This window comes from Myxococcus vastator (genome assembly GCF_010894475.1).
In the GTDB taxonomy this organism is placed as follows: Bacteria; Myxococcota; Myxococcia; order Myxococcales; family Myxococcaceae; genus Myxococcus; species Myxococcus vastator.
In genome coordinates this window covers 1-41,977 of sequence record NZ_JAAIYB010000012.1, presented here as the reverse complement: position 1 = coordinate 41,977, position 41,977 = coordinate 1, and the positions used below count along the sequence as shown (strand labels likewise).

At 70.1% G+C, this 41,977-nt stretch carries 32 protein-coding genes and 1 pseudogene; 18 read left to right on the top strand and 15 right to left on the bottom strand.

The window, feature by feature from the left end:
- Together G4D87_RS02380 and G4D87_RS02375 are read right to left on the bottom strand one after the other, a co-directional pair.
- The coding region (locus tag G4D87_RS02380; RefSeq protein WP_240357956.1) for a C45 family autoproteolytic acyltransferase/hydrolase at window positions 1-1,513 on the bottom strand (1,513 nt) is incomplete at its 3' end.
- Window positions 1,514-1,660: 147 nt separating this feature from the next.
- Window positions 1,661-2,596 (bottom strand): hypothetical protein, encoded by a 936-nt coding sequence (locus G4D87_RS02375; protein ID WP_240357955.1) that lies wholly within the window; start codon window positions 2,594-2,596, stop codon window positions 1,661-1,663.
- A gap of 254 nt (window positions 2,597-2,850) precedes the next feature.
- Here G4D87_RS02375 and trhA point away from each other — a divergent pair, with 254 nt between their 5' ends.
- Complete coding sequence (gene trhA, locus G4D87_RS02370; RefSeq protein ID WP_240357954.1) at window positions 2,851-3,525, top strand: PAQR family membrane homeostasis protein TrhA; 675 nt, start codon at window positions 2,851-2,853, stop codon at window positions 3,523-3,525.
- 8 nt (window positions 3,526-3,533) lie between these two features.
- Here the strand turns inward: trhA and G4D87_RS02365 are convergent, their stop codons facing one another.
- Both G4D87_RS02365 and G4D87_RS02360 read right to left on the bottom strand, forming a co-directional pair.
- Window positions 3,534-3,950: a hypothetical protein gene (locus tag G4D87_RS02365; RefSeq protein WP_163778084.1), complete on the bottom strand. Its 417-nt coding sequence runs from the start codon at window positions 3,948-3,950 to the stop codon at window positions 3,534-3,536.
- 91 nt (window positions 3,951-4,041) lie between these two features.
- On the bottom strand, window positions 4,042-4,935 hold the full coding sequence (locus G4D87_RS02360) for a 1,4-dihydroxy-2-naphthoyl-CoA synthase (RefSeq protein WP_163778081.1): 894 nt from the start codon (window positions 4,933-4,935) through the stop codon (window positions 4,042-4,044).
- Between the two features lie 250 nt (window positions 4,936-5,185).
- Here G4D87_RS02360 and eutB point away from each other — a divergent pair, with 250 nt between their 5' ends.
- On the top strand, window positions 5,186-7,510 hold the full coding sequence (gene eutB / locus G4D87_RS02355; RefSeq protein ID WP_163778078.1) for an ethanolamine ammonia-lyase subunit EutB: 2,325 nt from the start codon (window positions 5,186-5,188) through the stop codon (window positions 7,508-7,510).
- Window positions 7,511-7,529: 19 nt separating this feature from the next.
- Here the strand turns inward: eutB and G4D87_RS39190 are convergent.
- Window positions 7,530-7,657 (bottom strand): annotated as a pseudogene (locus G4D87_RS39190) (DUF6444 domain-containing protein); the annotation flags it as partial.
- A 138-nt stretch (window positions 7,658-7,795) separates the two neighbouring features.
- Window positions 7,796-9,232, bottom strand: coding sequence for a hypothetical protein (locus G4D87_RS02350; protein ID WP_163778075.1), 1,437 nt, complete (start codon window positions 9,230-9,232; stop codon window positions 7,796-7,798).
- Window positions 9,233-9,470: 238 nt separating this feature from the next.
- Here G4D87_RS02350 and nth point away from each other — a divergent pair, with 238 nt between their 5' ends.
- From nth to xdhB, 5 genes are all read left to right on the top strand, one after another.
- Window positions 9,471-10,103: an endonuclease III gene (nth, locus tag G4D87_RS02345; RefSeq protein ID WP_163778072.1), complete on the top strand. Its 633-nt coding sequence runs from the start codon at window positions 9,471-9,473 to the stop codon at window positions 10,101-10,103.
- A gap of 62 nt (window positions 10,104-10,165) precedes the next feature.
- Entirely contained in the window at window positions 10,166-11,494 is a 1,329-nt protein-coding gene (locus G4D87_RS02340; RefSeq protein WP_163778069.1) for a DUF418 domain-containing protein, read from the top strand.
- Between the two features lie 80 nt (window positions 11,495-11,574).
- Window positions 11,575-12,687 (top strand): spore photoproduct lyase family protein, encoded by a 1,113-nt coding sequence (locus G4D87_RS02335; RefSeq protein WP_163778067.1) that lies wholly within the window; start codon window positions 11,575-11,577, stop codon window positions 12,685-12,687.
- A gap of 62 nt (window positions 12,688-12,749) precedes the next feature.
- Window positions 12,750-13,595: a xanthine dehydrogenase accessory protein XdhC gene (gene xdhC / locus G4D87_RS02330; protein ID WP_163778065.1), complete on the top strand. Its 846-nt coding sequence runs from the start codon at window positions 12,750-12,752 to the stop codon at window positions 13,593-13,595.
- The gene (xdhB, locus tag G4D87_RS02325; RefSeq protein ID WP_163778063.1) at window positions 13,592-17,413 is read left to right on the top strand and encodes a xanthine dehydrogenase molybdopterin binding subunit; all 3,822 of its coding nucleotides are present in this window, start codon (window positions 13,592-13,594) and stop codon (window positions 17,411-17,413) included. Before xdhC ends, xdhB begins: the two co-directional genes overlap by 4 nt.
- Window positions 17,414-17,443: 30 nt before the next feature.
- On the opposite strand, the gene G4D87_RS02320 is transcribed toward xdhB, so the two are convergent.
- The gene (locus tag G4D87_RS02320) at window positions 17,444-18,484 is read right to left on the bottom strand and encodes an AraC family transcriptional regulator (protein ID WP_240357953.1); all 1,041 of its coding nucleotides are present in this window, start codon (window positions 18,482-18,484) and stop codon (window positions 17,444-17,446) included.
- Window positions 18,485-18,581: 97 nt separating this feature from the next.
- Here G4D87_RS02320 and G4D87_RS02315 point away from each other — a divergent pair, with 97 nt between their 5' ends.
- Entirely contained in the window at window positions 18,582-19,373 is a 792-nt protein-coding gene (locus tag G4D87_RS02315; RefSeq protein ID WP_163778059.1) for a class I SAM-dependent methyltransferase, read from the top strand.
- A gap of 4 nt (window positions 19,374-19,377) precedes the next feature.
- Here G4D87_RS02315 and G4D87_RS02310 read toward each other — a convergent pair whose 3' ends face one another.
- Entirely contained in the window at window positions 19,378-20,181 is an 804-nt protein-coding gene (locus tag G4D87_RS02310) for a hypothetical protein (protein WP_163778057.1), read from the bottom strand.
- A 253-nt stretch (window positions 20,182-20,434) separates the two neighbouring features.
- Between G4D87_RS02310 and G4D87_RS02305 the strand changes: the two genes are divergently transcribed.
- Window positions 20,435-21,718, top strand: a complete 1,284-nt coding sequence (locus tag G4D87_RS02305; protein WP_163778055.1) for an endonuclease/exonuclease/phosphatase family protein — start codon at window positions 20,435-20,437, stop codon at window positions 21,716-21,718.
- Window positions 21,719-21,761: 43 nt separating this feature from the next.
- Here G4D87_RS02305 and G4D87_RS02300 read toward each other — a convergent pair whose 3' ends face one another.
- Window positions 21,762-24,065, bottom strand: coding sequence for an SO2930 family diheme c-type cytochrome (locus G4D87_RS02300; protein ID WP_176410641.1), 2,304 nt, complete (start codon window positions 24,063-24,065; stop codon window positions 21,762-21,764).
- Between the two features lie 290 nt (window positions 24,066-24,355).
- Here G4D87_RS02300 and G4D87_RS02295 point away from each other — a divergent pair, with 290 nt between their 5' ends.
- Entirely contained in the window at window positions 24,356-24,760 is a 405-nt protein-coding gene (locus tag G4D87_RS02295; RefSeq protein ID WP_163778053.1) for a hypothetical protein, read from the top strand.
- On the opposite strand, the gene G4D87_RS02290 is transcribed toward G4D87_RS02295, so the two are convergent.
- A complete protein-coding gene (locus tag G4D87_RS02290) occupies window positions 24,748-26,949 on the bottom strand; it encodes a hybrid sensor histidine kinase/response regulator (protein WP_163778050.1) in 2,202 nt (733 codons plus the stop codon). The two genes, G4D87_RS02295 and G4D87_RS02290, sit on opposite strands and share 13 nt — an antisense overlap.
- A 214-nt stretch (window positions 26,950-27,163) precedes the next feature.
- Between G4D87_RS02290 and G4D87_RS02285 the strand changes: the two genes are divergently transcribed.
- Together G4D87_RS02285 and G4D87_RS02280 are read left to right on the top strand one after the other, a co-directional pair.
- A complete protein-coding gene (locus G4D87_RS02285; RefSeq protein ID WP_163778047.1) occupies window positions 27,164-27,589 on the top strand; it encodes a GAF domain-containing protein in 426 nt (141 codons plus the stop codon).
- Entirely contained in the window at window positions 27,582-28,286 is a 705-nt protein-coding gene (locus G4D87_RS02280) for a TVP38/TMEM64 family protein (protein WP_163778044.1), read from the top strand. Before G4D87_RS02285 ends, G4D87_RS02280 begins: the two co-directional genes overlap by 8 nt.
- Window positions 28,287-28,296: 10 nt before the next feature.
- Here G4D87_RS02280 and G4D87_RS02275 read toward each other — a convergent pair whose 3' ends face one another.
- Together G4D87_RS02275 and rdgC are read right to left on the bottom strand one after the other, a co-directional pair.
- Window positions 28,297-28,986, bottom strand: a complete 690-nt coding sequence (locus G4D87_RS02275; RefSeq protein ID WP_163778041.1) for a hypothetical protein — start codon at window positions 28,984-28,986, stop codon at window positions 28,297-28,299.
- Complete coding sequence (gene rdgC / locus G4D87_RS02270) at window positions 28,973-29,617, bottom strand: recombination-associated protein RdgC (RefSeq protein ID WP_163778037.1); 645 nt, start codon at window positions 29,615-29,617, stop codon at window positions 28,973-28,975. The genes G4D87_RS02275 and rdgC overlap by 14 nt, the downstream gene beginning before the upstream one ends.
- Window positions 29,618-29,692: 75 nt before the next feature.
- Between rdgC and dacB the strand changes: the two genes are divergently transcribed.
- Window positions 29,693-31,216: a D-alanyl-D-alanine carboxypeptidase/D-alanyl-D-alanine endopeptidase gene (gene dacB / locus G4D87_RS02265; protein ID WP_504112446.1), complete on the top strand. Its 1,524-nt coding sequence runs from the start codon at window positions 29,693-29,695 to the stop codon at window positions 31,214-31,216.
- A 152-nt stretch (window positions 31,217-31,368) separates the two neighbouring features.
- Window positions 31,369-33,570, top strand: a complete 2,202-nt coding sequence (locus tag G4D87_RS02260) for a prolyl oligopeptidase family serine peptidase (RefSeq protein ID WP_163778034.1) — start codon at window positions 31,369-31,371, stop codon at window positions 33,568-33,570.
- A 69-nt stretch (window positions 33,571-33,639) separates the two neighbouring features.
- Here G4D87_RS02260 and G4D87_RS02255 read toward each other — a convergent pair whose 3' ends face one another.
- The gene (locus G4D87_RS02255; RefSeq protein ID WP_240357952.1) at window positions 33,640-34,002 is read right to left on the bottom strand and encodes a hypothetical protein; all 363 of its coding nucleotides are present in this window, start codon (window positions 34,000-34,002) and stop codon (window positions 33,640-33,642) included.
- A 289-nt stretch (window positions 34,003-34,291) separates the two neighbouring features.
- Between G4D87_RS02255 and G4D87_RS02250 the strand changes: the two genes are divergently transcribed.
- A complete protein-coding gene (locus G4D87_RS02250) occupies window positions 34,292-35,890 on the top strand; it encodes a DUF262 domain-containing protein (RefSeq protein WP_163778028.1) in 1,599 nt (532 codons plus the stop codon).
- Complete coding sequence (locus tag G4D87_RS02245; RefSeq protein WP_163778025.1) at window positions 35,890-37,116, top strand: type II toxin-antitoxin system HipA family toxin; 1,227 nt, start codon at window positions 35,890-35,892, stop codon at window positions 37,114-37,116. The genes G4D87_RS02250 and G4D87_RS02245 overlap by 1 nt, the downstream gene beginning before the upstream one ends.
- 72 nt (window positions 37,117-37,188) lie before the next feature.
- On the opposite strand, the gene G4D87_RS02240 is transcribed toward G4D87_RS02245, so the two are convergent.
- Window positions 37,189-38,289 carry a winged helix DNA-binding domain-containing protein gene (locus G4D87_RS02240; protein WP_163778022.1) on the bottom strand — a complete coding sequence of 367 codons (1,101 nt, stop codon included), beginning with the start codon at window positions 38,287-38,289 and terminating at the stop codon, window positions 37,189-37,191.
- A gap of 138 nt (window positions 38,290-38,427) precedes the next feature.
- Here G4D87_RS02240 and G4D87_RS02235 point away from each other — a divergent pair, with 138 nt between their 5' ends.
- On the top strand, window positions 38,428-39,519 hold the full coding sequence (locus G4D87_RS02235) for a D-TA family PLP-dependent enzyme (protein WP_163778019.1): 1,092 nt from the start codon (window positions 38,428-38,430) through the stop codon (window positions 39,517-39,519).
- Window positions 39,520-39,529: 10 nt separating this feature from the next.
- On the opposite strand, the gene G4D87_RS02230 is transcribed toward G4D87_RS02235, so the two are convergent.
- Window positions 39,530-40,522, bottom strand: a complete 993-nt coding sequence (locus G4D87_RS02230; RefSeq protein WP_240357951.1) for a hypothetical protein — start codon at window positions 40,520-40,522, stop codon at window positions 39,530-39,532.
- 212 nt (window positions 40,523-40,734) lie between these two features.
- On the opposite strand from G4D87_RS02230, the gene G4D87_RS02225 reads away from it, so the two are divergent.
- On the top strand, window positions 40,735-41,977 hold a 1,243-nt coding region (locus G4D87_RS02225), incomplete at its 3' end, for a styrene monooxygenase/indole monooxygenase family protein (protein ID WP_163778015.1).

The window sequence follows — 41,977 nt, the reverse complement described above, 5'->3', positions numbered from 1 at the left end:
GTGTGTCCCCGGCCCGCCCCTTGCCGCCGGTGCGCCACAGGCGCGTCTTCTTCGTGCCCAGCAACAGACACGCGCCCTCGTCCGTCTTCGTGTCCGCCAGCGTCCAGTCGTTGGTGTAGAGGCCGTTGTTGCCGTCCTTCATGATGCGGGCGACGTCGTCGATGGACGACGCGTACTGCGCGGCCTTGCGGATGCGGTTGCTCTGGGGCGTGCCGTTCATGTCGAACGGCGACTGGCCCACCGTCGTCTCGCCAATGACGATGCCGGCGGCGTTGACGTACCAGTCCGCGCCGCTGTGGATGCCCCCGGGGAAGGTCTGCATCACGAAGCGGTGGCCCCTGGTGGGCTTCACGTCCAGCACCACGTCCCAGTGGACGCCCGTGTAGCCGCCCCACATGAAGATCTGCCCCATGATGGCGCGGCCATCCGGGGTGGCGGATTGGGTGGCCACGAAGGAGGAGCAGTGGTCCCCCTTCCCCGCCCGCGCCGCGTCCTCCTCCGCCTTGAGGAAGGTGCGGCCGGTGAGCGGCGTGCCCGTGGCCCGGTTCGCCTCGGCGAGCTGCCCCGCGTCCACGGCGGAGTTGAGCGTGACGATGTCCAGCAGGTCCAGCTCGCGGTCCTTGAACTTCGCGCCCGCCTGGTTGGCGCCGTCCGCGATGCCCTTCATCTCCTCCAGGAACTCCGTGTCGTACTTGCGCAGGAAGAGCGCGTCCGCGAGCAGCCGCCGGTGGTTCCACCCCTTGGAGGCGTCCGTCTTGTCCTTCTCGATGCCGAGCTTCTCCATGTAGCGGACGATTTCCCCTGGCACCAGCCGGCCGAACTGGTGGCCCCGCTCGTAGGGCTCGCCCTCGATGTGGACGTAGATCCACCCGCCCTCGTCATAGCGGAAGCCCTTGCCGGCCCAGCGCACCGACTCCAGCGGGATGTAGGCGGTGATGTCGTCCACCTTCTCCATGCGGACGTCGTCGAACCAGGCGGTGCCCGTGGCCTTGCCGTTGCGGCCCAGGTGGAGCTGCACCCGGTCCGAAGCCTGGGTGGCGAAGAAGAGCACCGACGCGCGGCCTCCCGCCTCCGTCGCGGGCGCGGGCGAGCAGTTGGTGAAGGGGAAGCTCTTCATCGACAGGCAGGCGCCGTGCGCCGTGGGGTAGCGCGCCTGCGGGTCCGCCTGGACGCCTCGAGTGCGGACCCAGGCGCTGAGCCGGTAGAGCTGGCCCACCTGGAGCTTCATCGCCTCGGACTCCACCGTCGTCTCGGCGCCGCCCACCGGATTTTCGATGGCCAGCCCGCGAGCGCCCTCCACCTTCGCCGCGGCGCTTCCGGACGCCTTCCCCCGGCCTCGAGCCTTCCAGAACGCGGGGAGCGCGCCGGCGCCTCCCGCAATCTCGAAGTTCCCGTTGGGCACGGCGACGGGCGTGGAGGCGGGCGCGGCGGCCCATGAGGGTGCCGCGTGGAGCGTGCTCGCGGACAGCAGCAGCGCGCCGAGCAGCTTGGACGTCATGCGAAGAGCGGACATGAGGCTCCCAGCCCGGAAGGGACGCCGGGCATCGGGTGGAGGTGGCCGGGGCGCATGACACCCCCGCCCTCCCCGAGCGTCAATCGCGATGCGCCACGCCACGGCGATGACGCACGGCGGCTACCGGGCTGTCCGCCCGTCCGTCCTTCAACGAAGGACCCAGGCGCTCGTGCGGAGGAGCAGCCTGGCCGCGCGCCTCACGGCATCCACGCGGCGCGCCGCCGTCGCTGGCGGGGTGACGGGCGCATCCCAGTCGAAGGCGCGGAGCCGGTTCAGGAAGCCCTGCTGGACGCAGCCCTCCAGGCTGAAGACGTGGAGGTCATGCGTCCAGCGCACAGCCAGACGCAGGTCGCGCGAGAACTCCGTCCAATCCAGGGGCTTCGCGGCGAAGGCGCCGGGCAGCTCCACCCCGCCGCCCGTGACGCCCACCGCCAGGGACTGACTTCCGGGCCCGTAGCTCCAGAGCACGGAGGGGCCGTAGGGCCGCAGGAAGCTGGTGTAGAGCATGAGGACCTCGCGGTCCGCCGGCAGGTCGAGCACCCCCACCAGCCGCTGCACCAGCGTGGAGCGGGACTCCCGCTCGTCCACGATGATGGGGAACTGGTAGGCATCCACCCGGTGGCCGTCCGCGCGGATGCGCTCCATCAGCCGCGCGTACCCTGCCCGCGCATCCCGGACGCGGCGCCCCTGCACGAGCCTGGGCAGGATTTCGCCCAACTGCCGCCACCCGCCCTCCATCCACCGCCGCAGCTCGCGGATGTCCGGCTCGATGTCCAGCCCCACGCCCTCCCACGTCAAGCCGTGCTCGGCTGTCCAGGCCTGGAAGGCCTCGTAGCGCGCCGTGGCCTGCGCCACGTTGCCTGCATGGAACCAGTAGCCCTCGTCGGTGGGCAGCAGCAGCCACGCCGTGACGGGAATGCCCACCCGGTTCAGCCGCTGGACCACCTGGGCCCGCTCCGGCCCCAGGTCGAGCAAGCCCAGGCTCACCCCGGCCTCCAGCGCCGCCAGGTCCTCCACGACGCCAGGCGTGGCGAACAGCTCGCGCAGCGGCGCCGCCTCCAACTCGCAAAAGAAGGTCAGCATGTGAGGTTTCATGTCGGCCTCGCGCCTCCCTAAGCACCGCTGGGGGACAGTGCGCCATACCACCCTGGAGGCGCCGCGGGGCGCTCCACGAGGGCCGGCTGTTCGATCACGTCCATCCGCGCGTCCCGGACCTCGATACCCGCAAGCGATTCCATCGCGCGGTGCTGGACGCTCGGGCGCTCCGGGCGTCAGAAGGTGGACGGGATGTCCCGCGCGCTGACGCGGTGATGACCTGCGATGATTACGAGCAGCTCATGGCGTCCCGAGATGGCACCGATACCCTGCTCCTCATCGAGAGCGTCAAGCCCCGGCTGCGAGGCGTCTCCCACGCCGCGGCCTTCGTGGCGGCGCTGTGCGGGTGCATCCAGCTGGCGCTGCTGCCGGCGCGAGGCCCCCAGTATGTGGCCGACCTCGTGTTCGGCGGCAGCCTGGTGCTGATGTTCGGCGTGAGCGCTACCTACCACCGCTTCACCTGGGGCATGGACGCGTACCGGCGCATCCAGCGCTTCGACCACGCGGCCATCTACATCCTCATCGCGGGCTCATTCACCCCCATGGCCACGCTGGACACCACGGGTGACACCAGCCGGTATCTGCTCTGGTTGATGTGGATCGCCGCGCTGACGGGCGCGGGCCTCACGCTCCTGGGGGTGCACACCTCGCGGGGGATGCGCTCCGCGCTCTACGTCGCGCTGGGTGCCGTGGCCGCGCCGGTGATGCTGCGACTCCCGGAGGTGATTGGCTCCGGGCGCGTCGCGTGGCTCGTGCTGGGCGGCGTGCTCTACGCCGTGGGCGCGGTCATCTACGCGCGCCGCTGGCCCGACCCGCTTCCCACTGTCTTCGGCTACCACGAAATCTTCCACCTGCTCGTCGTGGCCGCGGCGGGCGTGCACTACGCCGTCATCGTGGACATCGTGGGCGGCGCCTGACGCCAGCGCTATCGCCGATGACACCTGTCGGAGGGCCATTCCCGCTCGCGCTCGCAGCGGACGAAACAGGCGTAGCAGTCTCCCGCCCAACGTCTCCTCCCTGCCTCCTTGCACCGGGCATGGGTGTCCACGCAGCGCCGCTTCCATCCAGCATTCGCGCCGTCGTCCCGGCTCGCCTCGCGCTCCTTCGTCACGGCCCGGATTTCCGACAGGTAGACGACGGCTTCCGAGGCGGAGAGGCCGCACAGCTCGGGTTGCGTTGGATGACGCTGGAGGCAACATGAGATGGTGTCGAGACACGCCGTGGCGGGGGCTGGCGCGGGCGTGGAGGTTGCGCGACGGCGGACAGTGCTCGTGGCGCCGCTGGAGCAGCCCAGCGCCAGGCTCGCGAGCGCGATGAGGAGGGACGCGGAGAGGTTCGGCATGGAAGAGGCCTAGAACACGAGACCCCTTCCACCGGCCATCACCCTGGATGGGTATTCCCAGGGCGTCCGCGCCGCTTCAGCGTCCGCCGTTTCAGTACGACCAGGGGAAGCGCTTGAAGTCGCGCTTGCGCTTCTGGACGAAGGCGTCGCGGCCTTCCTGCGCCTCGTCGGTGCCGTAGGCCAGGCGCGTGGCCTCGCCCGCGAAGAGCTGCTGGCCCACCAGTCCGTCGTCGGGAAGGTTGAACGCGTACTTCAGCATCTTGATGGCCGTGGGGCTCTTCGTGTTGATCTCCGCGGCCCAGTCCAACGCGAACTCTTCCAGCTGCGCGTGAGGCACCACGGCGTTGACCATGCCCATCTGGAAGGCCTCCTCCGCCGAGTAGTCGGCCCCCACGAAGAAGATCTCCCGCGCCCGCTTCTGGCCAATCTGCCGCGCCAGCAGCGCCGAACCGTAGCCCCCGTCGAAGGACGCCACGTCCGCGTCCGTCTGCTTGAACACCGCGTGCTCCTTGCTGGCGATGGTCATGTCACAGACGACGTGGAGGCTGTGCCCACCGCCCACGGCCCAGCCCGGCACCACGGCGATGACGGCCTTGGGCAGGAAACGAATCTGCCGCTGGACCTCCAGGATGTGGAGTCGACCCAGGCGCGCGGGGTCGGACTCGCCCTCCTCGCCTTCATACTTGTAGCCGTCCTTGCCGCGGATGCGCTGGTCACCCCCGGAGCAGAAGGCCCAGCCGCCATCCTTGGGCGACGGCCCGTTGCCGGTAATCAGCACGCACCCCACGTCCGTCATGAAGCGCGTGGCCTCCAGCGCCCGGGACAGCTCGTCCACGGTGCGAGGCCGGAAAGCGTTGCGGACCTCCGGGCGGTTGAACGCGATGCGGACCGTGCCCTGGTCCACCGCGCGGTGGAAGGTGATGTCCTTGAACTTGAAGCCCTCGACGGCCTTCCAGCGCGCCGGATTGAAGATGTCCGAGACCATGGTGTTCTCACTCGGGGGGAGAGAAGTGGATGCGCGCGGACCCTAGGCGCAGCGGCAGCGCCCGTCCAGGGATGCGCGCGCAGCCCGCACGGGGGCCAATTGTCCAAACCTCGCGGGAGCGCTCAGACCCCAGCCGGAGCGCTCCGTTGGGCGCCCTACAGCGACACGCGGCGGCGCCAGCGCCCTGCTTGTGCGCGGCGGGATGACGGGTGTTCCCTGCCGCCAGGCGAGTCCTGAGCGAGGGAGAACCATGCACCTGGACCCGAGGTTCCTGCTGCACCGGCGCGCCGTGCTGACCGCGATGGTCGGAGGCGCGGCCGTCTCCGTCCTGGGCTGCCGGAGAAATCCGTCACCCACGCCCCCGCCGGAGGGCGTCTACATCCCCGACGTGAAGCCGGGTGAGGACGTCTTCGGCTACGTCCAGCGGCTCCGGGGCGGCTTCGACGAAACGCTCTACAAGCAAGTGCTCGGCGCGGCCAACACCTTCAAGGAGGGCGACGCGCTGGTGGGCGTCGCCGCCGCGGATGAGCACTCGCGTTCGAATGCGCGCAGGCTCCTGGGGCACACGCGGCTGGCCGACGTGCGGCGACACCCGCTGCACCAGGACGCGTTGCACGCGCTGAGCCTGGAGGCCGAGGATCCGCTGGCGACAGCGCAGACGGCGGACTGGACGCTGGGACGGCTGCGGCGCTTCCTGCTGGAGTCCGAGGAGGCCGCCATCCAGGCCATCAGCCCCGGCCTGGGCAGCGACGCCATTGGCTGCGTCGTCAAGTTGATGAGCGACGCGGAGCTCATCGCGCTGGGAAGAAAGGTGTTCAACCCGCTGCCGGGCAGCCAGGTGGGCGCGCGCGGCTACATGGGAGCACGCATCCAGCCCAACTCGCCCACCGACAACGTGGACGACATCCGCTGGCAGGTGTTCGACGGCTTCTCGTACGCGGTGGGTGACGTGGTGCTCGGGTGCAACCCGGTGTCCTCCTCGCCGGAGTCCGTGGCCGCCATCGAATCCGCGCTGCTCGAGGTGCTGGTGACCTTCGGGCTGACGGACGTGCTGCCCCACTGCGTGCTGTCCCATGTCGACGTGCAGGCGGAGGTGGAGCGGCGGCAGCCCGGCACCACGGGCGTCTGGTTCCAGAGCATCGCTGGCAGCGACAGCGCCAACGCGACCTTCGACATCTCCGTGGAGAAGATGCTCGCCTATGCGGACGAGCGCACCGGCCCCTACGGGCTCTACTTCGAGACGGGCCAGGGCGCGGACTTCACCAACGGCCACGGCCATGGTTACGACATGGTCCTCCACGAGTCGCGCAAGTACGGCTTCGCGAGGGCCCTGTCCCAACGGGTGTCCCAAGCGAGACAAGGCGCTGCGCCGTGGGTGCACCTCAACGACGTGGCGGGCTTCATCGGGCCGGAGGTGTTCCGCACCCGCGAGCAGCTGGTGCGCTGCTGCCTGGAAGACATCGCCATGGGGAAGCTGCACGGGCTCACCATTGGCCTGGACATCTGCTCCACGCTGCACATGGACGTGTCACTGGACGACCTGGACTGGTGCATCGAGCGCATCATGCCGGCGAACCCGGCGTACCTCATGGCGCTGCCCACGAAGAACGACCCGATGCTGGGCTACCTCACCACCGGGTTCCAGGACCACGTCCGCATCCGCGAGCAGTTCGGCTACAAGGTGGATGACCGGATGTGGGCCTTCTTCCAACGCCTGGGCGTCATCGACGCGCAGGGGAAGCCCACCTCGCACTTCGGAGATCCGATCTGGGTCTACCTCCAGTACCTGCGCGCGAAGGGTGACACCCGGCCGGAGGCGGAGATCCGGGCGGACGCGGAGCAGCAGCTGTCCGCGATTCGCGCGCGCGGCGTGCCCTTGGCGCGTGGATACGGTGAGCATCCGTGGGACCTGGAACCCACGCTGGACGCGGAGCTGCGCCGTGTCTACGCGGACTCGAAGAAGAGCCTGTGGACGGAGCTGACACCCACGTTCATCACCACCGTTCCGGAGGGCGTGCGGCTGGTGTCGAAGTCGCAGGACCGGACGGAGTACATCCTTCATCCGGAGACAGGCGAGCAGCTCGACGCCGCGTCCCTGGAGACCGTGCGCGCGCTGAGGACACGGCACGCGGGACGGTATGACGTGCAGTTGATGGTGTCCGACGGACTCAACGCGCTGGCCATCATGGACGAGGGCCAGCTCGCGCCCTATCTGGAGGCGCTGCGCGCGGCGCTGATTGCCGCGGGGTACCAGCCCGCGCCGGAGCACCTGGTGCTCACGTCCGGGCGTGTGCGCGCGGGGTACCGCGTGGGCGAGGCGCTGTACGCGGGCCTGGAGGACACGGCCCGGAACCGGGCCCTCATCCACGTCATTGGCGAGCGGCCCGGTACCGGCCACCACACCTTCTCCGCGTACATCACCGCGCCTCCCGGGGCCGTCTGGTCCCAGGCTGGCAAGGTGGACCACAACATTACCCGCGTGGTGTCCGGGGTCGCGCTCACGGCGTATGCGCCCGCGCTGGCCGCGCCGGAGACAGTGCGGCTGCTCCAACAACTGGCGCCCCGGGGCGGGTGACGTCCAGGGGCGCAACGACGTGGCAACGAGCGCGCGTGTCAGGCCTTTGTGTCCCGGCCTATCACCGCGCTTCTTCCCACTCCCGCTCTGCCCGCGCCGCTCGGCCTTCTGTCCCGGCGTGTCGCTCAACGGTGGCCGGTTCGAGTTCGAGCACCGGCATGAAGGCGCTCAACATCACGCCCGCCGATTTTCATGGTGCGTGGAACGACGTCGTCAGGCCGCAACCCATCACGTAATTGAACCTCGAGCCCCTACAACCAGTGGACGATGATTGACCATGCGGTCTCATGGAGCGCGGGGGGCGAGCTCGAACAAAAAGAGGTCGAAGCGGGAGGAAGTGCCCGCGTCCGAGGTAGGCGCTCCTCCCTTCTGCCTGGCCGGGCATGCCGCCCAGCGCCCATTGGGCGACACCCGCGGGTGTGCCGCGCAGTGCACCTCGCCGTGGGGACCTGGAACGACGAACCTCCAGGCCTGCCCTTCGACCTTCAGGGACCTGAGTTCATCGGGTTTCGAGAAGTAGTACCGGTTTCTTCCCGCGAGGAGGGAGCCCGGTCCGGAGGAGAGGTCGAGGCCCTGCAGCTCGCTGTGCTGGCGCGGGTCCTGGGCGGACACCACCACCAACTGGTCGCCTTTGCCTCGCGCCACCACGACCGGCTCGTACCAGTTTCCATGGTCGGTCTCCGACCTTTGGGTCACGACCTTGGTCTTGTAGTACCCAATCGCCCCCTGGTACTCGAACCTGACACCCGAGCCCTCGCCATAGGGGGACTGGTAGGGCTCCTCTTTCTCCCAGCGTCCGGTTCGCGCATCAATGCAGCGCATGCGCGGCGGCGCTGACGCCTCCTGCCGCACGCAGAGCTGGGCGCGGCGCCAGAAGAGGATGGGGTTGTCGTCCTCGTGCAGCAGTCCGGGCAGGCTCATGATGGTGCCCACCCTCCGGACTCCCGTGGGCATGAGCGGAGGCTTCGAGCGCAGGGCCTCCAGGCGGAGGTTCAGTGCCGAAGTCCAACTGCTCAGCTCGGGAAGGGCTGGCCCCGGTGGCAGGCTTTGAAGAGCGGAGCGGGCCCGGTCGAGATTGCCCGATGCGAGCAATCGCTCGACGTTCAGCAGCTGTGCCCGGCTGAGCGCCTCCCTCAGCCCCGACACCTGCCAGTCGCCCTCGCGAAAGGGGCCGCCTTCGGTATCCAACCCCATCCCGGAGGCCAACGCAGCGAAGACCTCCTCGAGCGACTGCACGGCCGGTCCACCGAACTCGCGACTCCCTGGGCGCAGGAGCCGCGAGAAGCGCGGGTCGAGCTTGAGCTCCGAAGCCCCGACTCGCAGCGACACCTGGACGGCCGGAGTCACGATGTCGATCCGGCCCTGCTCACAGCGCACCCGCCAGCGCTCGCTCTCGTCGATGCGCGCCCCCCCGCCGAATTCAGGCGCTCCTACCTGCCCGAAGCGCAACACGGCCTGGTCATTGCGTCGGAGGGCGAAGAGTTCCGAGCCGTGGCTCAGCGCTGCGCCGCTGTTCGACCCGGATAAGCGCCAGAGTTCCCCTCCCGGGGCGAACGCACAAGCCTCCATCCAGGTCTCATCGTCACCATCCACTGTCCATTGGAGTTCCAGGAAGACATCCTCCTGCCCCATGGGCTCGGCGGGCCCACCGTCCTCCCCGTTCGAGCCCCACGCGGGCGCGGAGACACACACGAGGCACACCAGCCACGTTCGAAAGGACATGCGGTGCGACGAACGTCGAAAGGTCATCGTGCCCGTGGACGTTAGCAAGGCTCGCGCCAGGAGTCAGGCTCGCGAGGATGATGACCACCGCTCACGTCAACCGGGGAGATGTCCGCGTCTCGCAGCTTGTACTCCGCCGTGAAGCCTCGTCGCCTGGCCTCCTCCACCACCTCGCTCGCCCTGACTCGAGTCTCTTCTGAGCTGCCCCCCTGATAAGGTGGCGCTCACACACGCCACCATGAATCCCGCCGAGAAAACCGCCCTCCTCCTCGAGCGCCTCCGGGAAGCCCATCCGGATGCGCGCTACGAGCTCAACTGGTCCACCCCCTTCGAGCTGCTCGTCGCCACCATCCTGGCCGCGCAGTGCACCGACGAGCGCGTCAACCGCGTCACCGCCACTGTCTTTCCCAAGTACCCAGGTCCACGGGCCTTCGCCGACGCGGACACCGCCGCGCTGGAGGAGGACCTCAAGCCCACCGGCTTCTTCAAGCAGAAGACGAAGTCCGTGCAGGCCATGAGCCGCGCGCTGCTCGACACGTTCGGCGGTGAAGTTCCCCGCACCATCGATGAGCTGGTGACGCTCCCGGGCGTGGCGCGGAAGACGGCCAACGTCGTCCTCAACACCGCCTTCAACCTCCCGTCCGGCATCATCGTCGACACCCACGTGGCGCGCGTCAGCCAGCGCCTGGGCCTGACGAAGAAAGACAAACCCGAGGCGATTGAAGAAGACCTGATGAAGCTTGTGCCCCAGGAACAGTGGACCTTCTTCGGCCCCGCCACCGTCCTTCATGGGCGTTACACCTGCACCGCAAAGAAACCGAAATGCGATGCCTGCATCGTGAAGAATGTGTGTCCGCGTATCGGCGTGTAACCCAATCCTTAAAGACGAGGGAATTCGCAATCGAGGTGGCGGTATGACGTTGTCAAGCCATCATGCCCACCGCCCCTTCCTCCGCGGCCTCCGCACCACTCGCCGAAGCCCGCCCAGTCGAGGCGGGTGAGCGCCTGGAGTTGCTCGACGCGCTGCGTGGCTTCGCGCTCTTCGGCATCCTCATCTCCAACGTGCAGATGTGGTTCAGCGGCAGGGTGTTCCTGCCCCGGGAACAAGCCGAGGCGTCCATCGCCAATGCCTCGCTCCTGGACACCGTCACCCGGTATGCCTTCGAGGTGCTGGTCTCCGGGAAGTTCATCACCCTGTTCGCCTTCCTCTTCGGCCTGGGCTTCGCGGTGCAGCTCGGCCGGGCCGAAGCGCGCGGCGGCGGCTTCGTCCCGCTCTATGCGAGGCGGCTGGCCGTCTTGCTGGTGTTGGGTGTCCTGCACCTGTTCCTGCTCTGGTACGGAGACATCCTCTCGTCGTATGCGCTGATGGGCTTCGCCCTGCTGCTCCTGCGGCGGCGCTCGGACCGGACGCTGCTCATCATCGCGGCGGTGCTCGTCTTGCTGTGGCCGGTGCTCACGAACCTCCTCTTCCGGCTGCCGCAGCTCCTGGCGGAGTCACCCGAGGCCGGCGCCGCGGCCATGGCCGCCGCCCGCGAGAAGTCCACCGCCCTTCACACGCGGATGCTGACAGCCATCACCGGGGGGAGCTGGTGGGAGGTGACGAAGACCAGCGCCGGGTTCTACCGCGATGGGTTCTTCATGATGATGCTGGCCGGACTCCTGACCTGCCTGGGCCGCTTCGCGCTCGGGCTCTGGGCGGGGCGGCGCGGCATCTTCCAGGACGTCCCCGCGCACCTGGGGTTCTTTCGTCGCCTGCTCGGCTGGGGGCTGGTGGCCGCGGTGGTGGGCTCCGCGCCCGGCCTGGTGGTGACGGTGCTCATGCAGAACAAGGTGCTCACGCCTGAGACGATGCCCATGTGGCTGCCCCTGGTGCTGGCGCCGCTGCGCAACCTGGCACAGGTGGGGCTCGCGGGCGTGTACGTGGCGGGCATCACCCTGCTCTTCCAGCGCGCCACCTGGCAGCGGGCGCTGGGACTGCTCGCGCCCGCGGGGCGCATGGCGCTGACGAACTACCTGTCGCAGACGGTCATCAGCCTGCTCATCTTCTACGGCTATGGCCTGGGACAGGCGGGCAAGCGGGGCCCCTTCGCGTGCGTCGTCATCTGCGTGGGCGTCTTCGGCGTCCAAGCTCTTTGGAGCCACCTGTGGCTGTCACGCTTCCGCTTCGGCCCGGTGGAGTGGGCGTGGCGCTCTTTGACGTACGGAAAGGCCCAGCCCATGCGGCGCGCCGCATCCGACGCACCCGCGCCCCTGGCGGCGTGAGCCAGGAGGAGCGTCCGCCAGTCGCCGGCCACGGCATGTGGGCACTTCTCCCGCCGGGCGAAGTGCGCCATGTACGGCCCATGTCGAACCTGGACCTGTTCCCCCCGGCCCCGCCGCCCTCTGAGCCCGGTCCGCTGGATCGGCTGCTCAAGGTGTCCCGCATCTACGTGGAGACGGGCGTCGAGGAGCACCTGCGGGGCCGGGAAATCCTCGCGCGCTTCCCGGACGCGGAGCGCATCCCCGTGGCCTCGCACCAGGGCATCCCCGGGCTGTTCGGCAACGCGGGCAACGCGGAGGCGTGGAACCGCATCAAGGGCAGCACCCTGGTGCTGGGGGTGAAGAAGACGATGTCCTTCACGCCCAACGGGCGCAGCTGCGACTTCATCCCGCCCTCCGCCGCCAATGGCTGCGTCATGAGCTGCGCCTACTGCTACGTCCCCCGGCACAAGGGCTACGCCAACCCCGTCACCGTCTTCGTCAACATCGACCGGATTGTCGCCGCCATCCGCCGGCACGCGGGGAAGCTGGGCCCCAAGACGGAGCCCAACAGCGTGGACCCGCGCTTCTGGGCCTATGACATCGGCTGCAACAGCGACTGCGCCGCGGACGCCGCCCTCAGCGACAACGTGAGGGATTTGGTGCGGCTGTTCACCACGCTGCCCAACGCCATGGGCACCTTCGCCACCAAGCTGGTGAATCACGAGCTGCTCCGCTACGCCCCCAAGGGCAAGACACGCCTCCGCTTCAGCCTGATGCCCGCGGCCAAGGCGAAGCTGCTCGACGTGCGCACCAGCCCCATCGCCGAACGGATTGCCGCCATCGACGCGTTCGTCGCCGCCGGCTACGAGGTCCACCTCAACTTCTCCCCCGTCGTCGTCTACGAGGGCTGGCAGGAGGAGTACGACGCGCTGTTCCAACAGGTGGACGCGGCCATCGGCCCCGCCGCGAAGGCGCAGCTGGCCGCCGAGGTCATCTTCCTCACCCACCACCCGGGCCTCCACGAGGTGAACCTCCGCTGGCACCCGAAGGCGGAGTCCCTGCTGTGGACGCCGGACACCCAGGAGGCCAAGGTGTCCCAGGGCGGAGGCCACAACGTGCGCTACCGCACCGGACTCAAGGGCCGCTTGGTCGCTGAATTCAAGGAACTGCTGGCCCGCCGCCTGCCCTACTGCCAGGTGCGCTACGCGTTTTGAGCCGGATGCCGTGTCATGGGCGTGACGTGGGCGGCCCGGCCTGTGGCAGACTCGGCCGGACCATGTGGGATTGGGTCCGCCAACTGGCGGAGTGGTCGCGGGACGATGTTCCGTTCGCCGTGGCGACCGTGACGGTGTGTCAGGGAAGTACCCCCGCCGAGCCCGGCGCGAAGCTGCTTGTCCGCGCGGACGGCACGTTCCACGGCACCGTGGGCGGTGGCCACCTGGAACAGCTCGTCCTCGCGGACGCCCGCGCCTGCCTGGAGAGAGGAGAAGCCCGTGCCTACCGGTATCCGCTGGGCTCGAAGCTGGGCCAGTGCTGTGGCGGCGTGGTGGACGTCTTCATGGAGCCGGTGAACCACGGCCCACGCCTGTACCTCTTCGGCGCCGGCCACGTGGGGCAGGCCCTGTGCCGCACGTTGGACGGCACGCCCTTCCAGGTCCACCTGGTGGATGAGCGCCCCGAGTGGGTCCACGGCGAGCGCATCCCCGCCTCTGTCATCCGCCACGAGGAGCCGTGGGACATCTTCGCCTCGCGCGCCGTCTGGGACGCCCGCCGCACGTACCTCGCGGTGATGACGCACCGGCATGACCTGGACCAGGACATCATCGCCTTCGCCCTGGAGAAGCCCGCTCGCTACGTGGGCCTCATTGGAAGCAACACCAAGTGGGCCCGCTTCCGTCAGCGCCTGGAGGCCCGGGGCGCGACGGCGGCGCAACTGGCCCGCGTGCGCTGCCCCATGGGGCTGGAGATTGGCGGCAAGTCGCCCCAGGAGGTCGCGGTGAGCATCGCCGCCGGCCTCCTCCAGCTCCATCACCTGGGCGCCCCGGGTGAAGACACCGAAACCACCGCCGGGGCCCCGTCCTCGGAGACGCCCCGTCTGCGCGGGGTCCCGTCAGGAGAATGAGCAACATGTTCGAGTTCCGGCTCAATGGCGCGACGGTCCACGTCGATGGCGTCTCCCCCAACACCACGCTGCTCGACTTCCTGCGGGCCCGCGGCCTCACCGGCACCAAGCAGGGCTGCGCCGAGGGCGACTGCGGCGCGTGCACCGTGGCCCTGGTGGACCGGGACGCCCAGGGCAACCGCTGCCTGCGCGCCTTCAACGCGTGCATCGCCCTGGTGCCCATGGTGGCCGGCCGTGAGCTGGTGACGGTGGAAGGCGTGGGCAGCAGCGAGAAGCCTCACCCGGTGCAGCAGGCCATGGTGAAGCACTACGGCTCGCAGTGTGGCTTCTGCACGCCGGGCTTCATCGTCTCCATGGCGGAGGCGTACTCCCGCAAGGACGTCTGTACCCCGGCGGCCGTGGCGGACCAGCTCTGTGGCAACCTCTGCCGCTGCACCGGCTACCGCCCCATCCGCGACGCGATGATGGAGGCCCTGGCCCAGCGCGACGAAGGGCCAGCGCCCGCCACGGCGATTCCCGCCGCGCCGCTCGAAGGCCCCGCCGAGCCGTTGGCTCCGCTGCGCTACGAGGCCGGTGGACAGACGTTCCTGCGCCCCACGTCGTGGGAGGAGCTGCTCGACCTGCGCGCGAAGCACCCGGAGGCGCACCTGGTGGCGGGCGCCACCGAGCTGGGGGTGGACATCACCAAGAAGGCCCGCCGCTACCCCTTCCTCATCTCCACCGAGGGCGTGGAGTCCCTGCGCGCAGTCCGCCGTGAGCCGGAGGGCTGGTACGTGGGCGGCGCGGCCTCGCTGGTGGCGCTGGAGGAGGCCCTGGGTGACGAGCTGCCCGAGGTGAAGAAGATGCTCAACGTCTTCGCCTCCCGGCAGATTCGCCAGCGCGCCACGCTGGCGGGCAACCTGGTGACCGCGTCGCCCATTGGCGACATGGCGCCGGTGCTGCTCGCCCTGGAGGCCTCGCTCGTCCTGGGCTCGGTGCGCGGCGAGCGCACGGTGGCGCTGTCCGACTTCTTCCTCGCCTACCGGAAGACGGCGCTCCAGCCCGACGAAGTGGTTCGCCACATCGTCATCCCCCACGCCGCCGTGCCCGAGGGCGGACGGCGGCTCTCCGACTCCTTCAAGGTGTCCAAGCGGCGCGAGCTGGACATCAGCATCGTCGCCGCGGGCTTCCGCGTGGAGCTGGACGCGGGCGGCGTGGTGACGCTGGCGCGCCTGGGCTACGGCGGCGTCGCGGCCACGCCCGTGCGGGCACGCCGCGCGGAGGCGGTGCTCACCGGGCAGCCCTGGACGGCCGAGACAGTGGCGCGCGCCCTGCCCGTGCTCGCGGAGGAGCTCACGCCCATCAGCGACTTGCGCGGCAGCGCGGCGTACCGGCGGGGGCTGGTGGCGAGCCTGCTGGAGAAGTTCTTCTCCGGCTCGCACAGCCCGGCCCTGGACGCCGCGCCGGGCTTCGACGCGGGTGACGCGCAGGTCCCCGCGGACGCGGGACGCGCGCTGCGGCACGAGAGCGCGCTGGGCCACGTGACGGGCAGCGCGCGGTACGTGGACGACCTGGCGCAGCAGCGGCCCATGCTGGAGGTCTGGCCGGTGTGCTCGCCCCATGCGCACGCCCGCATCCTCAAGCGAGACCCCACGGCGGCGCGCAAGGTGCCCGGCGTGGTGAAGGTGCTCATGGCCGAGGACATCCCCGGCATGAATGACACCGGCCCCATCCGCCACGACGAGCCGCTGCTGGCGGACCGCGAGGTGCTCTTCCACGGGCAGATGGTCGCGCTGGTGGTGGGCGAGTCCGTGGAGGCCTGCCGCGCGGGCGCCCGCGCCGTGGAGGTGGAGTACGAGCCCCTGCCCGCCATCCTCACGGTGGAGGACGCCGTGGCGCGGAGCAGCTACCACACCGAGCCGCACGTCATCCGCCGGGGCGACGTGGACGCGGCGATGGACGGCAGTCCCCACCGCCTGTCGGGCACGCTGGCCATTGGCGGGCAGGAGCACTTCTACCTGGAGACCCAGGCCGCCTTCGCCGAGCGCGGTGACGACGGCGACATCACCGTCGTGTCCTCCACCCAGCACCCGTCCGAGGTGCAGGCCATCATCTCCCATGTGCTGCACCTGCCGCGCAGCCGCGTGGTGGTGAAGTCGCCGCGCATGGGCGGCGGCTTCGGCGGCAAGGAGACGCAGGGCAACGCGCCCGCCGCGCTCGTCGCGCTGGCCGCGTGGCACACGGGACGTTCAGCGCGGTGGATGCTGGACCGCGACGTGGACATGGCGGTGACGGGCAAGCGCCACCCGTTCCAGGCCTCCTACGAGGTGGGCTTCGACGACCAGGGGCGGCTGCTGGCCCTGCGCGTCCAGCTGGTGTCCAACGGCGGCTGGTCCCTGGACTTGTCCGAGTCCATCCTGGACCGCGCGCTGTTCCACCTGGACAACGCGTACTACGTGCCGGCGCTGGCGTACTCCGGGCGGGTGGCGAAGACACACCTCGTCTCCAACACCGCCTTCCGCGGCTTCGGCGGTCCGCAGGGCATGCTGGTGACGGAGGAGGTCCTCGCCCGCGTGGCGCGGGCCGTGGGGCTGCCGGCCGATGAGGTCCGCGAGCGCAACCTCTACCGCGGCACCGGAGAGACGAACACCACGCACTACGGCCAGGAGCTGGAGGACGAGCGCATCCTCCGCGTGTGGGAGGAGCTCAAGCAGTCGTCGGAGTTCGAGCACCGGCGGCGCGACGTGGCGGCGTTCAACGCCCAGTCCCCCTTCATCAAGCGGGGGCTCGCCATCACCCCCATGAAGTTCGGCATCTCCTTCACCGCCACCTTCCTCAACCAGGCCGGCGCGCTGGTGCACGTGTACCGGGACGGCTCGGTCATGGTGTCCCACGGTGGCACGGAGATGGGCCAGGGCCTGCACACCAAGGTGCTGGGCGTGGTCATGCGCGAGCTGGGCGTCACGGCGGACGCCGTGCGGATGGCGAAGACGGCGACGGACAAGGTGCCCAACACCTCCGCCACCGCGGCCTCCAGCGGCTCTGACTTGAACGGCGCCGCCGTGCGCGTGGCCTGCGTCACGCTGCGGGAGCGGCTGGCCCCGGTGGCAGTGCGCCTGTTGTCGGACCTGCACGGGCGGAGCGTGGCGCCGGACGCCCTGCTGTTCAGTGACGGGAAGGTGGGCCCGCGAGGGGAGCCCGAGGTCGCCCTGCCCTTCGCGGACGTGGTGGAGGCGGCGTACCTGTCCCGCGTGGGCCTGTCCTCGACGGGCTACTACCAGACGCCGGGCATCGGCTACGACAAGGCCAAGGGCCGGGGACGCCCCTTCCTCTACTTCGCCTACGGCGCGGCGGTGTGCGAGGTGGAGGTGGACGGCCACACGGGCGTCAAGCGCGTGCTGCGCGTGGACCTGCTGGAGGACGTGGGCGATTCGCTCAACCCCGGCGTGGACCGCGGGCAGATTGAAGGCGGCTTCGTCCAGGGCCTGGGCTGGCTCACGGGCGAGGAGCTCCGCTGGGACGCCAATGGCCGGCTGCTCACGCACTCCGCCAGCACCTACGCGGTGCCGGCCTTCAGCGACGCGCCCATCGACTTCCGGGTGCGGCTGCTGGAGCGGGCGCAGCAGCACAACACCATCCACGGCAGCAAGGCCGTGGGCGAGCCGCCGCTGATGCTGGCCATGTCCGCGCGCGAGGCCCTGCGTGAGGCGGTGGCCGCGTTCGGACAGGCCGGTGGCGACGTGGAGCTGGCCTCCCCCGCCACGCACGAGGCGCTGTTCCTCGCCATCCAGAAGCGGCTGGCGCGGGCGGCGGCGGAGAGCGGACGCGAGGCGGCCTGAGACGCCGCTCGGACGGACGACGGTCCGGGCTCAGCGTGGGGCCTGGAGCCGCTCTCGCCGGAAGCCCTCCGGGCTCAGCCCCCACCAGCGCTTGAAGGCGCGGTGGAAGGCCACCGGGTCCGCATAGCCGAGGAGGAAGGACACCTCGGCGATGGACATGCGGCGCTGGAGGTAGGACTCGGACAGCTCGCGGCGCAGGGCTTCGACGATGGCCGCGTAGCGCTGCCCCTCGCCCGCGAGCCGCCGCTGGAGCGTCCGCGGCGGCAGCCGCAGGGCTCGGGCAACGGCCGCGAAGGAAAAGTCCCCGCCGGCCAGTTCGCGCCGGACCTGCTCCCGGACGCGCTCGGTGGTCGTGGACACGTCCGGCAGGCGCTCCAGCGCGCGCTGGGCCTGGCGTTGGAACATGGCGTTGAGCAGCGCGTTCGCGTGGAGGAAGGGCCGCTGGGCGTCCTCGTGGGAGAACTCGATGGCGTTGAAGGGCGCGCCGAACTCCAAGGGACACCCGAAGAGCGCCTCGTGCTCGCGGAGTTCCGCGGGCGCGGTGTGGGTGAAGCGCACGACGAGCGGCCGGACCTCCACGCCCGTGAAGGCCCTCACCCCGGTGGCGAACTGCACCAGCGCCGCGTCCACCAGGTGCCGGTGCGCGGGCCGGGGCGCGCCCACGGGTGTGAAGCGCATGCGCACCCCGCGCTCCGTCTCCTCCAGCAGGAAGCGCTCCCCGTCACCCCAGACGCGCTGGTAGCGGCAGCCCCGCGCCATGGCCTCCCGCAGCGTCGCGCAGGTGAGGACGACGAAGGTGGCCGGGTCATCCAGGTCCACCAGGTCCACGCGAGCGATGTGCAGCCCCAGGTTGGCGTCCCCGGACAGCGCCTCCGCCCGCTCCAGCAGGCCGTCCAGCGCGGCGTAGGGGATTCGCAGCTCCGGGTCGTCCAGGTCCTCCATCCGGAAGCCCGCCTCCCGGCAGAGCACCTCCACCGGCAGGCCCAGCGTCGCCGCGAGCCGGAGCGCCTGCCGCGCCATCCGCGCGGACAAGGACGGCTCGGAGGATGAGGACGGAGGCGGCCGCGCCACGAACGGGACGCTAATGGCGCATTGGCGCGGACAGCAAGCCGTTCTGTCGCCATCCGTCAGTGCGCGGACGGCGGGGGGCGCGCACTCTTGGATTCTCATGGACGACACGCCTTCGCTGCTCCCCCGGCTGCACCTCTTCGAGTTCACCGACCAGGCGTGGTTCCCCGCCGCGCTGCGGGACCTGACGACCGACTACCTCCACACCATCAGCACGCGCCTGGGCATCTTCGACGCGGCGGCGGAAGTCCTGGCGCGCGGGCTGAATGCGACACAGGGCCCTGAGCTGGTGGACCTGGGCTCCGGCGGCCGAGGCCCCCTGCCCCGCCTGCGACAATTGCTCGCGGAGCAGCACGGCATCGACGCGCGCGTGGTGCTCACCGACAAGTTCCCCAATGCCCAGGCCGCCGAGCGGGCGCGGACCGAGGGCGTGCACTACCTGGAACGCTCGGTGGACGCGCTCCAGGTTCCGGCGGACCTGCGGGGTATGCGCACCCTCTTCAACGCCCTGCATCACTTCCGGCCGGACGAGGCCCGCGCGGTGCTCGAGGACGCCCAGGCCCGCGGCGTTCCCTTCGCAGCGTTCGAGACGGTGCGCCGCACGCCCCCGGCCCTGCTGTCCATGTTGCTGGTGCCCCTGCTGGTGCTGCTCTTCACACCTCTGGTAAGGCCGCTGACGCCGCTGCGGCTGCTGCTCACCTACGTGGTACCCGTGGCCCCGCTCATCATCTTCTGGGACGGGCTGGTGTCCGCGCTGAGGACGCACCAGCCCGACGAGCTCCGGCGGATGACGGCGGCCCTGGCGCGCGAGGGCTATACCTGGGAGGTGGGCGAGGCGAAGGCCCCGGGCAAGGCCGCCATCACCTACGTGCTGGGGCGGCCCTCGCGCTGAAGCGTCAGCGCACGTGCAGCAGCGCCAGCAGCACGAAGAGGCCGTTGAGGCCCACGCCCACGGACATGTAATTGCCGCTCGCCCGGGACATGCCGGCCGCGACGTTGACATGGCCGAAGTACCCCAGGGCCAGCCGCGTGCCCACCTCCGCGCCCACGTTGAAGCCCGGGTCGCGCGAGGCGCGCGTCGCGGTGCCCATCATCAACCGGCCGTAGGGCACCACCCAGGTATTGACGAAGTGCTGGTAGCCGACGAAGCCGTTGAACTCGGAGATGCCCCGGCTCGTGTAGGCCAGGTTCGAGCCGATGTTGAGCCGCCGGCTCAGGAAGGCCATGGGCTGGATGGTGAGGGCCAGGTCCGCCGACGGCCGCCACGCCCCCACCCGGTACTGCATGGCGAAGTCGAAGGGTGGCTTGTCCAGCGCCGGCGCCTCCCACCGGAGCCGTGCCGCCGCCAGGGCGTGCGCTTCGCCGCCCCGCGCGTCGTAGAGGTCCGCGAGCGCCAGGGCGCCTTCCTCGCTGTCCGTCTCATACACCGTGACGAGCGGCGCCTCGGCGCCCGCGAGGTTGCCGTCCGCCATGCGCAAACGCCCCAGGGCCAGGCACCCCTGCTGCGAGCCACCGTCACACGCCCTGGAGAAGGCCGTCTCCGCCTGGCTCCGGTCGCCGTCCTGGAGGAGCTGCTCGCCCCATTCGTTGCAGGCCCAGAGGTGGCCCTTCTCGCAGGAGGTGCTGCGGGGCAAGGCTTGAGTCGTGGCGCACGCCACCAGGAGAGGAGCCATCACCGCCAGGAACGCCAGTTGCCGCATGTCCGGTATTCAACCACAAGCGCGCCCCGGCTTCCTCGGTCTCCAAGCCCCGGACAGCGCGCCCGGGTGCCTGGCCGCCCTCCACCCGAACGGGGCAGCCCGGCCAGCCCTCCATTCCCCGTGAGCCCCCTGGTCATGGGGAGGGCGAGCACAGACCTTGAGGGCATCGAGGAGGACCTGTGGCGCCAGTTGCCTTTCACGAAGACACCTTCCGCCCTCAACCCGCGCAGCCGCTCCCGCGGCAGGAGCCCCGATGAAGGTTCCGGAGATGTTGGAGCACCTGCCGGGGGTCGGCCCCCTGATTGGCCGGATTGCGCACGGGCACGAGGACGCCGTGCCGCGCCGGGAGACCACCGTGACGCTTCCGGACTTCGCCGCCGTCCCCCTCCCGCAGACAGAGCGGGCGCTGGGCGACGGCCGCACGCTGGTGGTCCGCAACCCCGCGGTGCGCTCGCCGCGCGGTCCAGGGCTCACGGTGATGACGTACAACATCCTGCTCGGTGGGCAGCGCCGCGAAGCCTTGCTGGGCTACTTCGACGACCTGGAGGCCCAGGGGCGGCTGCCGGACGTGCTGGGCCTGCAGGAGGCCAACGTCCCCATCTCCGTGCTCCTGGCGGAGCGCTACGGCTTCCACCTGGCGTACCAGGGGCATGACGGCGGTCCCGGGGCGCGGCTGGTGAACGGAAAGGCCTTCCTCACCCGGCACCCGCTGGTGGACGCGGCGCACTTCACGTACGCCATCCCCGACGCGGAGCGGGACGCGGCCATCATGCGGCGCGGCGGGGACCCCTGCGAGATTCCCGAGGACCGGGGCGCGCTGTACGTGCGCCTGGAGGTGGAGGGCCACCCGGTGGTGCTCTACAACGTGCACCACACCCTGGGCGACTCCGGCATCAACGCCCGCAACCTCCGCCAGCTCAATGCGTTGCTGCAACATCGCGAGGTCATGCACGCGGTGGTGCTGGGGGACTTCAACGCCAACACCGCCATCAAGACGGGCGGCTCCTGGCTGATGGCGCACCTCAGGACGTACGACGACACCGACACGGTGGAGGAATACGAGGTGCGCTACGGCGAGCCCCACGCCAGCGTGGGGGACCCAGGGGTGGGCAACATCGCCGACCCGCGGCTGCGGCACGAGTTGCACGTGCTGGAGCAGGGCCTGCCGGAGACCATCGCCCACGCCACCACCGCGCAGGTGCGCCTGCCGGGGGGGGCGCTCATGACGCCGAAGCAGGCCTGCGCCGAGCTGCGCTCCGGCCGGGTGCAGCGCGGCAGCGAACACTGGCTGCGGCTGCAGGACATCGCGGACAGCGCCACCCTCACCTCGCTGCCGGATGAGAGTGGCGTGGTGCCCGCGACGGGCAAGCGCTTCGACAACCTCTACGCCAGCCCTGGGCTGGTCCCCCGCCTCTTCGAGGTGGACCGCGGCACCGAGTCCTCCGACCACCAGCCCGTGGTGGCGCACTACGACGTGCGGACGCCGGGGCTGAAGGACGGCAAGCCCGCCTCCGGCACCCTCCAGCGGCCCACCTGAGGCGCCAGCATCACCGGTGCTGGCGCCCCCGTCCCGCGAGGCCTCAGGGCCCCGCGGGACACGCGGGCAGGGACGTAATCCACGCATCCACCAGCCCCGCGCCCTCCGTGTCCTCCACCGCGCTGGCCAGCGGCGGCATGCGCGTCGTCGGCGTGAGTGAGTGCATGCGCCGCGACAGGACCGACTTCGACGGGTCTCCCGGGGTGACCAGCATCGCTCCGGGCACGCCCAGCTCGCCCTGCTGCGGGGCCACGCCACAAATCTTCGCGGCGGCGAGCGACGTGGCGTAGCGCAGGTCCGACTCACCGCGGCCCAGGCCATTGGGCCGATGACAGACGGCGCAGTTGGCGTGCAGGTAGGCCCGCGCGCGCGCCTCCACGGGCTCCGGCCCGGTGTACGTCGGCATCCGGGGCAGCTGCTCCACCGGGGCCGGCAGGGTCAGCACGCCAATGTGCTCCAGGGTCCGGAGCTGCGACGCGACGCGCCCGCCCGGGTATTCGTAATCCCGGTTGAGCTGCGCGACCTCCAGGCCCAGCACGAAGCCCGCGGTGGCGTTGTGGCACTGCATGCACTCGCCCCGGCTGGGGTACGTCCACGTCTGCGCCCCCACCGTCTTCACCTTGCCCGTCTCCAGCAACGTCGCGTCGGTCCCCGCCTCGTTCCACTCATACGTGTAGCCCGCCCAGGTGCCGTCCGGATGGCGCATGAAGAGGCGCGTCTCCACGCGCTTGCCGCCCAGGAGGAACGTCTTCACCGTCACGGTGCCGGGAGGCGCGTCCAGCACGCCCTCCGGCCCCACCGTCATCACCGTCCCGTCCGGCACGCCGAAAAACCGCTCCTTCTGCGCGCCGTCCGACCAGAGCGGGGCGTTCACGCCGTACGGGATGAGGCCCGCCGAGGGGAGGTTCGCGTTCGCCGGGTCCGCGCAGCCCGTGGCGGACAGCAGCGCGGGGAACGCCTCGCCGCCGGGCGCGGGGGGCGTGGACGCGTGGATGCGGTGCAGACCTCCCCCGGCGAAGTCCACCACCAGCAGCTCGCCGTCGTTCAGCTCGGCGAACGAGGCGATGCTGAGCGGCGTGGTGACGAGCACCTGCGGCACCGCGGCGGCGCCAGGCACGGCGTCGCCCGGCAACGTCCAGATGCGGCCCGAGCCGAAGTCACCGAAGACGTACTTGCCGGAGAGCGCCGGCACGGCGGCGCCGCGGTACACGTAGCCGCCGGTGATGGAGACGCCTTCGGTCCGGCCATAGACGGCCACGGGCGGCGTCAACCCGGTGGTGCCGCAGCCGCTACCGCGCACGCACTCGGTCCCCTCCAGGATGCTCCAGCCGTAGTTGCCGCCCAGCTCGACGCGGTTGATCTCCTCGAGGAGCTTCTCACCCACGTCGCCCAGCCAGAGCGCGCCGGTGCTCCGGTCGAAGCTCCAGCGCCACGGGTTGCGGAAGCCGGTGGCGTAGATTTCCTTCCGCCCGCCGCTGGTGGCGTAGGGGTTGGTGGGCGGAATGGCATAGGGGCGCGCGCTGTCCACATCGAGCCGCAGCATCTTCCCCAGCAGGAGCTCCGGATTCTGGGCCGTCTGGTTCGGGTCCACCCGTCCGCCGCCGTCACCGAAGGCGAAGTAGAGGAAGCCATCCGGTCCGAACGCGAGGTGGCCGCCGTTGTGGAAGGAGAACGGCTGGTCCTGTTCGAGCACGACCTCCGCGCTCGCCGGGTCCAGGGTGGCCCCGCCATCCGGGCTGAGGTAGCGGACGATGTACGAGCCGAGTCTCCCCATCGCGTTGTTCCCCACGTAGGAGAGGAACACCTGACCGTTGGTGGCGAACGCCGGGTGGAAGGCCATCCCGAGCAGGCCTGTCTCGTCATGTTCGGTGTTCACCCGTCCGGAGAGGTCGATGACCACGGAGCTGGTGGGCGGCGTGGCGTCCTTGTCGAACACGCGCACCCTTCCCCCGCGCTCCACCACGTAGATGCGGCGGTTGTCTCCCGGCGCCTGGAGGGCGAACAGGGGCTGGGTGAAGCTCAGCTCCGGGAACGCGCGAGAGACGGTGGCCCCCGCGGGGTCCGGGGGCCGGGGAGGCGCGACACACGTCGGGTTCGCGGGGCGAACGTCGAGCCCGAAGGGCACCTGGGTACCCGGGCCCCCGTCCTCTGGCGCCATCGGCGTGCTCCCGTCGCCACCCGTGCCTGGCCCTCCGTCTGCTTGTGGGTCGATGATTTCATCTTCGTCCCCAGGGCGACCGGAACGGTCACCCGAGGAGCCAGGACATGCGAGCGAGATGCCGAGCAGGCCCATCGCGAGCGCCACCACGCCCAGCAGCATCAGGACAGACGGTCGTCGTTGTTTCATGGCGCTGCTGTGGTGGCTCGGGATGAGGCGAAACGCCAGGGACTGGACCTCGCGGCGGGGCGGCCTTTGCCGGATGCTGGACCCCGTGGGTGGCGGTCGTCGTGAATCAGGCCCGCGCATCGTTCCTGGGACGTCTTCCCCCGGACATGGCGCGCGGACCTGACAGTCCCGCTGAAAATGGCAGACAGCGGAGCAACCCCTCCCCAGGTCGCGCTGTCCCGGGGCGGACGGACGGGCGGGGGCCGGCCTCACCGCGCGCAAGCCCCTAGATTGCTCGGAAAGGAGGCCTCATGAAGACAGGCACTGGGACATCCCGCTTCGTTCGTCCGTTCGTGGGCGCCGCGCTCACCGCCGTGCTCGCCTTCATGGGAGTGCCCGCGGCGGCGGTCGCCCAGGGCGTCGCGCCCCAGGTGTCCTGCTACCAGCGAGCGACGGACGGCGGACTCGACGATTCCCTGGCCACCCAGCTCTGCCGCGGCGCGCGTTCATCCACGCCCGCCGACTGCTTCGTGCGCGCCCAGGAGGAAGGCGCCCTCACGCAGCGCCAGGCCGTCCAGTTGTGCCAGTTCGCCGCGCCCGACGAAGACCCCGCGGGTTGTTTCCTCCAGGCCCGGGAGCAGACCTTCACGGACCCAGCCCGCGTGTTGCAGCTGTGCCAGCCCGCGGTCCAGAACTGTCCCGGCTACGTGGAGTGAGCCCGCGTGGCTCGCGTCTTCGGTCGCAGCAACTCCCGCAGGCGCGCGAGGTCCACCGGCTTCGCCAGGTGCTCGTCGAAGCCTGCCTCCAGCGCGCGGCGCCGGTCCTCTTCCAGGCCGTAGCCCGTCACGGCGATGAGCACCAGGTCGCGCCCTTCGTCCGTCGCTCGGAGCGCGCGGGCCACCTCGTAGCCGTCGAGCCCGGGCAGGCCGATGTCCAGCAAGACGATTTCGGGGCGCAGCTCGCGCGCCCGCGCCAGCCCCGAGGGACCGTCCTCCGCTTCGCTGACGGTGTGCCCCTCCAGCTCGAGCAGTTCGCGGACGAGCTGCCTGCTGTCGGTGTGGTCATCCACCAGCAACACGTGACGTCCGGGAGGCGGCGCCACGGGCGCGTCTTGAACCAGGGGCACCTGTTCGACCTGGCCGCGAGGCAGCCGCACCGTGAAGGTGCTGCCCTTCGCGAGCCCGTCACTTTGCGCGCACACGGAGCCGCCATGCAGCTCCACCAACCGCTTCACCAACGTGAGGCCAATGCCCAGGCCTCCCTGCGCGCGGTCCAGGGTGCGCTCGGCCTGGAAGAAGAGCTCGAACACGCGCTCCTGGAGCTCCGGTGACAGGCCGTCTCCGGTGTCGGACACCTCCAGCACCACGTGGCCGGGCTCCTCCCGCGTCACCACGCGGATGTGGCCGCCGTGCGGGGTGTACTTGAGCGCGTTGGACACGAGGTTCGTCACGACCTGCTCCAGGCGGTTCGTGTCCCCCTCCAGCCAGGCGCGCGGGGCCACCACCTCCACCTGGTGCGCCTGCGTCCGTCCGGAGGACTCCAGCGCCGCGACGGCGCGCCGCACGCACTCCGACAAGTCCATGGTCTGCTTCTGGAGCAGGATGCGGCCACTGCTCACCCGCTCCACGTCGAGCAGGTCATCCACCAGCCGCGCCAGATGGAGGGCCTGCCGCTCCACCAGGGCGCGCGCCCGCTCGCGGCTGGCGGCGTCCTCCGTCACCGACAGCACCTTCACGCCGCTGGTGATGGCGGACAGCGGGTTGCGCAGCTCATGGCCCAGCATGGCCAGGAACTGGTCCTTGGCGAGGTTGGCCGCCTCGGCCTCCGTCATCTTCGTCCGCAGCGCGACCTCGCGCTCCATCACCATGGCCGCGGTGAGCGCGAGCGTCGCCCGCAAATCCTCCAGCTCGGAGATGCCCGTGGGCCCCACGTTGGTGAAGGCATCCGCCGAATCCGGGCGCTCCCGGGCCGCGCGGGCCAGGGCGCGGAGCGGACGCGTCATGCGGCGGCTCACCCAGGCGGCCCAGGCGGCGGCGACGACACAGCACCCCAGCCCCGCGATGAGCAGCGCGAAGAGGGACTGGTTCACTGACGCGGTGAACACCTCGCGGGGCCCCGAGAACGACACCGTCCAGGGCACCAACCGCAAGCGCGAGTAGGCCGTGAACGACTTCATCCCATCCACCGTCTGCGTCGCGAAGAAGCCCTCGCGGCTCGCGCGGATTCTCTCGACGTATTCGGGCCGGGCCTTCGTTCCGACGAACCGGGCGCGGCCCCGGCTGCGCGAGAGGATGACGCCCTCCTCGTCCACCAGCGCGCCCAGCCAGTCCCCCGGGACGCGCTGTTCGTCCCAGAGCTTGTCGAAGTGCTGCATGGCGTACGTCGCCACCAGCACGCCCGCGAGCACGCCCTGACGCCGCACCGGCATCGCCACCGCCACGGTGGGCGCCCCCTGGAGGCGCGGGGAGGGAAAGTCGGAGATGACCACGCGCCCCGTCTCCACGACCTCGCGCACGTAGGGCCGCTCATCCACGAGCGCCGTCAGGTCGGTTCCGAAGGGCTGGTCCGTGGAGAACATCGTCCGGCCCTCCACATCCAGCAGGAAGAGCGAGCCCCATTGGGCCTGGGACGCCACCACGGCCTGGCAGGTGGCATGGAACGTCGCCAGGTCGCCTTGCGACAGCGGGGCTGAATGCGACAGCACCTCCAGCGCGCGGACCGACTGCCCCAGCTCGCGCTCCACGACGAGCGCCAGCGCCCGGGCCGTCTCACGCATGCCCTGCGCCCGGGCCTCCCGCTGCGACACCGCGAAGCGGTTCACCGCCCCCGCCGCGAAGAGCACCAGCGGCACGAGCAGGCCGAGCGCGAGCAACCCGAGATAGAAGCGAAGCGAACGCGGCTTCATCGACCGGCGACCTTCCAGGGGAGCATCGCGCCGCATCCTGCATGGGCGGGAGCACGAGGTGCCCTCCAGTACACTGGAATGACGTGGCCTGAACAGTGTCGCGGAGGATGGGTTCAAGCGTCGACTTGCGGATGCATGCTCGCCTCCCCTTGGGAGGCCAGGGCCTGGGGCGCGTTGACTGCGGGCGAAGCCGGGGCGCACAGTTTTCCGCGCCATGAACGAAAAGAGCGCGTCCTACCAGTCGTGGCTGGAGTCGTTCGCCAGCGAGCACGGCGCCACCGCGGGCACCATCCACCTTCAGCGAGGAGATGACCTCTTCCTCGTGGCCGCCCTCAACATCCCGCCGCCGTTGATGACGGCCGTCCAGCACGTGCCACACGGCAAGGGGATGGCGGGGCTCGCCCAGGTGCGCAAGCAGCCCGTGCAGACGTGCAACCTGAAGGAGGACACGTCCAGCGACATCAAGCCGGGCGCGAAGGCGGTGGACGCGCGCGCGGCGGTGGCGATTCCGGTGCTCGACGCGACAGGCCGGGTGCGCGCGGTGGTGGGCATCGCCTTCACCGAGGAGGGCTCGCTGGCCGCCGAGCGCGAGACGTCCTTGATGGCCGCGGCGTCCCGGCTCCCCATCGCGGATGGCTGAGCCCACGCCGGGCCTGGCGGCGGCGGGGCAAGGCGGGCTGTCCGGCCGCGCCGTCATGGGCTGGGCCGCCTTCAGCGGGCTGCTGCTGGCCGCCATCCTGGTGCCCTTCGCCTGGTTCGGCGCCAGCCTGGAGGCAGCGGCTGGAGACTTCCTGGCCCTGCGGCCACCGTCCTGGCAAGTGGCGCTGCTGCTCGGGGGCCTGCTGGCCGGTGATGTCGTGCTGCCCGTGCCCTCCAGCCTGGTGGGCACCGCGGCCGGGGGCCTGCTCGGCTTCTGGGGCGGCGCGGCCACGTCCTGGCTGGGGATGATGGCGGGCTGCGCGGTGGGCTATGGCCTGGGCGCGCGCGCCGGCACGGCGGCGCTCCGGCGCATGGCGGGTGACGCCGAGCTGACCCGGCTGGCCCGCGCCGCCGAACGGATGGGGCCCTGGTTCCTGCTCGCCTTCCGCGCGGTGCCGGTGCTGGCGGAGACGTCCGTGCTCTTCGCGGGCACCAGCCGCATGCGCCCCCGGACGTTCCTCACCGTGAGCGCCCTGGCCAACCTGGGCGTCTCCGTGACGCATGCCGCGCTGGGCGCCAGCGCCGCGCGGATGGAGTCGTTCCTGCTGCTCTTCGCGGGGATGGTGCTGCTGCCCGGCCTGGCTCTGGCCTGGACGCGGCGAAGGACTCCGCCGCCTCCAGACCCGGCGACTCGTTAGGGCGGTCTGCTCAGCTCCGCGCCGCGCGCGCGTCACGGCCCCGGGCGCGGGCGGCCTTGGCGAGCGCGTTCGCGCCCTGCTCGTCGCCGCGCATCCACTCCTTCATCGCGGGGACGACGGTCTTGCTCCAGCCCTTGCCGGCGCGCACGGACAGGTAGTCCTTCACCAGCGCGTCCACCATGGCGGACAGCTGCTCCATCAGGAAGAGCCGCTCGGAGAGCTGGTCATCCTCCTCCTCGCTCATCAGCGCCGGCAGCTTGCCCGCGCGGATGTCGAGGAACTCGGAGTCCACCGTGGCCTCGAACTCCTTCTCGCCCTGGGTGAAGCGCAGGCGGGCCTGGGCCACCAGCAGCCCGCGGTCCAGTGAGTGCTTCACCTGCTCGGAGTACGGCGCCAGGGTGCCCTTGGCGCTCAGCTCCGTCACGTCGCCCGCCACGCCGCGCAGCACCACGCGGCCCATGAAGAGGACGCTGACGCCTTCACCTTCCACCTCCACGAGCGGCCCGCCCGTCTCGGTGCGCCACAGGAGCCACGTGAGGAACTCCCGGCCCAGGTAGGCGCGGCCCCGCAGGAGCTGGTCTTGCGCCTTGCCCTTCTCGGCTTCGGCCTCGTCCTTTGTCTCCTCGGTGGCGCCGCCGTCCACGCCGACATCACCGCGCATGAAGGCCGCTTCGGCCCGCGCCTCGTCACGCCTCGCCATGTGCCACCTCCGCCGTCGTCGGCAGGTCCATGCCAATCAGCTCCGTGGTGGGCCCCAGCAGGGACTCGTCGATGCCCGCCGTCTGCGCCATGGCCGACGGCGTCATGCCGAAGAACTTCACGTTCAGCCCGCCCTCCAGCGCGACGGTGATTTCGTCCACCACCTTGCGCGACGCGGACCAGATCTGCACCTGCTGCGTCTTCAGGTTCCAGCTCACGTCCACCGTCGACGTGCGGGGCGTGGCGCGGTTGCGGAGCATCTGGCGGATTTCACCGCGGCTCTGCGTCTTCTCACCCCGGCTGGGCGGGCGGCCATTCTCCTTCTCGAAGGCGGCGGCCCACTTCGCCAGCTCCGCCTTGAGCGCCGCGGCCGGCACCTTGATGGTGTCAATGCGGAAGGCGAACAGGGCGTACTCGCCATAGTAGAGACGGCCGGCGGAGAACTCGCTGGACTCCTCGTTCTCCAGTTCCACGAAGCCGACGGCGCGCTCTTCTTCGGAGCGACGGTCGATGGGCTCGAACGCGTGCGCCTTGAGGCCGCGCGTCAGCCAGCGTTTGACATCCGAGGGCGCTTCCTTCGCCGGTTCGACCCGGAAGCGCGACAACGTGACAGCACCACGAAGGACAGGCATGGGGCGCGGCAGGATGGGGGGCGCGCGCCGTGCCGTCAAGGCACTCGGCGTGGGTGGCGCCCTGTCCCTGGCCGCATGACAGGCCCGCCCCACGGCGGTAGCGTGGTGGGCGACATGCGCCGCGTCCTGTCCGCCTCACTGCTGCTCATGGCCCCCCTGGTGCTCTCCGGCTGCCTCCGAGAGACGCGGCCCGAGGGCGACACCCTCCCCTCCCTGGCCCGCGCGCTCTTCGACACCCTGGAGGCCGAAGGCGCCCTGGCCAGCGCCTACGTGGTGGACGCGCGGACGGGCGAGCCGCTCTTCACCCACCGCGAGCACGTCCGGCTCCTGCCCGCCTCCACGCTCAAGGTCGTCTCCACCGCGGCTGTCCTCTCCACGCTGGGCGCGGACTTCCGCTACCAGACGCCGGTGGCCCTGGAGGGCTCGCTGGAGGGCGGCCTCTTCCTGGGCGACATCGTGGTGGAGCCCACCGGGGACCCGTCGCTGGGCTCGTGGCGCTTCCCCGAGACGGCCCTGGCGTGCGAACAGGTGGCGGAGGCCCTCCAGGCGCGCGGCGTCCGCCAGTGGCGCGGGCAGGTGCGCGTGCGCGGCGCGAAGGAGGCGGAGCTCCCGTTCGGCCCTGGCTGGGCCTGGGATGACGCCGCCTATGCCTACAGCGCGGCGCCCACGGCCTTCGTCTTCCGGGAGAACGTGGTGGACGTGGCCCTGTCCCGGGCCGCGGGCGCGGACTGCGCGCAGCCCCCCGTCATCCAGGTGACGCCCGCCTTCGCGACGCTGACGGCAGTGGTGGGCGTGGACACGAACGCGGAGCGCCCCTCCCTGGCCTGCGTGCGCCAGCGTGGCGGGCCCGGCGTGCGCTGCCTGTGGCGCTCCGCCGCGGACACCTGCCCCCGCTCCGCCGCGGTGAGGCTGTCGGTGGACGACCCCGAGCAGCTCTTCGCCGCCTGCGTGGAGGCGTCCCTGCTGGAGCGCGGCATCCCCCGGCTGCCCATGACGCTGGAGGCGCCCACGCCCATGCAACCCGCCGTGCCCGCGCCCCTGGTCACCCTGGTCAGCCCGCCGCTGTCCGAGCTGGTGAAGGTGACGAACAAGGAGTCCCTCAACCTGTACGCGGAGCGCCTGGGCCTGCGCTTCGCGCGCGAGCTCACGGGCACGGAGAGCTATGGCGCCCTGCGCGCCGCGCTGACGGAGGAGCTGGCCCGCCGCGGCATCCCCTCGCGTGACTTGCGCCCGGTGGATGGCAGCGGCCTGTCCCGGTACAACCTGGCCACCGCGCGTGGACTGGTGCGCGTCCTCTTCACCAGCCTGCGCGAAGCCTACGGCGCCGCGCTGCTGGACAGCCTGCCCGTGGCCGGCCAGGACGGCACGCTCGCGGCCCGCCCCGTCACCACTGACACGGCGGGCCACATCCGCGCGAAGACGGGCACGCTGTCCGGCCAGCGGTGCTTCGTGGGGGTGGTGGACCGGCCGACAGACGCGCGGCACCCGCGCGTCGTCTTCGCGCTGATGCTGGGGAACATGGACGACGGCACCGCCTTGCCCGCCAACGAGGCGTTCGACCGGTTCGCGGCGGGGCTCGTCACGCTGCCGCTGCGCTGACGGCCAGGGCGCACCGTCTCATCCTCAACAGTCACACGGCGCAGGCGCGAGCGAACACCCGGCGCGCGGCGGCATTCCCGACGCAACGAAGCCGTTTCCCGTCCCAAGGGACGTGGCAGGCTGCCGCGCGTTTCCCAACCTCGAGGTGAACCGTGAAGCTGACAACCGCATTGACGGCGGCGGTGCTGACCCTGCCATTGGCTGCGCCGGCCGCCCCCGCGCCCACCGCGGCGGCGCCCCGCAAGGCCGCCTCCCAGGCGCCCGCGACGCCGAAGAAGGAGCAGGTGGACACCTACCACGGCACGGCGGTGAAGGACCCGTACCAGTGGCTGGAGGACTCGTCCGACGCGCAGGTGAAGCAGTGGAACGACGCGCAGAACGCGTACACCCGCGCGCTCCTGGACAAGCTGCCCGGACGCGAGTCCATCCGCCAGCGCGTCTCCGAGCTGCTGAGCTGGAAGTCCCCCGGCTACGGCGGGCTGCACGAGGCCGGCGGCACGCTGTTCGCCATGAAGTACCAGCCGCCCAAGCAGCAGGCCTTCCTGGTCGTGCTCGGCTCGGTGGAGGACACGTCCAAGGAGCGCGTGCTGCTGGACCCCATGGTGGTGGACCCGTCGGGCCACACGACCATCGACTGGTACGTCCCCACGCTGGACGGCAAGAGAATCGCCGTGTCGATGTCGAAGAGCGGCACGGAGAGCGGCGATGTCACCGTCTATGACGTGGCCACCGGCAAGCCACTGCCGAATGAGACCGTGCCCCGGGTGAACAGCGGTACGGCGGGCGGCAGCCTGACGTGGACGGCGGACGGCAAGGGCTTCTTCTACACGCGCCACCCGCGCGGCGAGGAGCGCCCCGAGGCGGACCGGAACTTCTTCCAGCAGGTCTACTTCCACCAACTCGGTACGCCCACCCAGAAGGACACGTATGTGATGGGGAAGGACTTCCCGCGCATCGCGATGACGGAGCTGGACACGTCCCATGACGGCAAGCACATCTCCGCCGTCGTGGCCAACGGCGATGGCGGCGAGTACATGGTGTACCTGCGCGACGCCGCCGGGAAGTGGTCGCAGGTGTCGAAGTTCGAGGACAAGGTCATCCGCGCGCGCTTCGGCCACGACGGCGCGATGTACCTGCTCAGCCGCAAGGACGCGTCGCGCGGCAAGGTGCTGCGACTGCCGCTGGCCACGCCCACGCTGGACAAGGCGACGGTGGTGGTGCCGGAGGGAGAGGCCAGCATCCAGGGCTTCTTCCCCACGAAGTCGCGGCTCTATGTGAGCGAGCAGCTCGGCGGACCTTCGCAGCTGCGCATGGTGGACCTGAAGGGCAAGGCGCTGGGGCTGGTGCCCACCCTGCCCGTGTCCTCCGTGGGCGGGCTCGTGAGCCAGGGCGGTGACGACGTGCTCTTCGTCAACACCAGCTTCACCCAGCCGATGGCCTGGTATCGGTACTCGGCGAAGGACAACACGGTGAAGAAGACGGCGCTGGCCCGCACGTCGCCGTTGGATTTGAGCAACGTGGAGGTGGTGCGCGCGTTCGCCACGTCCAAGGACGGCACGAAGGTGCCGGTCAGCATCCTCAAGAAGAAGGGCACGAAGCTCAACGGCAACAACCCGGCGCTGCTGACGGGCTACGGCGGCTTCAACATCTCCATCAGCCCGAACTTCAACGTGCTCGCCGGTTTCTGGCTGGAGCAGGGGGGCGTGTTCGCGGTGGCCAACCTGCGCGGCGGCTCGGAGTTCGGCGAGAAGTGGCACGCCGAGGGCTCGCTCACGAACAAGCAGAATGTCTTCGACGACTTCTACGCCGCCGCGAAGCTGCTGGTGGACCAGAAGTACACGCAGCCGAAGAAGCTGGCCATTCAGGGTGGCAGCAACGGCGGCCTGCTGATGGGCGCGTCCGTCACCCAGCACCCGGAGATGTACGGCGCCGTCGTGGCGCGCGTGGGCATCTACGACATGCTCCGGGTGGAGCTGACGCCCAACGGCCAGTTCAACATCACCGAGTACGGCACCGTGAAGAACCCGGAGCAGTTCAAGGCGCTGCACGCGTACTCGCCGCTCCACAACGTGAAGGACGGCACGGCCTACCCCTCCGTGCTCTTCACGTCCGGCGCGAACGACCCGCGCGTGGATCCGTTCCACTCGCGGAAGATGGTGGCCCGGATGCAGGAGGCCACCCAGTCGAAGAACCCCATCCTGCTGCGCGCCAACGCGGAGACGGGCCACGGCGCCGGCACGCCGCTGAACGCGCGCATCGAGGAGGAGGTCGACGTGTACTCGTTCGTGTTCAACGCCCTGGGCATGAAGTACCGGCCCCCGGCGAAGAAGGTCGCGGCGCCCAAGCCGCAGTAGCCACCTGAAGACTGCATCCACCGCCGCCCGGACACTGGCGCGGCGGTGGACGCGGTACGGCGGTGCGACTCAGCAGGTCCAGGTGCAGGCCGTGCCGCCCCACACCTGGTTGCAGCGCCCTTCCGTCTGGGGAAGCGAGTCGCAGAAGGCCTGCGTCGTCCCCGGAAGCGCCTGGCAGCACCCCGTGCACGTCCAGATGCAGGAGGTGCCCTGGTTCACTTCGTTACAGCGCCCCGGCGTCTGGGGAATCGAGTCACAGAAGGCCTGGGTCGTCCCCCCCTGCGCCGTACAGCACCCCGTGTTGAGCGCCGCCTCTTCGCTCACCGCGCCGGCTACCGCGCCTTCTTCATCCACCACGCCACACGCCGTCAGGCCCGCGACGGCCAGCAACACGGCACCATGGAGCGCGAACCGCTTCAGTGAAACACGCATGCGAAACCACCTTTCTTGAGCAAGCTGCATGAGCAGCCTAGCCCGAGGAAAAGCGGAAAAGCACGACGCACTGTAGTGGCAGCGCAGTGGGTTCTCCCGGGCCAGCGTGCCGCCACCTGGTCCCGAACCAAGGCCGGGGAAGAGTCCAGGGTTCGCCCCTCCTGCCGCGCTGTCCTGGTCGCACCTGGAACCACGAGCGTAGAACCCGTGGCGCGTCAACACCGTGCGTGCCAGAGTCCTGCGTGCTTGAAGACGGGCGGGCCGCGCACCGCAGCGGGAGGGGTGAACCATGTCGAGCACGAACCGCACCGCCGATGGACTCAGCACGTCGGCGCTCGAGACGAAGACGCACAGCGTCGCGAAGCTGCTTGAGTTCATCCGAGCCGGAAAGGTGCGCATCCCCTACTTCCAGCGGCGCTTCCGCTGGCACGATGAAGACCGGCGCCTGCTCTTCGACAGCCTCCAGAAAGGCTTTCCGGTCGGCACCTTGCTGCTCGCCCAGGGCGCCGCCCCCGCCGAGCGAGTCGTCCTGGGCGGCTTCACCGCCGACGTCGGAGAAGTGAACGATGCGTTGTGGGTGGTCGACGGGCAGCAACGCCTATCGACGCTGGCCATGGCGCTGATCGATGAACACTCGGGAGCATACCGGCCCATCTATTTCGACCTGGAGGCCAATGCCTTCGTGCTCGGAGCCCGAAGGCGCGCGCCGCCGCCGCACTGGGTCCCCACCCACGTGCTCGCAAGCTCCGCGCTCCTGAACAAGTGGCTCCGCGAACGCGCCCTGCCTGACGAATTCAGTGACCGGGCCGACCAGATCGCGGGCCAGCTGCGCGAATACCTGCTGCCCGCATACATCGTGCCTTTCAACGACAAGACCGAAGACGTCGTGAAGGTCATGTTCGCCCGGATGAACCGGAACAGCCGCGCGCTCCGCACCGACGAGGTGTTCGAGGCACTCCATGCCACACGCGAGGAGGGCAAGCCCATTGAACGGGTCCGCGCCGAGCTGACCCAGATGGGCTTCGGCGAGCTCGAAGGAAAGCAGATCGAACGCGCGGCGCTCGCGGTCGCCGGAAAACCGTCGAGCGCGAAGCTCGTCGACGTGCTCTCCGCAGCCGAGGTGCCGGCAGTCTTTTCCCGTGTCTCCCAGGCGCTCGTGCGAACCGTCGAGTTCCTGGCCAGGGACTGTGGCGTTCCCCATGTCGACTGGCTCCCGTATGGCAATGTCGTGTCGACACTCGCGAAGCTCTTCGATGCTCACCCGAAGCTGCATGACCGAAACCGCGCCCTGATGGTCCGCTGGTTCTGGCGAGGCAACCTCAGCGGCGACCACCGGCTGGACTACAAGACCGATCAACCGAAGTGGCAGGCCATCGACGACGACCAACACGGAACGATCCAGCGCCTCCTGAAGCTCGGGAACCGTGCCGACGTCGACGAAGCCCTCGCGGCGCCGCTGCAGCCCTTCAACCGGCGAACGGCAAGGACGAAGATAGAGCTTGTCGCGCTCGCGGCCTTGGAGCCGCGGTGGCTGACCGGCGAAGACCGCGGTGAGCCTCTGGAGCTCGGCACACTCATCGAAAAGCAGGACCACTTCCCGGGCGCGGTCGTCCAGGGGAAGGGAACCATCGCCGACTATCTGCTGCACCCGAAGTTCGACGTTGGTGAGCTCAGCGCAGGGCAGAATGCCGCAACCCTCGAAAGCCACTGCTTGGACGACGCCATGCTGGCGGCACTCATCGCTGGACACAGCGAGGCCTTCGAAGCCTGCCGCGCCAGGGCGCTCACCCGGTACGTGCAGACCACGCTTCGAGCCTGGGCGGGCGTCGACGATGCGGATCACGACCGGCCGCCGCTAGACGCGTATTTCGACGAGGAGTCCGCCTGATGCTCGACGTGTTCCTGAACTCCACGCGGGTTGGAGCCATCGTTCGCGAGGAGCACACGGCGGTCATCTCGTTCGTGCTCGACGAGTCCTACGCCTCCCTGCGCCAGCGACCCGTGCTCGGCCAGCAGTTCGAGGAGCGTCGGGAGCACCGGGTCTTCCGCCAGGCCCGCTTCCCGGGTGAGCTTCCGACCTTCTTCGCCAATCTCCTTCCGGAAGGCGCCCTCCAGGCCATGGTGCAGACGCAGTTCGCGCCGGGCTCCGCGGCCGACACCCTGGCCATCGTCGGCGAGGACCTCCCTGGCGCTGTCATCGTTCGTCCCACGACAGACAAGGTGGTTGTGCCTCCCCGCGCCCGTGCGTTCGACGAGCCTGGGGCAATAGCGCCTCCGGTAGACGGAGGGATGCGCTTCTCGCTCGGCGGTGTCCAGCTGAAGTTCTCCGCGGTCGAGAGCGCAGAACAACGCTTCACGCTGCCCTTCCGGGGCATGGGGGGACGGTGGATCCTCAAGTTCGGCTCGGAGACCTACCCGAAGCTCCCGGAGAACGAGTTCGTCACGATGGCCTGGGCCGCGGCCTCCGGCTTGAACGTGCCCCGGCATCGGCTCATCGCGGCGCGTGACATCGAGGGGCTGGACGAGCGCTTCCATGCCCTCGGTGAGCACGTCTTTGCCATCGAACGGTACGACCGGGTCGTCGATGGCAGCCGCGTGCACCAGGAAGACTTCGCCCAGGTTCGAGGACTTCCTCCTGAAATGAAGTACACGGGGTGGAGCCTGGATGGCCTCGCGCGCTTCATCGGCGACCTCTGCGGCCCCGAGGACCTGGCGGAATACCTGCGGCGTGTCCTCTTCCTCCTGCTGTGCTGCAATACGGACGCGCACCTCAAGAACTGGTCGCTCATCTATCCGGACGGGCGGACGGCTCGGCTCTCCCCCGCCTATGACTTCGTGTGTGTTCGTCAGTACCTGCCCCAGGACCTCGCGCTCCCACTGGCCAAGGAGAAGGTCCTGGACCGCATCACCTGGGAGCACATCGCACGGGTCGAGAAGTTCCTGCTCAAGTACGGCCACGACACCGACCTCGTACGGACCGGCCGCGAGTTCGTGCAGCGCTGCCTGGACGAATGGACTCGGCTGCGTCCTCTCGCTCAGCCCGAGCATCAGAAGACCCTCGACGAGCACTTCTCGCGCTCTCCGCTCGTTCGGGAGCTTGGAACAACTCAATAATGCCCGGCGAGCCTCCGCAGCAGAGTAAGGCTGCAGCCCAGGTGAAGGAGGGCGAGGTGGATGCCGTTCCGACTAATTCCCTCGAACCTCGAACGTGCGGGCTTCGGGCTCAAGGAAGCGCAGGAGCGCCTCACCCTCCCTCGCGAGCGCGTCACGGTCCTTCTTCTTCTTGAGCGGCGCGAAGGGCTCGACGACGAGCGCGGCCATCGCGCGCTTGCGCTCCACCGTCCACGTCCCGGCGACGAAGCCGTCCACGAGAAACGTCGCGGGGATGCGCAGGTTCTTGGTGATGAGCCTGGCGCGGTACGCCTCATCCACCAGCCGGGCCCGGTCATCATGGCCCAGCACCAGGCTGTCGAACTCCGGGAGGAAGCGCGGGGGCGCGGGCGTGTCCTCGTCCGGACGAGGCGCCTCGGGCAAATCGAACAGCTCCCGCCCCTTCTCGTCCCGGAACGTGCGCAGCGAAGGGCGCAGCGCTTCAAAGGCGGGCTTCAGGCCCTTGAGGCCCGACCACGTCTGGGCATCCGACACCGACGCCGGACCGAAGGCCGCGAGGTAGCGCTGCACCAGCGTGGGCAGGTCCGCCTCGGCTCGCAAGGGCGCCCCCAGCCACGCTTCCGCGACCGCGAAGTCCGTGGTGCCGGGATAGCCCCACTCCGTCTCCGTGGGCACCTGGATGAGCGGCAGGAACATGCGCACCGCGAAGCCCATGGCGCGCTCGTCACCCTGGGGATGGCGGGCCACCAGGTGGTCGCGGAGCGCCTCGAAGGTGCGCGGGGCCTCCTCGAAGAAGGCGCGCGCCTCCTTGACGAGCGAAGCGACGTCCAGCCCCTTCGCGCGCTCGCGAAGCACCGACGCCACCGAGGCTTCGAGCAGCGGCGTGAAGCTGGCGCGCAGGTTCCGGTAGTCCCCCGCGCTCGCGAGGTGCAGCGTGCCACGCATCAACGTGGCCCGGACCACCTCCCTGCACTGAAGCAAAACCTGGAGCGCAGCTCGCTCGAAGCCCTCGACACGCGACCACAGGCCGACGAACGGCGGCTTCGCCTGCTGGGCCTGGAGCGCCAGGAGCCGCTCCACCGCGCCGAGCACGGAGGTCTGCTCACGCGCCAGCAACATCTGTCGCGCCAGCGTCGCGCGGTTGAGGGCCCTGAGGGTCAACGAGGTGTCTGGCATGTGGCCTCTCCCGCGTGGCGAGCAATGGAATGTGCCGCCTCACCTCGCGGGTCGCGGAGGTGTAGCACTTCACGAACGCGAGACGAACGCCCCCAGACACCCTGGAGCCGGGCGCTTCGGGGTGCCACCATGCGAGGCATGGACGTGACCTCGCTGGACATGATGACGACACCCGCCGCCCTCGTGGACCTGGACCGCGTGGACGCCAACCTGAAGCGAGTGGCCGCGTACACCCGCCAGCACGGCCTGCGGTGGCGGCCACACACGAAGACGCACAAGACGCCGGAGCTGGCCGCGCTTCAGCTCGCCGCAGGAGCCCAGGGCGTCACCGTGGCCACCGTGCGCGAAGCCGAGGTCATGGCCGCCGTCTGCGACGACGTGTTGCTCGCCTATCCTCCCGTGGGAGCGGAGCGGCTCGTCCGGCTCATGCGGCTGCCCTCTCACGTCCGGCTCACCGTGGCCCTGGACTCGGGCGAAGCGCTGGAGCTGTTGAGCCGCGAGGCCCGCCGGGCTGGCCGCACCGTGGGCGTGCTGGTGGAGTTGGACCTGGGCATGCGGCGCGTGGGCGTCCAATCCCCCGAGGACGCAGTCGCCCTGGCTCGCGCCGTGACGAACAGCAGTGGCCTGGAGTACCGAGGCATCACCTTCTACGCCGGCCACCTGCGCATGCCCCAGGCGGAGCTGGGCCCGGCGATGCGCGAGCAAGCCGCGCGGCTGGCCACCTACGTGGGCACCCTGACGGACGCGGGACTGCGGCCCTCTACCGTGAGTGGTGGCTCCACGCCGACGCTGTGGCGTTCGCACGAAGTCACCGGGCTCACGGAGATTCGCCCGGGCATCAACATCTTCAACGACCGCAACTCCGCGGCGGTGGGCGCATGCCAGTGGGACGAATGCGCGTACTCCGTGCTGGCCACGGTGGTGAGCACCACGGTGCCAGGACAGGCCGTCATCGACGCGGGCTCCAAGGCCCTGGCCAAGGAGGAGGGCTTCGCGGACGCAGGCGGGTACGGCGCCCTGCTCGACATGCCGGACATCCTGGTGCGCGGCCTGTCGGAGGAGCACGGCCTGCTCGACCTCTCCCGCACCGCCTGGCGGCCCCGCGTGGGCGACCGCGTGCGCGTGGTACCCAACCACGCCTGTGCCTCCGTCAACCTGCACGACCGGCTGCACCTGCTGCGCCAGGGCACCTGGGCCGGCACGCACGCCATCACCGCGCGCGGCTGGTGACGCGCGCCGCTCAGTCCATGCGCTGGAGTTCCTTAGACAGCAGCGTCTCCAGCTCACGGATGTTGCGGTAGACGATGCAGCGATAGGACGCGACGTCGAAGCGAAGCTCGTTCACGTCACGCACCAGCAGCAGCGTGGGCCGCCCGCGCCCCCACGCATAGCCGACCTCCAGGTACACGTTCGGATTGGCCAGGGACAGGTCGGCAATCACCACCTTCGCCGTCTCGATGCGCTCGCGGATGCGCTGGATGATGGGGCCGTCGAACAGCTCCTGGTCCACGCGCTCGCACAGCATGCCCGCGGCCTTCACCGGGCCCTGGATGCCGTAGTGATACGTGTCCTCCAGTTCGGGTGCGAAAGGCATGGCCACGAAGGCGTGAGGCTTTGCCATGGACACAGTGCCCGCCGTCGCCAGGGACGGCGCCTGCGTCACGGCGGACATTCGCCGCACCCGGAAGCCACCCTCCGGAAGCGGCTCCACGCCAGGCGTTGCGCTCAAGCCGCGTGTGAAGGCCTTGGCAAGTCTTTGCGCACGGCGAGCGTCCCGCTCCACCACCGTGAAGCGCGTCAGGGATTGAGGCCCGGCGCCACGTTGGAAGGCTTCAACGAGCCCGCCCACGAAGGCGAGCACGGCCTCGTCTTCATCCAAGCCGTAGTTGGGGCCATGGACGGTGCCCGCGACATGCGCGAGGCCCGAGTGGCTCTCCAGCGCCGCCAGCGCACGCACCGCGAACTGACGAATCTCGTGGTAGCCGAACTCGCCCAGACGAACAGTGCCCAGGAAGAGCGCCAGTGGCGCCGTCAGGGCCCCCCGCGTCTCCACGAGGCGACTCGCACCGGGCACGAGCGTGAGCTGCGCCAAGGGAACGCCCGCCAGCTCCAGGCGCCGGGCCGCTTGACCCGTCGCGCCATAGAGACTCTGTGCGTATTTGAACAGCACCGCGTCCGCGGTGAACTCGGTCAGGTCTCCTACCTTCAACGCCACGTCGAGGAACTGGGCCATTGCGCCCCACTGTAAAGCCTTGCGCTTGCTGTTCCCAACCCGACGTCCACGTCTGCCCATCAGGGCATGACGCAATGCGCCTCTCTTTTTCTCGGCTATCAAGTACGTCCCGTCTGAAGATCTCCGTTTGTGTTGTGTTAAGGAACCACCCCGACCCTTGGGGGGTCCATCCCGACACGGCCATGACGGCGCGGGGCACGGAGGAGAGTCATATGGAGCGCATTGGAATTGTTGGCGCCGGCACCGCGGGACTTCACCTGGGTCTGAAGCTGCTGTCCCACGGTGTGCCTGTGACGATCTTCACGGAGCAGGAGCCGAGCCGGCTACGGGGTTCCCGTCTGCTCAACACGGTGGCGCACCACGCCCCCACGCGCATGCGCGAGCGCGTCCTGGGCGTGGACCACTGGAGCGGCCCCAACGCCGACATGTTCTATATCGGCATCCATGTGAACGGCGACCCCCACCCGTTCAGCCTCCGGGGCCGCGTGGATTCCCCCTCCATCTTCGTGGACTACCGCCAGTACCAGCCGCGCCTCGCGGAGGACTTCGTCGCGCGCGGCGGCAAGCTGGAGGTGCTCCCCGTGGACGTGGACGTGCTGGAGCGCCTGGCGCGGCAGCACGCGCTGATGGTGGTCGCCACCGGGCGCAATGGCCTGACGCGCCTGTTCCCTCGCGTGCCCGAGCTGTCGCCGCACACGCAGCCGCCGCGCATGCTCTTCGCCGCGCTGCTCAAGGGCGTGCGGATGCAGGAGCCCATCGGGATGAACGCCCACCTGATTCCCGGCCAGGGCGAAATCTTCGAGTCCCAGGTCGTCACCGCGAACGGGCGCGTGCCCAGCGTGCTCATCGAGGCGCTGCCCGGCAGTGAGCTGTCCCGGCTCGGCACGCAGCGCTACGACGAAGACCCGCGCGCCTTCGAGGCGATGCTGATGGACTTCCTGCGCCGCTTCGCCCCCGCCACCTACGAGCGCGTGGACCCGGCGAGCTTCGGCGTGCTCGGGCCACTCGACTACCTCCAGGGCGCCTTCACGCCGACGGTGCGCCAGGGCTGGGCGCCTCTGTCGGGTGGCCGCTTCGTCCTGGCGGTGGGCGACACGCATGTGACGAACGACCCCGTCGCGGGCCAGGGCGCCAACGCGGGGTCCGCCTCCGCGTTCGCGCTGGCGGAGCACATCGTCACCGCGCTGGCGGAGAGCCGCCCCTTCGACGCGGCCTTCTGTCGCGAGGCCGAAGCCGGTTCGTGGGCCGCCACCGCGCCGGCGACGCATTGGACCAATGCGCTGCTCCAGCCGCCGCCTCCGCACGTGATTGAGCTGCTGGCGGCTGGAAGCAAGGACGTCCGGGTCGCGGATGCCATCGCCACCGCCTTCGTGACGCCCGAGCTCATCCTCTCCGCATGTGCCAGCCCGGAGAGCACCGCGGCGTTCATCGCGCGGCACCGTCCCCTCGCCCGCG

What these genes read in the sequence shown, in the direction of transcription:
- G4D87_RS02375 (WP_240357955.1), bottom strand. Translation starts at nt 2,596, where the DNA reads ATGCTGACCTTCTTTTGCGAGTTGGAGGCGGCGCCGCTGCGCGAGCTG.
- trhA (WP_240357954.1), top strand. Translation starts at nt 2,851, where the DNA reads ATGGCGTCCCGAGATGGCACCGATACCCTGCTCCTCATCGAGAGCGTC.
- G4D87_RS02365 (WP_163778084.1), bottom strand. Translation starts at nt 3,950, where the DNA reads ATGCCGAACCTCTCCGCGTCCCTCCTCATCGCGCTCGCGAGCCTGGCG.
- G4D87_RS02360 (WP_163778081.1), bottom strand. Translation starts at nt 4,935, where the DNA reads ATGGTCTCGGACATCTTCAATCCGGCGCGCTGGAAGGCCGTCGAGGGC.
- eutB (WP_163778078.1), top strand. Translation starts at nt 5,186, where the DNA reads ATGCACCTGGACCCGAGGTTCCTGCTGCACCGGCGCGCCGTGCTGACC.
- G4D87_RS02350 (WP_163778075.1), bottom strand. Translation starts at nt 9,232, where the DNA reads ATGTCCTTTCGAACGTGGCTGGTGTGCCTCGTGTGTGTCTCCGCGCCC.
- nth (WP_163778072.1), top strand. Translation starts at nt 9,471, where the DNA reads ATGAATCCCGCCGAGAAAACCGCCCTCCTCCTCGAGCGCCTCCGGGAA.
- G4D87_RS02340 (WP_163778069.1), top strand. Translation starts at nt 10,166, where the DNA reads ATGCCCACCGCCCCTTCCTCCGCGGCCTCCGCACCACTCGCCGAAGCC.
- G4D87_RS02335 (WP_163778067.1), top strand. Translation starts at nt 11,575, where the DNA reads ATGTCGAACCTGGACCTGTTCCCCCCGGCCCCGCCGCCCTCTGAGCCC.
- xdhC (WP_163778065.1), top strand. Translation starts at nt 12,750, where the DNA reads ATGTGGGATTGGGTCCGCCAACTGGCGGAGTGGTCGCGGGACGATGTT.
- xdhB (WP_163778063.1), top strand. Translation starts at nt 13,592, where the DNA reads ATGAGCAACATGTTCGAGTTCCGGCTCAATGGCGCGACGGTCCACGTC.
- G4D87_RS02315 (WP_163778059.1), top strand. Translation starts at nt 18,582, where the DNA reads ATGGACGACACGCCTTCGCTGCTCCCCCGGCTGCACCTCTTCGAGTTC.
- G4D87_RS02310 (WP_163778057.1), bottom strand. Translation starts at nt 20,181, where the DNA reads ATGCGGCAACTGGCGTTCCTGGCGGTGATGGCTCCTCTCCTGGTGGCG.
- G4D87_RS02305 (WP_163778055.1), top strand. Translation starts at nt 20,435, where the DNA reads ATGAAGGTTCCGGAGATGTTGGAGCACCTGCCGGGGGTCGGCCCCCTG.
- G4D87_RS02300 (WP_176410641.1), bottom strand. Translation starts at nt 24,065, where the DNA reads ATGAAACAACGACGACCGTCTGTCCTGATGCTGCTGGGCGTGGTGGCG.
- G4D87_RS02295 (WP_163778053.1), top strand. Translation starts at nt 24,356, where the DNA reads ATGAAGACAGGCACTGGGACATCCCGCTTCGTTCGTCCGTTCGTGGGC.
- G4D87_RS02290 (WP_163778050.1), bottom strand. Translation starts at nt 26,949, where the DNA reads ATGAAGCCGCGTTCGCTTCGCTTCTATCTCGGGTTGCTCGCGCTCGGC.
- G4D87_RS02285 (WP_163778047.1), top strand. Translation starts at nt 27,164, where the DNA reads ATGAACGAAAAGAGCGCGTCCTACCAGTCGTGGCTGGAGTCGTTCGCC.
- G4D87_RS02280 (WP_163778044.1), top strand. Translation starts at nt 27,582, where the DNA reads ATGGCTGAGCCCACGCCGGGCCTGGCGGCGGCGGGGCAAGGCGGGCTG.
- G4D87_RS02275 (WP_163778041.1), bottom strand. Translation starts at nt 28,986, where the DNA reads ATGGCGAGGCGTGACGAGGCGCGGGCCGAAGCGGCCTTCATGCGCGGT.
- rdgC (WP_163778037.1), bottom strand. Translation starts at nt 29,617, where the DNA reads ATGCCTGTCCTTCGTGGTGCTGTCACGTTGTCGCGCTTCCGGGTCGAA.
- dacB (WP_504112446.1), top strand. Translation starts at nt 29,693, where the DNA reads ATGACAGGCCCGCCCCACGGCGGTAGCGTGGTGGGCGACATGCGCCGC.
- G4D87_RS02255 (WP_240357952.1), bottom strand. Translation starts at nt 34,002, where the DNA reads ATGCGTGTTTCACTGAAGCGGTTCGCGCTCCATGGTGCCGTGTTGCTG.
- G4D87_RS02250 (WP_163778028.1), top strand. Translation starts at nt 34,292, where the DNA reads ATGTCGAGCACGAACCGCACCGCCGATGGACTCAGCACGTCGGCGCTC.
- G4D87_RS02245 (WP_163778025.1), top strand. Translation starts at nt 35,890, where the DNA reads ATGCTCGACGTGTTCCTGAACTCCACGCGGGTTGGAGCCATCGTTCGC.
- G4D87_RS02240 (WP_163778022.1), bottom strand. Translation starts at nt 38,289, where the DNA reads ATGCCAGACACCTCGTTGACCCTCAGGGCCCTCAACCGCGCGACGCTG.
- G4D87_RS02235 (WP_163778019.1), top strand. Translation starts at nt 38,428, where the DNA reads ATGGACGTGACCTCGCTGGACATGATGACGACACCCGCCGCCCTCGTG.
- G4D87_RS02230 (WP_240357951.1), bottom strand. Translation starts at nt 40,522, where the DNA reads ATGGCCCAGTTCCTCGACGTGGCGTTGAAGGTAGGAGACCTGACCGAG.